The sequence below is a fragment of the Taibaiella chishuiensis genome (assembly GCF_003014535.1).
Lineage (GTDB): Bacteria > Bacteroidota > Bacteroidia > Chitinophagales > Chitinophagaceae > Taibaiella > Taibaiella chishuiensis.
This window is the reverse complement of record NZ_PYGD01000002.1, coordinates 346029-403212: the sequence shown is the minus strand read 5'-3', so window position 1 is coordinate 403212 and position 57184 is coordinate 346029. Positions and strand designations below refer to the sequence as shown.

Here is a 57184-nt window from a genome sequence, read left to right as displayed (position 1 = left end):
GGCTACAGCCCGTTGTACCGCGGCCTTGTCGGTAAGGTTAGCAGCAAAAAGTTCGTCGTCTTCGTTGACCCGCACCGGATTGCGGCTTACCAGTCTTATTTTATCCGTAAACTGTTTTAGTTCTTTTGCCAGGGGGATGCCGACTGCACCGCCGGCGCCAAGTAAGGTTTGCATAACCTGCTGTTTTTAGGACAAAGGTAACAGCGACCCGGGCGACGAAACAATGATCCGGGTTATGATTTTGCAGCCTGCATCAGGCGTTTGCGGATACGGCTCAGGCTTTCGGGGGCAATACCCAGGTATTGGGCAATATACCGTTGCGGTACATGCTGGAAAATATCGGGCCGTTCATCGGTCAGCTCCTGCAATTGTTGTTCTGCAGAGAAGGATAAGAGGGATTTGGTACGGCGTATACTGCGCTGGGCCACGCGCTCGACCAGGATGCGGAAGAATTCGGCCATGGCCGGCGACTGCTGCAGGAGCGCCACCAGGTCGGTGCAGCGTATGCTCAGGCAATGTACCGGAGTCAGGGCTTTGATCGATGATGCGGAGCGGGTCTGCTGCGAAAAGCTTTCCAGGTCGGTAATAAACTCTTTTTCGAAACAGAAGTTACAGGTACGCTCCCTGCCTGCTTCGTCGATATAGAACTGGTGCAGGGTACCACTGAGCAGGAAAAAAGCCTCGTGCGCTACCTCGCCGCATTGCAGCAGCACAGCATTCCGTTTAAAGCGGCGTTCTTTAAAGCCGGCGCCGATAAGGGCCTCGTCGGCAGCCCTAAGCTTAACATCGCGGCCTACTGCCGCGATCAGCTCAGATATCATATTTGTATTGGTTCACGAATATGGCATCCATTACTTCAGAGGCCTGGTTAAAATGGCGTTGCTCGTGCGCGATGATTACCTCGAAGGCGCGTTCGAGCGTATAGACGATATTGCGGTTGGCCGGCGACGAAATAACCGTGCCCCGCTGGAGAAACGGTTCCGACTCAGCGACCAGCTTTTTCAGGGCGCCCTGGTGCTTTACGAAAGCCTGCAGGATATCAGGGTTCACACTCCCGTTCTTGGGTTCCCATACCGGGAAGGTTTTCATTTTCTTTTTCCGGTCGGGCGCTACGCTTTTAAGCAATGTATTGCCCATAAACTTTACGAAAAAAGCACTTTTACCCAGGAAGGGCGTTTTATAGCTACCGGCCTTTAATTGCTCCACGATCGGGAAGTACGAATCGTTAACCGAGATCAGGTGCTCCATGTTTTCGGCTATGGACCAGGTACTGCCATTGGGTTTACGGTTCAGCTCTTCGGCGTTCAGGGTACCGAACTCCTCGCGGAAGTTATGGGTAACTTCGTCGATCTGCTGCTGCCATTGTTGTATCTGTCCGGACATATGCGGTTAAGGGGTTTAGCGTAAGGTGTAACAAATAAACAGGGTTATTGTTTCGGTTTAAAGATATCGTCCTCGATGGTCATGCCGGGCTCCAGAAAGATCGTTTGCAGTCCCAGAGCCTTCGCGGTGGCGATATGCTGCGGGCTGTCGTCTATAAAAAGCGTTTTTTCAGCGCTCAGGCCATTTTGTTCGAGGATCATCCTGAAAATTTCGGGGCCGGGTTTACGCAGCCCTACATGGTGCGAATAATATACTTTATCGAAAAATACGCCCATCGACTGGAAACCGGCCTGTGCCTTCAGGATCTTATTAAAAGCCGCTTCGTGTATCTCGTTGGTATTGCTCAGCAAAAAGGTATCGAAATGCAATTGCAGTTGTTGCAGGATCTGCAGCCGGCGCAGGGGCAGGTCGAGCAGCATGGCGTTCCAGGCGTCGGTTACCTGGGCCTCGGTAGCCTGCAGGCCCGTCGATGTTTTCAGCTCCCGGATAAATTCAGGTCCGCCGATTTTGCCGGTTTCGAAACGGTCGAACAGGTCGGTTTGCTGCAACTGCGAATACAAGCGGCCGAATTCCGTGAGTCCCAGGTCTACAAAAGCCTGTTCCGTTCTTTTATAATCTATATTCAGGAGTACGCCTCCGAAGTCAAAAATGATGTGTCGTACGTTTTGCAGCACTTTTTATGCAAAAATAAGGTCCTGCTTTCGAAAAACAGAACCTGCCGGATTTAATCTCGTTATAAGGATATAGGTACCGCGTCCATAACGAATACCTATGCAGGCATTACCTGCTCCCATCATGCTTTCCAGGCTGTTTTCATAAAAAACGGGGCTTAGGTTTTTCCGTCCTGATAATTCTCTTTACCTTTGCATGACCGATAAATTTTACTGGATTTTCATTTACATCCTCCGGTCGCAAAAGGAAACATCATGACTAAGTACATTTTTGTAACCGGCGGGGTTACTTCTTCATTGGGCAAGGGCATTATTGCCGCTTCATTAGCAAAACTATTACAGGCACGTGGTTACAGCGCCACGATCCAGAAATTCGACCCGTATATCAACGTAGATCCGGGGACCCTCAACCCCTATGAGCATGGTGAGTGTTTTGTGACCGACGATGGTGCCGAAACCGATCTTGACCTCGGTCACTACGAGCGTTTCCTCAACACCCCTACATCGCAGGCCAACAACGTAACCACCGGCCGTGTTTACCAATATGTAATCAACAAAGAGCGGGAAGGCGCTTTCCTCGGCAAGACCGTACAGGTGATCCCCCATATCACCGACGAGATCAAACGCCGTATCCGCCTGCTGGGCAATGAAAACAAATACGATGTAGTAATCACCGAGTTGGGTGGTACTGTAGGCGATATCGAATCGCTCCCCTATATCGAGGCCGTACGCCAGCTGAAATGGGAACTGGGCAACGAAAACTGTATCGTGATCCACCTGACCCTGATCCCTTACCTGAAAGCGGCCAAAGAACTTAAAACCAAACCTACCCAGCACTCCGTTAAGATGCTGAGTGAAAACGGGGTCCATCCCGATATTATCGTATGCCGTACCGAAGAACCGCTGTACAACGATCTGAAAAAGAAAATTGCGCTGTTCTGTAACGTGCGTCCCGAGGCCGTAATCGAAGCCCGCGATGCCGATACCATTTATGGTGTACCCATCGAGATGATGCTCGAGAAGCTGGATGTGATCTCCCTGAAACTGCTGGAAATGCCATTGGGCAACGAACCCGACCTGAGCAAATGGAAGGAGTTCCTGACCAAGCTGCGTTACCCCAAGTCGAAGATCACCGTGGGCCTGATCGGCAAATACGTAGAACTGCAGGATGCCTATAAATCCATTCTCGAATCGCTGATCCACGCCGGGGCGGTAAACGAGTGCAAAGTAGAAGTCCGCAATATCCATTCCGAATACCTGACTCCCGAAAATGCGGCCGAGAAACTGCAAAACCTGGATGCCGTACTGGTAGCCCCTGGTTTTGGCAGCCGCGGTATCGAAGGCAAGATCGACGCGATCCGTTATGCCCGCGAAAATAATATTCCTTTCTTCGGCATTTGCCTGGGCATGCAATGTGCAGCCGTGGAATTTGCCCGTAATATCCTGGGCCTTAAAGATGCCCACTCTACCGAAATGAACCCGGATACCGCTAACCCGGTAATCCACCTGATGGATGAACAAAAAGACATCCAGCACAAAGGCGGTACCATGCGCCTGGGTACCTACGACTGCGAACTGGCACAAGGTTCCAGGCTGTCCGGTATTTATGGCAAACACCTGATCCAGGAACGTCACCGTCACCGTTACGAGTTCAACAATAACTACCTCGAAGCCTTTGAACAGGCGGGTATGCTGCCTGCCGGTAAGAACCCGAGCACCGGCCTGGTAGAGGTGATCGAACTGAAAGACCATCCCTTCTTTGTCGGCACCCAGTTCCACCCCGAATACAAAAGCACGGTAGAAACGCCGCATCCACTGTTTGTTGCCTTCGTAAAAGCTGCGAAAGCACACCAGGAGCATAAAAAAGAAGAAGCTACTTTCGAAAAGAACCTTTCTCACGGCTAAGCCGGACCGGTTGAATACTATTAAAAAGGACCTGTTGCACCCGCAGCAGGTCCTTTTTTCTGCTACAGCATTGCTCTTCGTCGCGAGGTCTCCCGAAAGGGGACCTTGCGAAAGGGGTTGAAGACCTTGCATCTTTAACCTTGCTGCTGCTTCACATGACTTCGTCTCGAGATCTCCCAAAGCGGACCTTGCGAAAGGAAGTTGAAAAATTCACACCTGTAATCGTACAGCTGTATAATATGACTTCGTCGCGAGGTCTCCCGAAAGGGGACCTTGCGAAAGGGATGCAAGACGTCGAAATCCAACCGGATCAAAACATCCTGTAAAATTGTCTCGCAGCGAGCGCGGCGAACACAGCGCTGTCAACTGCTCTTCGTCGCGAGGTCTCCCCAAAAGGGACCTTGCGAACAGGAGACGGAAATCTTGCATCTTTAACCTTGCCGCTGCATCACATGACTTTGTCCCGAGGGCTCCCGAAAGGGGACCTCGCGAACAGAAATCCGGCCCGGTTTCCTTTTTCTTGTAATCCGTTTGCTGTGCTGTCATTTTTCGGGTAATTTTGCCGGAGTTTTTTATCCAGGACCTGCATGTTTACACCTTTTTCCCGTATTATTTTATTGTTGCTCTGCGCCGCTTTATCGGTTACTGCCGCTGTAATCGGCATCTGGAGCTTGCTTATCATCACCAGTATCTGTTCCGTTATCCTGTTGTTCGGTTACTTCCGCAAAGGCTCGGTTGCCCTGGCCCTGTCGCAGCTGCGCAAGGAAGACTATGCCGAGGCCGAACGTATTATCGATTATACCACCCAGCCCGACCGCCTCGACAAGAAACAAAAAGCCTATTACCTGTTTGTAAAAGGTTTTATTGCCCGCGAAAAGGATAACTTCGATGAAGCGAAGATCCTGCTGGAAGAGTCGCTGAACGACGGCATCAAAAACCAGAACGATATTGCAATGGCCCTGCTGGCCCTTACCGATATGGAGATGGTGCGCAAGAACAGGATCAAAGCACGGGAATATTTCGTGCAGATGAAAGACCTGAAAGTAAAACAGGACATGATGCCTGCCATCCGTAAAATGCAGGAGTGGCTTGGTTTGTAACCCCTATCGTAATTGCCGTAAGGCTTAAAAAAATACCGACATGATCTCATTTGAAAAGTTTACGCTGGCTAACGGCTTACGGGTAATTGTACACGAGGACCACACCACACCGATGATCGCCTTTAATGTATTGTACGATGTAGGTGCCCGCGACGAAAACCCGGCACAAACCGGCTTTGCCCACCTGTTCGAGCACCTGATGTTTGGCGGTTCGGTAAATATACCCGACTACGACGAACCGCTGCAGATGGCCGGCGGCGAGAACAACGCCTATACCACCAACGATATTACCAATTACTATATCCAGTTGCCCCGCGAGAATATGGAGACCGCCTTCTGGCTGGAAAGCGACCGTATGCTCTCGCTCGCCTTTAACGAAAACAGCCTGGAGGTACAACGTAAAGTGGTATGTGAAGAGTTTAAAGAACATTACATCAACAAACCTTACGGCGATGTATGGAAATACCTGCGCGAACTGGCCTATAAACAACACCCCTACCAATGGATGACCATCGGTAAAGAACTGAAACATATCGAAGATGCCCAGCTGGCCGATGTAAAAGCCTTTTTCGCCAAACACTACTGTCCGCAGAATGCTGTATTGTGTGTGGCCGGCGATACCACCGTTGCCGAGGTAAAAGCACTGGCCGAAAAATGGTTCGGCGATATACCCGGTGGCGAAAAGTACCAGCGTAACCTGCCCGCTGAAGGCCGCCAGGAAGCCCCGAGAACACAGACCGTGGAAGCCGATGTACCCTACGATGCGCTGTATAAAGCCTGGCATATGGGCGACCGCCTCAACCCCGAGTATTACGAAGCCGATATCATTACCGAAGTACTGGGCGGCGGCCACTCCTCGCGCCTCTACCAGAAGCTGGTTAAAGAACAGCAGTTCTTCAGCAATATTTCCTGCCACCATACCGGTAGCACCGATCCGGGCCTGCTCGTTATCGAAGGCAAACTGATTGCCGGAGTATCGCCCGGGGCCGCCAACGAAGCCATAGAACAACAGATCCGCGAGCTCCAGGAAAACGGGATCAGCGACGAAGAGCTGACCAAGGCCAAGAACAAGATCGAAGCCATGATCATATTCGAGGACATGAACCTGTTGTCAAGGGCCAATAACCTAGCTTTTTACGAACTGCTGGGCAATGCAGAACTGATGAATACCGAACTGGACAACTACCTGGAGGTAACCCGCGAACGCATCAGCGCCGCAGCAACGCGCATCATGGCGCCCGCCAACGGCAATACGCTGTTTTACCTGGCGAAGAAAAAGTAAAATCCCCCCTGCCGGGGTCATCCATACAAAGCGGGACATGATGACCATGTCCCGCTTTTTGTTTTATACCGGCTCTGTTTACGATACTTATTGTTGTGCTTCTTTTTCGTCCAGTGTGGGTTCGCGCAGCGTCACCGGCGGACTTGTCTTTTTACGCAGGCGCATATTGAGCAACTCGACCAGGAAAGAGAAGGCCATAGCGAAGTAGGCGTAGTTCTTCAGGTGCAGCTCATGCGACCGCTCGGAGTCCCAGCCCTCGACCAGCAGGATAAAGCCGATCATTACCAGGAACGAAAGCGCCAGCATTTTGATGGTCGGATGTTTGTGGATGAACGCCGCGATATTGGCGCTGAACAGGAACATGACCAGCATGGCGATCACCACGGCGGCAATCATAATCTCGAGGTGCTTGGCCGTACCGCCTGCCGTAATAATACTATCGAAACTGAAGATCATATCGATCAGGATAATCTGGAATACCGCCTTACCCAGGGTAAGCGTACCCTTTTTATCTTTAGCATGCTCCTCTTCGCCTTCCAGTTTGTGGTGGATCTCCATTACGGTTTTGTAGATCAGGAAGATACCGCCGCCGAGCATGACGAGGCTGGCCAGGTCGAAACCCTTATCCCATAAGGTAAACACGGGCTTGCCTTTTTGTGCCAGCAACCATTGCAGGGCAAACAGCAACAACGATCGCACCGCGATACCGGTGACCATCCAGATCAGGCGGCCTTTTTTCTGCAGGGCCTGGGGCAGGCGGTTCAGGATAATGCTGACAAAGATCACATTGTCGATACCCAGCACAATTTCGAGTACGACCAGTACGATAAAGCTGATGATATTATCGGCCGTAAAAAGATGTTCCATAAACGTGTAAAACTATTTGACAGGGATTAAAGTTAGAGACCGGAACATATTTTTTTAACGATAGCCGGACCTTCGTAAATGAAGCCGGTGTATACCTGTACCAGCGATGCGCCGGCTTCCAGTTTTTCGCGTGCGTCGCTGGCCGTAAAGATACCGCCGGCAGCGATAATGGGAATAGCGCCTTTGCTGCGCTGGTGGATATAACGGATCACATCGGTCGCTTTTTCACGTACCGGCAGGCCGCTTACGCCACCGGCGCCCATATCTTCTACAGTCTTGCCATCGGTTTTAAGACCGGCACGGCTGATGGTGGTATTGGTAGCCACGATACCATGTATATGTGTGGTATTGACGATATCGATAATATCGTCGAGTTGTTCGCGGGTAAGATCCGGTGCTATTTTAAGGAGAATGGGTCTTTCTTTTCCCAGTTCGGTATTGATGATCTGCAGGCGGGTCAGTAATTGTTGCAGGGGTTCTTTTTCCTGCAGCTCGCGCAGGTTAGGGGTATTCGGGCTGCTCACGTTTACCGTAAAATAGTCGACTACATCGTAGAGCTCGCGGAAGCAGGTCTCGTAATCGTTGGTGGCCTGTTCGTTGGGTGTGATCTTGTTTTTGCCGATATTACCCCCGATGATGATATCGGATTTGCGGTTGCGCAGGCGCGCGGCGGCCGCTTTTACCCCTTCGTTGTTAAACCCCATCCGGTTGATCAGGGCCTTGTCTTCGGGCAGGCGGAACAGGCGGGGTTTGTCGTTGCCATCCTGGGCCAGCGGTGTTACGGTACCGATCTCGATAAATCCGAAACCCAGTCCGGCCAGTTCGTCCGTATATTTTGCATCTTTATCAAAACCCGCGGCCAGGCCTACCGGGTTTTTAAATTTGAGGCCCCATAGCGTACGCTCCAGTTCCTTTTTTTCGAGCGTAAAGTTCTTTTTCAGAAAGCTCCGGGTCAACGGATTTTTATACCATTTTTTCAGGTTGTTCATTACCCAGTAATGAATCACCTCGGGATCCCGGCGAAACAGGACATACTTGATTAAGGCGTACATGGCGGCAAAGATAAGGGGGCGGAACAAATCGTCAAAATGACTTTCTGTTCCGCCCTCTGCTTCACACAGGTTGTATCCCGGTTCAGGACACGATCTGCGGATTGATCCGGACGCCCTTCAGCTCGCGGATCTCGGCTTTCAGTTCGTCGATATAACTCTCCAGCGCTTTGATCCGGCCTTCGTAAAGCTGCTTCAGTTCGGGACTTATTTTATATTGGAAAACATCCCCTTCTGCTGCGTCTTTTTTCTCGGCAACGCCACTGTTAATCTTTTCAATATCGAACTCCGTGATAAATTCGACACTATAGCCTAAAAGTGCAGCAATCTTCTGTAATCTTTCCTCGGATAAATTAATTTCTTCATTCTCGATCCGTGCGTAATTACCCTGGGTCATTTCCAGCTTATCTGCCATGTGCTGCTGCGTAAAATTGCGTAACTCCCGCAACTTCCGCACGTTCTCAACAACTTTTCTCATAAATACTTTTGGTTTGGTTAAAGAAGACTTATTCTGGTTGGTTTTGGTTTGGATTTTAGCCCGGGTAAAATTACATTAAATATGAACATTTCAAAGCGTTCAGAGATAAAAAATTATACCGGATATATATACTGAAAAACAATTGATTATCTGACTATTATATGGAACATTTAAATGTTCGTACCCTTACCCAGGTCAATGGACTTAAATAAAGCAGCAAAGTTTAATTGGCGATAAAAAAAATATTTTTCCCATAGCCGCGATCATCATTTATAACTTCATGACCGCCGCGCGAAAACCCGGGCCGTAAATACGAGGTTAATTTATTCGCAAACCATATATTTTATACCGGTATGCCGCCGCCCAACTGCATTTTAAGCCGGGTACCCGAGCCACCTCAGCCTCCTGCTTTTTTTATGCCGCTTTTTAATTTTCCAAGTGTATCTTTGCATACTTTTGACCTCCAAAAAAACAAGTCAATTCACATCAATGCCCCAGGACACGAATACGCGTAATGCCTATCTCTTACTTGAAGACGGTACACTTTTCAAAGGAAAATCATTTGGTAAAATAGGAACTACAGGTGGAGAGTTATGTTTCACGACCGGCATGACCGGCTACCAGGAAATATTTACCGACCCCAGCTATACCGGCCAGATGCTGATCATGAGTACCTGTTATGTCGGCAACTACGGCGTCAATAAAGAAGATACCGAATCCGATAAAGTGACCATTAAAGGTCTGATCTGTAAAAATATAGCACAACGCTATTCCCGCATGACGGCAACCGGTTCGCTGGCCGACTACCTGACCGACCACAATATCGTGGCCATACAGGATGTAGATACCCGGGCGCTGGTACAACATGTACGCACCAAAGGCGCGATGAACTGCGTGATCTCTTCTGAGACGGAAGACCTGGCCGAACTGCAGCAGATGCTGGCCAAAGTGCCGCCGATGAAAGGTCTTGAACTCTCCTCAGCCGTTACCACCGATGCCCCCTACACCGTAGGCGACGAAAGCGCCGATATCCGTATCGCGGTACTGGACTTTGGTGTAAAAAGAAATATTCTTACCTCGCTGGTGAGCCGCGGCGCTTACCTTAAAGTATTCCCCGCCAAAACCAGCTTTGCAGAACTGAGCGCATTTAACCCGCATGGCATCTTTATTTCCAACGGTCCCGGCGATCCGGCCTCTATGGAATACGCGGTAAATACCGTAAAAGACATCCTGAACTCCGGTAAGGCCCTGTTCGGTATCTGTCTCGGTCAGCAATTGCTTGCGCAGGCCAACGGCATCCCTACGTTCAAAATGCACCATGGTCACCGCGGACTGAACCACCCGGTTAAGAACCTGGTTACCGGCAAATGCGAGATCACCACGCAAAACCATGGCTTTGGCATCGATCCCGAAGCTACGCGTGCCAACCCGGAACTGGAGATCACCCACATCAACCTGAACGATAATTCTATCGAAGGTATCCGGATGAAAAACAAACCGGCTTTTTCGGTGCAATACCACCCCGAAAGCACCCCCGGCCCGTACGACTCCCGTTACCTGTTCGACGATTTTATCGAACTGATCTGTAAAACGGAAGGCATCAGCCTCAACTAAAGAATAATAAGTGCCTGTGCCGGGTACCCTACCCGGCGCAGGGAATCATATATCCTGTTTAATCATTTAATAAAACTGCTCCCCGGGGGGAGATATCTTGCAACCTATGGATAAAATTCTCATTATCGGTGCCGGAGGCCAGATCGGCGTTGAACTTACGCTTGCGCTCCGTAAAATTTATGGCCGTAACAATGTAATCGCTACTGATATACGAGAAGAACATCCAATTTTAAAGGAAGATAACGGGCCGTTCTTCAACCTCGACGTAATGGATACCAAAGAGGTAGCCAAAATCGTAGCCCGCGAAAATATTACCCAGGTATACCTGCTGGCCGCCATCCTGTCGGCTACCGGCGAGGCCAACCCGATCTGGGCCTGGGATATCAATATGCAAAGCCTGCTGAACCTGCTGGAGATCTGCCGCGAAAACAAGGTGAAGAAATTCTACTGGCCCAGCTCTATTGCCGCATTCGGTCCCAATACGCCCCGGCAAAATACCCCGCAACATACCATTATGGAGCCGACTACCGTATACGGTATCAGCAAATATGCCGGCGAACTGTGGTGCCAATATTATTTTAACCGTTATGGCCTCGATATCCGCAGCCTGCGTTATCCCGGCCTGATCAGCTGGAAATCGGCGCCCGGCGGCGGTACTACCGACTATGCCATCGACATTTATATTGAAGCGCTGAAAAAGCAGCACTTTACCTGCTTCCTCTCCGAAGATACTTACCTGCCGATGATGTATATGGATGACGCCATCCGCGCCACCATCGAACTGATGGAAGCCCCGGCCGAAAAGATCCGGAACCGTACAGCTTATAACCTGTCGGCCATGAGCTTTTCGCCCAAGGAGATCAGCGAATCCATTAAATTACATATCCCCGAATTTACGATCGACTATGCACCCGACTACCGGCAGCAGATCGCTGCCAGCTGGCCGCAAAGCATCGACGACAGCGAGGCCCGCGCCGACTGGGGTTGGAAGCATGAGTTCGACCTCGCAAAAATGACGGAGGATATGCTGAAGAACCTGCGCAATAAACAATAAGAAATAAGACTTTACTTTAAACTTACAGGCAAGGCTGTCCCGCTACCGGGACAGCCTTGTTCATTTAATGCGTATGCGCCAGCTTACCGAGCAGCTTAAGGGTATCGTCCAGCTTATCGCTCCAGCGTACGCCATAGCTCAGCCGCATGCAATTATTAAACTGTTGCTGCAGGGTAAAGATGCGGCCCGGGGCAAAGCTGATCTTATGCCGCACCGCCTTTTCGTAAAGGGCGATGGTATCGGCCTTTTTATCCAGTTCGACCCAAAGCACAAAGCCGCCGTCGGGATGACTTACCTTGGTACCTTCGGGAAAATATTCGGCAATGGCACGGATGTATTGCAGGCAACTGGTGTGCAGGGTTTGCCGCAACCGCCGCAGGTGGTTCTCGTAGCGGCCGTTTTCCAGGAAATTGGCGATCACCTCCTGCGTCAGCGTTGTTGCCGAGATGGAATGAAAGATCTTACGGCGGATCACCTCTTCCTTAAACTTGCCGGGAGCTACCCAGCCTACACGGTAGCCGGGCGCCAGGGTTTTCGATACCGAACCGCACCACAGTACAATGCCGCTCTCGTCGAAGCTTTTGCAGCATAACGGCCGGCTATCGCCAAAGTATACATCACCATAAATATCGTCTTCGATAAGCGGCACATTATGCCGCTCCATCAGCCGCACCACCTCCTGCTTATGACTGTCGGGCATACGGCTGCCCAGGGGATTATTAAAATTGCTGATCAGCAGGCATACTTTGACCTGGTTACGCTCCAACGCCTTTTTCAAGGCATCGATCTCCACCCCGGTACAGGCATTGGTAGGCAGTTCCAGCACCTTAAGCCCCAGGCTCTGCGCCAGTTGCAGGATGCCGAAGTATACCGGGCTTTCGACGGCCACGGTATCGCCCCTTTCGGTAAGCGCCATCAGGCAAAAGGAAATGGCGTTCATACTACCCGCCGTGGTTACGATATCGTTTTCTTCCAGGTTGCCGCCCCAGGTAAACGACCAGCGTGCAATATCGCGGCGCAGTTTGTCGTTGCCCTGTATGTCTTCGTAAGCGGTGCCGCTGCCCGGTAGTTCGCGCATGGCCTGTACCATGCCTTTATTGAGTTTGGCAATAGGCAACAGTTCGTCGGAGGGCACGCTCAGCGATAACAGCGTAAGATCCTTACGGCTGATGTCCTGGTAGATGCGGGTAATGATGTCTTCGGGTTGCCCCTCGTTGCCATGCCGGTTTACGGGTTTGCTGGTAGCCGGTACGCCCAGCCTTTTGCGCGGACAGCTCCGTACATAATAACCCGACTGGGGCCGCGACTCGATCAGGGCTTTGCGCTCCAGCTCGAAATAGGCCTGGGTAGCGGTGCTCATGCTTACGCCATGTTCGCGGCATACCATACGGATAGAGGGCAGCTTATCCCCGATCTTCAATACGCCGGTGTCGATCTGGCGTTCGATGCTCTGGGCAATACGGAGATAAAGATGTTCTTTAGCGGATAAAGCGAGGGTTTTCATAAGACAAACTGTATCGCTCAAAATTAATGTTTTTGTATCTGTATTGGTAATAAAAATTTCGCCACATTTGTCGGGACATTTGTTGATCCGGCCTCCGGGCTTTCCTACCTCCGGCAATCAATATAACCCAATGTTCCCTTCCTGTATGTTCAAAGAGAATACCAGGGCCTACCTGGCCCTTGCTGTAGTTTGCGTGGTATGGGGCACTACTTACCTGGCTATGCGTGTAGGTGTGACCGGCTTTCCCGCCTTCCTGTTTTCCGGCCTGCGGCACTGTACCGCGGCGCTGATACTCTGGCTGGTGCTTCCTTTCCTGAAAAAGAAATTCAGCTTCCGTTACCGCGACGTGATCCGCCAGGTCATTCCCGGCATTTTGATGCTGGGCCTGGGCAACGGTGTTATCGGATGGGCTGAAAAGTACATCCCGAGCGGTCTTGCCGCGCTTATCGTTTCCATTATGCCCCTGTACGTGGTGGTGATCAATTTTATTACCGGCGATGGCCGCGACCTCAATAAAAAGATCGTAACGGGCTTATTGCTGGGCTGTGTGGGCATCGTACTTATTTTTAAAGACAACCTCAGCGACCTGGGCGATGCGCGTTATTTCTGGGGCGTGATCGCAACCTTCCTGGCTTCGCTGGCCTGGGCCGCCGGCACGATCTATATGAAGAAGAGCGCCGCGACTACCGATCCTTATATCAATACGGCGCTGCAGCTTACCAGTGGCGGCCTGTCGCTGATCCTGGCCTCCTTCTTCCTGGATGATTACAGCGAACTGCAAACCGTAAGCAGCGACAGTATATGGGCCCTGGTCTACCTGATCCTTTTCGGCTCCCTGCTTTCTTATTTCTGTTATCTCTACGCCATCCGCAACCTGCCGGTAGGACTGGTAGCGGTATATGCCTATATCAATCCCTTTATCGCGGTGGGCCTGGGTTTCCTGATCCTCAACGAAAAGGTAACGCCTTATACGGCCATAGCCTTTGCCACTACGGTTACCGGGGTATATTTTATTAATGCAGGTTATAGAAAAAAGAAGCCCCGGGAGGAAGTAAAAGACACGGCGCAAGCCCAAACGCTGGAAGATACCAAGGTAAGTTAGGTATAATCTATCCATAAAAAGACAACACCCCGGTTGCTGCCGGGGTGTTCTCTTTTTTTACGCAAAGGAGTATTAGTCCACGTCCTTGCCGGTGTAGTGCGAAAGACTATCGCCGTAACTGGCGCCGGCTTCCCAGCCACGGGCCATTTCCCGGCGCAGGCTATCGGGCAGGCGGTCGAATACTTCATCGAGGTATTCCTGTTTGGGCAGGCGTTTGCGATAATAGGTATCATCACCTTCAGGCTCGCGGGCCGCGATCACCGTTTTCAGTACCTGTTGCTCGAAACCCTTGCCCCGCAACCATAACACGACCTTGCCGCCATTGCCGATGCCGAGCACAAAATAAAGACCGCGGCGGCCCTGGTCGCTGGTACCCATGCTACGGGTGGTGTTCTTTTTAACAGCTTGCTCAAAAGCCCGCCTGATCTGCTCCCGGGGCAGGTCCAGGGTATCGCGGTAAAATTTACTATCCCTGTAGGATGCATATTTCAGTACCAGTTTTTCGGGCAGGCGCATTGCCGTTCTTACTTCCGGGAAAAAGTATTCGTCGCCCCAGGTGGTGTTGAAGTCGTTCACATCCCGATTATCGAACCAGCTGTCGTCGTTAGGATCGGCCGTGATAAAATAAGCCTCCCTTACATATACCGGGTAGGATGCCGGCGCCGATATACTGCTGAAATAGTAATAACGTTCCCAGCTTTTATACCGGCATATCCGCACGACAATGGCCACCAGCACGATGCAGGCCAACGCCAGGTAGGCCCTGTTGATAAAATTCAGTTTCATAATGATTAGTGTTGGAAGGCATGCGCCAGTTGTGCTACATACCACAGCAGGCCGAGCAGGATAAGCCCGATAAGCAGGGCAATGCCAAACAGCCATTTACCGATACGATACCCTTTGCCATGATAACTGAAGGCATAACCGCCCAGTAAAACGATAACACCGGTAAAACAGATAATACCGTTCTCAATCGCCTGGCTTTCTGAATTATCGGCACCGCCGGCGCCTACATGGGCAAATATAAAAAGCAGGATGACGTTCACGACGATCAGCGAGACACTGATCCGGCTGTTCTTTTGTTTTATGGTTTCAGGGGTATGATCCATATCCTTTATGGGTTATAAACAAGCATTAAGGGCTTAAAGATAAGGAGTAAACAGGAAGCGGGCGCCAGGCCTATGCCTGTTTATAAACAAGATGCAACAGGCATGTGTCGATACTGCTTATTTTGCCGGTGACAATACGCTGAAAATAGTATTGCCGGCATCGTCGGCCACCAGCATATAGGTGGCGGTAAAAGCCACGCCTACCGGGCGGCCGTACACCTCATCCTTCTTGCCTTCGATCCGGAAACCCGTCAGGAAGTCCTGCATTCCGCCCGAAGGCTTGCCGTTTTTAAAGGGTACAAAAGCGACCTTATAGCCTGTAAGTTCGGTACGGTTCCAGGAACCGTGCTGTCCTATAAAAGCGCCGCCACGATAAGGTGCGGGGAATATACCGGCCTGGTCGAAAGCCAGGCCCAGGGATGCGGTGTGCGCACCCAGCGGCACATCGGGTACAATGGCCTTACCGATCCACTCCTTGCCTTTTCCCTCCAGGCGCGGATCGGCATGCCTGCCCCAATACACATAGGGCCAGCCATAAAAACCACCGTCCCGCACACTGGTAAGGTAGTCGGGCACCAGCTCGTCGCCCAGGCCATCGCGTTCATTAACGGCCGTCCATAAGGTAGTGGCGCCGGGCGCCCAGTCCATGCCTACAGGGTTACGCAGCCCCGAAGCATATATCCTTTCGCCGCTGCCATCGGGATTGATCTCGAGTATATTGGCCCTGCGTTTTTCGTTATCCATGCCATGTTCGGCCACATTGCTGCCCGAGCCCACGGATACATAAAGTTTAGTACCGGCGGCATTGCTGACGATGTTGCGTGTCCAGTGGTTGTTATACCCGCCGGCAGGCAACGGCAGTACCTGTTGCCCTGCAGCCTTCATTACGGTTTGTCCTTCGGTATAGGGAAAACGCAGGAGGCCATCGGTATTGGCTACATAAAAATAACCGTTCAGGATCAGCATACCGAAAGGCTGGTAGAGCCGTTCAAGAAAGACATACCGTTCCTCTGCAACACCGTCATGATCTTTATCGCGGAATAAAGTGATGCGGTTGGCACTGCCCGTGGGCCCTGCCTGCTCCGATTTATCTTTACCGATGATCTTATCGCGTACCTTGACTACCGCGCTCTTTTGCGTACTGGCTTCGGAAACGAAGATATCGCCGTTGGGCGCAACATAGATCCAGCGCGGGTTTTGCAAACCCGATGCAAATTGTTTTACCGTAAAACCCGCAGGGGCTACAGGCAATTGCCCTGCAGACCAGCCTTTGACTTTAGAGAAATTAACGGCAGAAGGTGTGGCGTATGGCTCGGGCATACCGCCCTGCCCGCTTTGCTGCGCCAGGCTGTCTGTACGCGGTACCGATCCTTCCGAACCCGTACCGGCACAGGATAAGAGGCCCATGATTGTAGCTGCCATCGTAATGGTAAGATATCTGTATTGCATAGCCCTTTCGTTTTGGTTCATGATCTTTCCTTATCTTAGTCCAACAAAACATAAGCCGGTTTGTTGCCGGCATGGGGCGACCGTCCTTTATTACACCTGCTTTATGTCTACCGGCCTGCTGTTTCAACATATCGAAAAACATATCCCGCTCGACGCGGAAGAGCAAGCTTTTGTCAGCAGCCTGTTGCAGGTTAAGAAGCTGAAAAGGAAGCAGGTGCTGTACCAGGAAGGCGATATCCACAAATACCAGGTATTCGTTACCGCAGGCTGTCTGCGCAGTTATTCGATCGATCATAACGGGTTTGAACATATCCTGCAGTTTGCCCCCCCGGGCTGGTGGATCGGCGATATGCGCAGCTTTACCACGCAAACGCCCGGCGTATTGCATATCGACGCGGTAGATAAAAGTGAGATCCTCCTGATCGCTAAAGCAGATGTAGAGCGGCTTTACCGGCAACTGCCACCATTCGAACGTTTTTTCCGCATACTGGCCGAGAATTCGATTGCCACCTACCAGCACCGTATGATCGACAGCCTGAGCCTCTCGGCTATGGAACGATACGATAACTTTTGCCGTACCTACCCTTCCCTGATCCAATGCCTGCCGCAGAAACAGGTGGCCGCTTATATCGGCGTTACACCCGAGTTCCTGAGCAAAATGCTGAACAAGCCCGCATAAGCCTTATACCCTCGTTTTTCTTAATCTACATTATTGTTTCCGGCTGTAGTGCGGGTGTACCTTTGCTATGCAATCCAAAAACAAAAAGGAGCAATGATGAACAAAATAGAAATTATGGTTGCAGGCCATAATGAACAGCGCCTGCAAACCGCAGCATCAAGGCTGGAAGCTCACTTTACCTGTATCGCCATACCGGCAAATGGTACCGAAGCGGCTATCGAACAGTTTTACCGCAACGACCTGGATATCGTGATCCTGGATCACGACCTGGAAGCCGCAGCGACCGCTAAACTGGAAAACCTGCTGAGCCGCCAGAACCGCGACCTGGTATGGGCCAGGCTTACTACCGGCGACGATGTGATCGCCGTAGCGGAACAGGCGCTGACGCAATACTATACCGCCCGCCAGGCTTCCGTTTCCGTACAGGACGATGCCTTACATGCAACGCGGTTCAACATTACTATCGAATAAAAAACAACAACAATGAATAAGCAAATAGAAAAAGTATTTTCCCGTCCTGCCCAATTCGGCATGGTCGGCGATGGATTCAGGGTGTATAACTATATACCCGGCGCCTTTAACCTGCGCCGCAGGATGAGTCCCTTCCTGATGCTGGACTTTAACCCGGCCTATGACTTCGGCCCCTCTGAGAAACTGCGTGGCGTGGACGTACACCCGCATAAAGGTTTTGAAACCGTGACTATTGCCTATAAAGGCAGTGTGGCCCACCACGACAGCGCAGGCAACAGCGGTGTGATCAACCCCGGTGATGTACAATGGATGACGGCCGGCGCCGGCATCCTGCACAAAGAATACCACGAGCAGGAGTATGCCCGTAAAGGCGGCCCCTTTGAAATGGTACAGCTGTGGGTAAACCTGCCTGCCAAAGACAAAAATACCCCGGCGCATTACCAGTCGCTGACCGCGGATAATATGGGTAAACTCGAACTGCCGGGTAATGCCGGCCAGGTTACCGTAATCGCGGGTGACTTTAACGGAACCCGCGGCCCGGCCGATACCTATACACCGGTAAACCTGTCGAGCCTGAAACTGAATAAGGGCGGCAGCATTACCACCAGTAGCCCTGCGGCATTCAATACCATGCTGCTGGTGATAGAAGGCAGTATTACCGTAAACGGCGCCAATGCTGCGGAACACAGCTTCGTATTGTTTAAAAACGAAGGCGAAACGCTGGAGATCAGCGCCAATGAAGACAGCGTGATCTTACTGCTGAGTGGTGAGCCGATCGATGAACCGATTGCCGCCTATGGTCCCTTCGTAATGAATACCCAGGAAGAGATCATGACTGCCATACAGGAATTCAATGCCGGTAAATACGGCACACTTGCCTAAACAGGAGCCGGTTGCCACTACAGCAACCGGCTTTGTCTTTTCATTACGAACCATTTCCGGCCGTTTTTGTAATTTCAAAAAAGAGTTTTATGTCTATAGATTATAATGCACTCACCCTGAACGACAATATCAACGAACACCGTTTCGAAATGCCGGTGGGCGAACATATTGCCTTCCTGGAGTACCGCGACAAACCCGAATATATAGCGCTGATCCATACCGAAGTGCCCGAAGCGCTTGAAGGACAAGGCATCGCGGCGATACTGGTCGAAAAGGTGCTGACCTTTATCCGGGAAAAGGGCAAAAAGATACTGCCGCTGTGTACTTATGTACAGCATTACCTCAGCAAACATCCCGAGTGGAACGACCTGGTCCATTAAGGAAATTGCAGTTAGCCTGTACTTTATGCCCGGTCTTAGCGGTCAAAAAATGCTACCTTTGCCGCTTAAAGACCGCTGCAAAGCATAAGATCGCATATGAAATTCGAGCAATACAACATATCCCCGGAAATAAAAAGAAGCCTGGAAGAACTGGGGTTCAGACGCCCTACCGATATACAGTTCAAGTCCATTCCTTCGATTCTGAAAGGCGATGATGTATTGGCTATTGCACAGACCGGTACCGGCAAGACTGCCGCATTTGCCATTCCTATCCTGCATATGCTGCAGCAACGCAGCAGCATGAACTCCAGGCGGCAGGTAAAATGCCTGGTAATGGTACCGACCCGCGAACTGGCCGTGCAGATCGCCGAGGTGTTTGATGTGATCGGGAAATATACCCGGCTCAATATCCTGGGCCTGTACGGCGGTGTAGACCAGGATAGCCAGATCCGCAAACTGGATCGTGGTGTAGACGTACTGGTAGCCACCCCCGGCCGCATGTTCGACCTGGTAAGCCAGGAGCATATCGACCTCAGCAGGGTCGACGTGCTGGTACTCGACGAAGCCGACCATATGCTCGACCTCGGCTTTATCAAAGATATCCGCGATGTATTGCGCCACCTGCCCCGCAAACACCAGACCCTCTTCTTCTCCGCCACGATCGATAAAGAGATCAAAGACCTGGCCTATTCCGTGGTGTATAACCCCATACGGATACAGGTATCGCCCAAAGATCCCGTTTCCAAAAACGTAAACCACTCGCTGGCTTTTATTGAAATGGATGATAAGCGTTTCTTCCTGGAACGCCTGGTCAAAGAACTGCCCGACAACAAGATCCTCGTTTTCGTAAGGACCAAGGTACGCGCCGAAAGGGTGCACAATGCCATGGCCCGGATCGGTATCAATACCATTACGATGCATGGCGATAAAGAGCAGCAGGACCGGCTGAAGATCATGGATGAATTCAAGAGCGGGGAAAGCAAGATCATGATCACTACCGATGTCAATGCCCGTGGTATCGATATCCCCGATGTGGACTTCGTAGTGAACTACGACCTGCCCGAAGTACCCGAAAACTATGTACACCGTGTAGGCCGTACCGGCCGCGGGGTAAAGAAGGGACAGGCCGTATCGTTTTGCAGTACCGAAGAAAAACCGCTGCTCGAGGCTATCGAAAACTATATGGGTACCAAAATCAGGGTGATGCAGATCGATAAGACCGAATACCAGGAAACGCTCAGCTTTACCGACGATACCCCTAACGATAACTGGAAGCTGTTGCTCGACGAGCAGGAAGCATTTGAAAAACAATCCAGGCGAAAGAAAAATAAAAAGTAGGACTAACCGTTTGCGCTTTGATCCCTTGCGCTATTGTCCTTATTTTTGAATCCATGCGTAAATTTTTCAACCGGAGAACCTACCTCATCATAGCGGCACTGGCCATAGTCGGCTTTGCCTTGTATTACTTTAACCGCATTGCCGGCGATATGGCCGTTGAAGAACAGGCCAAGGTAAATACGCTGATCGAGGCCCTGAATACCGTCAACAATGCGTCAGCAAGCTCTTTGGGCAATGATATCACCTTTGCCTCCAAAGTGATTACGCAGAATACCAGTATCCCGCTGATCATTACCGACGAAAAGGGCAATATCCAGTACCATGTCAACCTCGACTCCACGCGCCTGCGGCAGGACAGCAGTTATATCAAACGCAAGCTGGAAGAGTTTGGCCGGTTCCATATGCCCATTCCTTCTTTCTACCCCGTAGCCAATAACCAGGTGGGCAAAAACCTGGTGTATTACGGCGACTCCAGCCTGCTGCGCAGCCTCAAGTATTACCCCCTGCTGCTGATCGCCATTACCTGCGTATTCCTGCTGATTGTATTTATCGCGGTATCCAATGCCCAGCAAAGCCTGCAGAACCAGGTATGGGTGGGCATGTCGAAAGAGACGGCACACCAGATCGGCACGCCGCTGACCTCGATCGTAGCCTGGATGGAATTACTGAAGGACAACGAAAGCAACCGCGAGTGGGTGGAGGAAATGGAGAAAGATGTAACCCGCCTGCAACTGATCGCCGACCGTTTCTCCAAAATCGGCAGTATACCCGAACTGAAAGAGGAGAACCTGATCGAACGCCTGCAGGGCATGGTGGACTACATGCGTATGCGTAAACCCAATAAGGTAACCATCGACTTCGACCATGGCACCGAAGAAGATGTACAGGTGCTGCTGAGCGCGCCCCTGTTCGACTGGGTAATCGAAAACCTGATCCGTAATGCCCTCGATGCCATGGAAGGCCAGGGCCGCATATTTATACAGTTGACCAACCAGCCCAGGCTGGTTACCATCGATATAAGCGATACAGGCAAAGGCATACCGAAAAACAATTTCAAGAAAGTATTCGCTCCCGGCTATTCGACCAAGAAACGCGGATGGGGACTGGGCTTATCGCTGGCCAAGCGTATTATCCAGAAATACCACCATGCCAGCATATTCGTAAAACAGTCGGAACCCGGCAAGGGCACTACATTCCGGATCATTTTCAGAAGATAAGCACAAGTAATATGCACGCTACCGACCACAACGCTCCCCTGCACATACGGCCCGCTACCGAAGCCGACGTGCCGGGCATACTGGAGATCTATAACGACGCCATACTGCATACCACGGCCATTTACAATTATGTGCCGCATAGCCCGGACATGCGCCTGGCCTGGTTGCGCGAAAGACAAGAGCAAGGCTTCCCGGTACTGGTGGCCGACAGCCGGGGCGCCGTTGCAGGGTATAGCAGCCTCGGTCCTTTCCGCGCCTTTGCCGCCTATAAATATACCGCCGAGAGTTCGGTGTATGTACACCCGGAGCACCGGGGCAAAGGCATAGCCAAAATGCTGATGCCGCCGCTGATCGAAGCCGCAAAGGCCATGGACCTGCATACCATCGTAGCCGGTATCGATGCCAGTAACGCGGCCAGTATTAAACTGCATGAGCAGTTCGGCTTCGAGCAGGTAGCCCATTTTAAACAGGTGGGTTATAAGTTCGACCAGTGGCTCGATCTCTTATTTTTACAACTGCTGTTACCTACGCCAGCCGCGCCGGTAGCGATTTAAACCTTTGCCTATGTCTTTTCTTCCCGGCCCGCACCAGCTGAGCGGCCTGCCCCGCAGGATCGTATCGCTGGTACCTTCGCAGACCGAGTTGCTCTACCACCTGGGACTGGACGAAACCGTGGCCGGTATTACCAAGTTTTGCATTCACCCCGAAACATGGTTCCGCAGCAAGCCGCGCATAGGCGGCACCAAAACCGTACACTTCGATAAGGTACAGGCTTTGGCCCCCGATCTTATTATTGCCAACAAAGAAGAGAATGTACGCGAACAGGTGGAATCCCTTACCACGATAGCACCGGTATGGATGAGCGATATTCATAACCTGCAGGATTCGGAAGCCATGATCGCCGCTGTAGGCGCGCTTACCGGCAGGACCGGAGCAGCGGCAGCCATCAATAAAAACATCAGGGAAGGTTTTGCTGCCATTGCACCGCCGGCGTTTGCCCCTTCGGTGCTTTACCTGATCTGGCGCGATCCCTGGATGACGGTGGGACGCGATACCTTTATACACGATATCCTTAACCGGATAGGTTTACAGAATGCCTGGGCAGAAGCGGACCGCTACCCGCAGATCAGCGCCGCCGAAATAAGCGAGCGTAACCCGCAGTATATCTTCCTGTCTTCGGAACCTTACCCCTTTAAAGAAAAACATATTGCGGAGCTACAGGCTATCGTGCCGCAGGCGCATATCCTGCTGGTCGATGGAGAAATGTTCAGCTGGTATGGCAGCCGCCTGCAATGGGCCGGCCCTTACCTGCAGGCCTTACTGGAACAGATGCAGCAAAGGCATCAGTAATAACCGAAATATACCTTGGCATAAGTGCTGTACTCGATATTGATCTCGTCTTCTTCTTCGTAATGTTCATAATCTTCGCGGCTCACTTCGATACTGAGCCTGCTGGAGGAGCGGAGATAAAAGTGGCAGGTATCATTATGGGTCATATACACCTTACGGGATATGGTGGTCTGCTCCACGGTTTTAAGCCCCCGCCGTATATCGGTGATCACCCGCTTAAGGGTACGTACATAACTGATATAACCTGCCAGGCTGATGAGGAACAACAGGAACAGGATGCCGATAAAAAAAGCATACCGGCTGCCAAAAGACTCTTCGTGAACGGGCAGATGACGTTTGGCATCGTTGACCCGCCGGATACTTTCAAGTACGGCGCCCGCGCCAAAGGGCAGTATAACAAAAGCGATACACAAGGTACGCAGCGTACGCACAAGGCTCGACCGGTCCTTGTCGCGTTTGGCAACAAGGAAAGCCAGTTCAGACTCCTCCATCGGCTCTTCGTTCGGGTAAGGCACAGCAGGCTTATGCTGCTGCGAACCACCCTGGCGATATCGTATTATATTACGGGACATAATTTACCTGCGTCTATTCTTTAATCAGGCCTGCGATCCAGTTCAGGCAATCGCCGGCATCGACGATCGACCAGGAATGCGGGTGCCGCGTACCGTCTACCCGGTAGCCCTTGCCCAAAGCGGGTATGAGCTCGGCCTGCTTATTGCCGTTTATCGTTAAAAAATTGATCATAGCCGAGAGGCTCGCCGCATTCATATGGTAGTAGTCGCGATTCCTGTTCTTTAATTGCCAGAGGATATCAGGATCGCAATACAGCCTTACCGGCACATCCAGCAAGTACCGGGCATTACCGCCATCAGCCTGGCCCCGCGAAAACTGCGAACCGGCGATATACCGGTCGCGGAACTGTTCGGGCGGCCCGCCATACAACTGGTGAAAATAGTCGACCAGGAAATGATCTTCGTTCCAGGCCAGTTGTTTGCCCGCCGTAAGATTATTGGAATCTTTAGCATAAGCCGCAATTTCTTCGCGGGCCCGCAGGTACAGGTCCTCCATATCGACCGGCGGATCTACGCCGATTACGGCCATAGGCCTGATCAGCGTGCTACAGGCGGGGTTACGCGACATCTCGGTATATTGCAGCGCATTCTCGCCACCCAGCGACAAACCGCTTAATATGAATGTACCCGGCGGAGCCTTGTAGATGGCCATGACATCGGCAAAGACCCGGTTTAAAAAATTAAAGGCGAAGGTATCGTGCTCCAGGCCTTTGTTGCTATTGGCCGATACCACGACCATGAGTATGCCCTTCCCGAAAGCCTCCTGTATCAGGGTTTTGTTTGCGCTGATCACGTTTTCCGTGTTCTCGCGGGTAGAGGGCAGCAACACCAGGGTAGCCCTGATCCTGTCGCGCGGCGGCAATGCGTAATAGTGCAGCCCGCCCCCACCCGTACTGTAAATGCCGGCCGTATCCCTGAAAGGCAATACATGTTTGCTTAAGCGGTTTAAAAAGAAGGTATCCAGGTCGAGGAACATACCGTTCACAAAATTACCCTCGAGCCTGCCGCCATTTTCAAATACCATTTTGCCTTTCCCGTTCAGCTGCCCGTTGTAAAAAGTACCTTCCATACGGGCATAGTTCCGGATATCGTAACGCCCCTGCCCTGCGGGTTTTCCCTGGCGCAGGGCGCCTTCGTAGGTTGCTGTTAATTGCTCGCCCTCATACCAGGTAAGCGTGCCCTGGCCTTCTGCATATTTATTTTTACAGCCGCCGGTCCAGGTCACCTTGTCTTGGGGCCCGTAGTACTCGTCCCATACCAGGCAGCCCTTCATGGCGTCTTTTATAAATTGCGGTTGCCCGTTTTGGGCAGATGCGCCCAGGGCCCCCAGCAACAGGAGGATAGCCGTTATTCTTTTCCAGGTAATGCGGTTCAGGTAGTGCATAGTAAGTCCTTAAAATTAGTTTAAAATTACGCTAAGCGCGTTTTATTTTCCCCGGACAGGTAGTTCCGGCACTTCGTTTTTTGTGCGGCACCGATTAAAGTTTATTTTTGACCTTCATACCCTGCTTATGTATATCAACAGTTTTTGCAGCATTACGCCTGCCGGTACCCTTACTTCCAAAAGCGACTTGCCGCAATCGGCAGGGCTCACCGCAGCGCGTGCAAACTGTGCAGAACCTGACTATAAAGACCTGATACCGCCGATGCAACTGCGCCGGATGACCAAACCGGTACGCACCGGCGTGGCCGCTGCAAAATTATGCCTGCAGGAAGCCGGTGTGAGTATGCCTGATGCCATACATGCCGGTACGGCTTTCGGTATGTTGCAGGATTCCGAAAATTTCCTGGGTAAAATGATCGGGCAGGAGGAGCAGGCGCTTTCGCCTACTTCGTTTATCCAGTCCACGCACAATACCGTAGCGGGCCAGATCGCACTGAGCCTCGGCTGCAACGCCCATAATATGACCTATGTGCATAAAGGGCATTCCTTTGAAAGCGCGTTGCTCGACGCCGCATTAACCCTGGAGGCACAACCGGACTACCAGGTACTGGCCGGCGCCGTAGACGAATGCACCGATACCAGTTACGACCTGCTGAACCGGTTCCATGTTTTTGCAGCAGGGGCAACGGCCGGCGAAGGTGCGGCGTTCTTCCTCTTATCGCAAAAGGCACAAGTCCATTCGCTGGCGCAGATCAGGGCCTTCGATATGTTCGTTGCCCGCACCGAAGAAGAAGCGGGGGCTCAGTTACAGGCATTTTTCGACAGGCAGGGCCTGCAACCCGCAGCCACCGACCTGTTGCTCGACGGCTCCGTTCTTACAGATACCTCATTTACGAATACCTGGTTTCCGCACCTGAGCACGCTGCCTTATAAAGCCTGGTGCGGCGAATATCCCACGGCATCGGCCTTTGCCCTGGGCCTGGCCACGCAGCATATCAGCGCCGGGCGGGAACGCTGCTGGATCCTGAGCCGTACAGGCCGGTACTGGAGCGCCTGGTGCATCGATAAAATAAAACCTGCAGCTGTTTAAGACTGCAGGTTTTTTATGACCGGGAACACCCGGATTACCTAATTTACTGATGCTTACTTGCCCCATTCGGCCTTAAAGCCGTGCTGCCAGTCGTTCCAGGACATTTTCTTATGGTTGTCGCCGGCGATGTATTTCAGTACGCTTTCCATCTGGAAGGTTTCCATATACCCCGGCATAGGCTGGGCATTTTTAAAGCCTTCTTCCATAATCACCGTTGTCGGGTACGACATCTGTCCGCTCATTAATTCTACTGCGAGCTGGTTGGCCCTGTTCTGTTCGATGAACTCCCATTTTTTACCGGCGAAATTGATCGGCGCGCGTTGTTCCGCGTTGAACTTAACGGCATAGAAATTTTCGTTGACATACTTGATCAGGGCGGCATTGGTATAGGTCTTTTTGTCCATTACCTTACACCAGCCGCACCAGTCGGTATAGATATCGACCAGCACCTTACGGGGCTGCTCTTTCATTTTCTTTTCCGCTTCTTCGAAGGTCAGCCAGTGAATCTCGTTGGCCGCTGCTACCTCGGTTTCTTTGGGTGCAGATGCTTCATTTCCTTTCTGGTTGCCGCAGGCTGCGCCCGAAAAGGCGGCCAGCACGCACATCATTAATACAAAACGTTTCATAAACAGCTTTTATCCTAATATACCGGGCCGCTGGTCGCGACCGGCCATTTTAGGGGTTATACTTTGCAATTTACAAATTAGATGCTTTAGTTTTGCTCCATTAACATTAAATTCAGCAGGATGAAAATAGCAGTAGCGGTAACCGGCGCCAGCGGATCGATCTATGTACAGCAGTTGCTGCATAAGCTGCAGCAGATGCAGGACCAGGTCGAGGAGGTAAGTATCGTATGGAGCGATAATGCTAAAACCGTGTGGGAAGAAGAGCTGAGCAACCGGAATTTTGACCGTTTCCCTTTTAAGGTATGGCATAAACACGACTTCTATGCGCCTTTCGCATCGGGCAGCTCCGACTATAAAGCGCTTATTATTTGCCCCTGTAGCATGGGCACCCTGGGCCGCATCGCAGGCGGCATCAGCGATAACCTGATCACCCGCGCAGCCGATGTGATGCTGAAAGAAAGAAGGAAACTTATTTGCGTGATCCGCGAAATGCCCTACAGCCTGATCCATATCAACAATATGAAAGCCGTAACCGAAGCCGGCGGTATTATCTGCCCCGGGTCGCCATCGTTTTACCATAAGCCGGTAACCCTCGAAGATGCCACGCAAACCGTTGTAGACCGGGTATTGAACCTCTGCGGACTCGACCCCAAAGGTTATAAATGGGGACAGTGATTACAGCAATAAAAGGCCATGATCCCGCAACTGCAGCACAGCTTCGTCCTGCCAGAAATCGTCGAAATCGCTGAACTCTTCCTGCTCCAGTTGTTCGAAAGCTTTGACGAACTCGCCATAAGTAAAGGTCTTATCATTCGTTATCGATAATAAGGGGAACAGCTCCAGCAGCCATTTCCCGGTCTTTTCGGGGATAATGATCTCCACGTCTTCCCGTTTTACGGGGAACTGCAATACCGTACGGGTATAGGTTTTACCCTTCTTCGTCTTCGTATGGGTTTCCATTGCGGGCTGCCCGCCGATCCATACCATCTTCGTACTGGGCTTTATGGTTTTCTCTTCCGGTTCGGTAAGCGCCTCTTCGATATAACCGGCCGGTACACGGGTACGGGGCACCTTAAAATCGAACCAATCCTGCAGGGGAAAATCGAAGCAGATGCCATGCATATAGTTAAACAGCGATTTGCGCAGGCCCGAGCTAAAGGTCTCATGATCGCAACCGGTGGGATCGGTATGTTCGAGATCGTTGTTGGCAAAACTACCCGCCAGTTCGGATACCCGCTTTACCTTAAACTGCTCGGGAAACATACCCACTGGACTATGCGCCGTCATGGCAAACTGGTGCCAGAAGCCCGACTGGACCACGTTCAGCATAAACAACTGCCGCACCACCTCCAGGGCATCGATCGTTTCCTGTGCGGTTTGTGTCGGGAAACCATACATCAGGTAAGCATGCACCATAATACCGGCGGTGGTAAAATTATCGGCCACGCGTGCTACCTGTTTTACCGTAACCCCTTTGTTGATGAGCTGGAGCAAGCGGTCTGAAGCCACTTCCAGGCCGCCGGATATGGCAATACAACCCGATGCGGCAAACAGCCGGCAAAGGTCGGCTGTAAAACTTTTTTCGAAACGAACATTGGTCCACCAAACCACGGTAAGCCCGCGGCGCAGGATCTCGAGCGCCAGTTCGCGCATCAGGGCCGGTGGCGCAGCTTCATCTACAAAATGAAACCCGTTCTGCCCGGTCTGGTTGATGATCTCTTCGATCTTATCGACCAGGACCCTGGCCGACGCGGCTTCGTAGGTTTTGATATAATCGAGCGAAATATCGCAGAAGGTACATTTGCCCCAGTAACAGCCATGCGCCAGGGTAAGCTTATTCCAGCGCCCGTCGCTCCAGAGGCGGTGCATGGGATTGGCGATCTCGATCACCGAAAGATAGCGGTCCAGCGGCAGGTCCGAATAGTCGGGTGTGCCCACATCTTTCTGTTTATAGTCCGGCAGCATAGAACCGTTGAAATAGGTAACTACACCGTCCAGCAATGCAAAGGTGCGTTTGAGGAAATCGATGGGACGCTTGCCTTCCAGGTACTCGAGCAGGTGCAGGATGGGCGCCTCGCCATCGTCGAGGGTAATAAAGTCGATAAAGCGGAACACCCGCGGATCGGTAAGCGAGCGCAGTTCGGTATTGGCATAACCGCCGCCCAGGCATACTTTGATATGCGGATAATGTTTTTTAATCCACTGCCCGCATTTAAAAGCGCTGTACAGGTTACCGGGAAAAGGCGCCGATATGGCAACGAGCGTCGGTTGCTCGGCCGCGATCTTCAGTTCCAGCCTGCGGAACAAAAGGGTGTCGATATAGGTATCATCGGCGCTGAGCGCGGTATCCAGCTCGTCGAAGGTAGATGCCGAACGCCCCAGGCGCTCTGCATAACGGCTGAAACCAAAATGCGGGTCCACCGCTTCGATAATAAGATCGGAAATATCTTCGAGGTAAAGCGTAACCAGGTGCCGGGCCTTGTCGCGGATACCCATAGCGCCGAAGGCCCATTCCAGGTCGGCCACCTGGGCAAAGCGCGAGGCTTCGGGCAGGTAGTTGCCGGTGCATACCAGGTGCGCCAGTGTGGGATTACGGTCCTGCAGGAAATCGATAACCGGTGCGATCGTCTTCAGGTACTCCTGCTTCAGGTTCATAATACGCCGGCTGTTGGCCGACAGGGTTTTGCCCGACCGGGCCACGGTATCAAATAACGCCCGTAATCCCTGCTCCGAAAAGAGTTCGAGAATGACCTCTATACCCATATCCGACTGGTATGCGGGTACCTGTTGGGTATTGAGAAAACCCTTCAGGTAGGCGGTAGCCGGGTAAGGCGTATTGAGCTGGGTAAAAGGAGGTGTTATTAAAAATACTTTCTGGTTCAAAACGGGCGCACTATTAGTCCTGCAAAGGTATTGAATTGCCTACAGATTGCCGGGCTGCGGTGTAATTAGATGTCCCGGAAAGTGAATTGAATTTTATTTTCAGAAATTATTGAAAATTCAGAATATACTACTATCTTTGTGCAGCAAATGCAACGATAAGCTTTTTAAAACGCAAAGGTTATGAACAGCAATATTGTAGCCTATATTATTTACCTCGTCCTGATGGTGTATATTATTTACTGGCTGGGCAGGCTATTTCATCGCAGTGGCCGGGTATTCATACTGCAATTGTACAAAGGCGATACCGCGTCTACCGATACCACCAATAATATCCTGTTGATCGCCTATTACCTGTTCAATATGGGGTATGCCTTCCTGAAGCTCCGCAGTTGGGAGCGCATCCGCAGCCCGGCCCAGCTCATCGATTCGCTCAGCGGCAATATCGGCATCCTCATCCTGATCCTGGCCGTAACCCATTACTTCAATATGTTGCTTATTTATTTCCTTGCTCAGAAACACAAAACAATAACCCCTTAATACTTCCTGTTATGAACACTTATCAAGCGCTCCACACCAATACCAATATGGTTATCGCCTATCTCATTTACCTGCCTGTGGCCCTGGCTCTTACCTGGTATGTAGCCCACACCCTTTTCCGCAACAGTATCGTGTTTATGAAAGATATCTTCAACGGCCGCGAAGAGATTGCCCTGGCCACCAATACGCTGTTCCGCATCGGCTTTTACCTGCTCAATATCGGCTTTGCCCTGTATATCCTGAAGATCAACCTGGAACTGGCCGGCGCCCAGGACATTATCGAAGTACTGAGCTATAAAGTGGGCGGATTCAGCATTTACCTGGGCGGTATGCTGTTTCTCAACCTGTACCTCTTCTTCAGGGGCAAAAGGGTGGCCAAACAAAAAAGAATGGAACACAACCGCTTTAACCGCATAGACCCCGAATAAGCCCTGTAACCGGAGTCGAGGCCGCCCTACCCGGGCGGCTTCTTTATTTTTTAACAAAGGGGATTGCCTGAAATATTTTTAACTTTGGTTAAAACCACCCCTTCATGAAAAACGCCCTGAATGCCATTATTATCGGAATAGCCATTGTGTTGTTTGCCCTGATTGCGGGCGCCGCCTTTAAATACAAATACCGCACGGCCGATAAGATTACGGTTACCGGCCTGGCGGAAAAAGATTTTGTAAGCGACCTGATCGTATGGACGGGCAATTACTCCCGGACCAATATGGACCTGAAGACGGCCTATGCTGCCCTGAAAGAGGATGAGCACAATATCAGGGCCTACCTCAGAACCAAAGGCCTGGCCGATGCGGAGCTGGTTTTCTCTTCGGTAGATATCAATAAAGACTTCAGCAACAAATCGGATGAGAACGGCCGTATCGTATCTACGGTGTTTAACGGTTATGTGCTGAAACAAACCGTAAAAGTAGAATCGAAAAATATTGAAAAGGTAGAAGGCATTAGCCGGGAAATTACCGAACTGATCGAGCAGGGCATCGAGATCAACTCCTCGGCCCCGGCCTATTTCTACTCCCGCCTGTCGGAACTGAAGATCGACCTGCTGGCCAAAGCCAGCGCCGATGCCAAAAGCCGCGCCGAAAGCATTGCCAAGAATGCCGGCAGCAGCCTGGGCAGCCTGAAGAACGCTAATATGGGCGTATTCCAGATTACCGGCAAAAACAGCAACGAAGATTATAGCTATGGCGGCGCCTTCAATACCTCCTCCAAAAACAAGACGGCATCGATCACGCTGAAGACGGAGTATGCGGTGGATTAAAATATTTACGGATATACATCATAAGTCGTAGCAGGACGCTATGACAAGTAACCGAACATCCTGGTCATAGCGGGGCGCTATGACCAGTTATATTGTAGCGAACCGGGCTGATGTATTTTGTATTTAGTCAAACAACTCGTCGCCTTTTTCGATCAGGGTATTTTCGCGAAGATCGATAATATTGCCTTTGCGGCTTTTGAGGTTACCGGGGATATCGGTTTCTTTTTTAGTGGCATTGTCGATGACCTTGATACCAACTCGCTGCAGTTCCCCCACAGCACGATAGGTATCATAGATGACATAGGTATAACCCTTGTTGGAAAAAGAAACATAATTCAGGTCGATGCCTTCGTTTTGCGGTCCCCCGCCCCGCAGCCAGAAGGCGTATTTAAGCTGCTTCCAGCTGTCTTTTGTTTTGCCCGGAAATTCAAATTCAATTTTGCCGGCGGTACCGAAACGGTAAATGATATAGGCATCGCCTTTATCTTTGGCCAGCATTACTTTTTTGCCATTGCGGGTATCGAACGAGAAGATGCGCTCTTCGTTGGGCAGGAGATATTGTTGCGCAAAAACAGCAGGGGCTGCAACCAGCAACAGGCAGCATAAAAACAGGTAACGGAACATGTTTCGGGGTTTAGTAAAAAAACGGAGATCCAACACAGGCCGTAAAGAAACGACATTTCGCGTTCCGGGGGCTGTTGCATTTTTCTTAAAAGGCCCTGGGTGGGCCAGCCGTAGCCTCTTTACCGATCGTAGCGTCGCGCTACGATCAGGGCAAATGGTCCGGGTAGAATCATAGTCCTTACCCGCCGGACCAATCAACAATGCTATAAAATCGACAAGTGTTTTCCTTAAGGTTTAAGGATAAGATTTTTTCGGATATACTGGTCCTTTTTAGCAGCGTCCATAGCGATGAGTTTATCCATTTCGGGGTTGGCCTCTATCCTGGTACCTTTTTTATAAACGGTGATCATCGCCTCTACAGCGGCTTTTATGGCATCCGGTTGCTGCGCATCTTTATGCTGGATATAGTATTTCCCATATGTAGCCATATAGATCAGCATCAGTTCCGTGTTGTCGCCGTACAGGTTACTGATACCGGGATGGATATCTATCGTTATATCCGGCGTACCGCTTAACCATTTGATCAGGAAAGCGCTTATTTGCCGGCGCTTTACCGTTTCCATATCCAGGTCGGTAGCTACCAGCCAATCGGCTGCCTGTACCACATCCTGCTCGTATTTCTTATAGTCTTCCTTTTGTTCCAGCTTTACTTGCTTCGGCACTTCGAAGGTCTGTGCAAATGAGGACCGGTCTGCCAACAATAAGCAGCAAAACGCAACAACATAAATCAATTTCCGTTTCATGCCGGGTATTTAATGATTACCCAATAATAATACTTTTGATTTGTATTTCATATAGCAGGACCTAAACTTTACAACGCGTAACCTGGTTGCCGCGACCAGCATAGGCATTATTATGTCCGGGCTGTGGCCGCGATAATACAGTCCAGCACCTTTTCCGCGTTGCAATTGTTTAACCCGGCTCCCCATCCGGCATTGAATTCCAGTACAAACCAGCCGGTGGACTCCGTATAGGCTATATCTACCACCAGGGCATAAGGCAATATGGTATTGTGTTTTTGCAGGAAGGCCTCGAGGAAGTGTATCCCATCGCCGATATCGGCCATGCCTTCATAAAAGGCGATATCAAGGACTACACCGCCCAACACAAAACTTCTTGCCTCGGCAATAATACCGGGCACAATAGCGGCATGCAGGATCTCTTCTGTTGGTTGCAGCCCTGCCACAACCTGCTCCAGGTCTGCCTTCCGGTTAAATATGCCGGCGGCAAACAGTTTAGGGATAACGGGTTTTATAAACGCCGGGAAGCTGTTATCGTTGAGTTGTGCGATAGTAAGCTGCTGTATCGTTCTTTTGGTCCAGGCCGTATCCAACCGGGCAATGAGGGTATCGTCGGGCATAAGTGGCGCCAGGCCGTAGATCTGTGCCAATACCAGTACGAAAGTCTGGTTGCCGTAAAGCGCAAGCGGCGCCCGGGTCAACGCTTCGTTCTTTATCCAATACTTGCCCAGGCGCTTCACTGCCCCACCCCGCAGTATCCAGGCGGCAGCTACCTGTTCCAGCTCCCTGTCCGTTTTTTCGGGGATAAGCAGTACAGGCAATTGATCGGTACCCGGTCCGGTTGTTTGCATGATTACATAATTTTTTAGTACGATACGCTTTACTCCTGCTTCCCTTTTTCCAGTTCTTCGATCATCTGCAATACCTGTTTCTCTTCCGGATCAATGGCCTTTTTGTAGGCGATCCAGGCATTCATCGCCGTTGTGCTGCGGTTTTTATAATCTTCGACCTCTGTTTTATCGTCGGCAATCTTCGCCTGTTTATCCGCATAACGCGATTGTTCGTAAAGCGCCGCGGCAATATTGAATGCCGCTGTGGGCGAGGGATCCCTGTGGGCCAGGCTTTGCAGCAGTTGGATACCCTTGTTATAAGTCGCTTCGTCTTTTACATGACGGAGATAATCTTCCAGTTCGGGCAGGAAGGCGGCCCTGCGCCCTTCGAGACAACGTACGATCGAGGTTTCGAAAAATGGATAATCCTCTTTACGCCCATCCTGCGCCAATACCCGGGCACAGGCATTCAGCAGATCGGAAGGATACAATTCCTGCTTTTGTAATTCCCTTACGGCGTCTATCGCGCGGTTATGGTTTACCTGGTTGAGCGCATACAGGCCCGCTGCCGCTACTTTGTACGAAGGTTCGTGTATCGCCAGTTCGTATACCGTGGTATACGCGGCATCCTGCCGGTCGCCCAGTGCCTGCAGCGCAGCCGCCCTGGCCTTGCTATCGGGGCCGGATGCAGCCATCTGCCCCAGCGCTTTGATCCAGGTATCCGGAATAACCTGGTTGCCTTTATAACTGCGCGCTGTTATCGCCATAGTGCTCAGCGCAGGCTCCTTATCGTTTAAAGCCAGCAGCCATACGGCTTCCGCCGTGTCGTTGCGTTTCAGGTCGAGGCAGGCATCGAGCGCCAGCCATTTGCTGATGAAATCGTTGCTGTATTGATATTGCATTTGCCAGAGGCCGGCGTCTTTAGTCTCTTCCAGCTCGCCGGGCAGCCAATGTCCTGCATCTGGTATCACTACCGGCCTTTGTCCGCCGGGATAGGCATAAACAAATTGCTCTTCGCGTTGCTCTACGTTCCAGTCAAACTCTTTGACGCCCTGCTCGGTAACGAGTGCCAGCCGCAGCGGCAGGCGGTAGAGGCCCAGCGTATCGCTTTGCAGCTGGGTGGCGGTAACGGTTACCTTCCGGTCTTTGTCGTTATAACTGTAACGCACCGACAGTTTGGGATGCCCGCCTTTATAATACCATTGATTGAAAAACCAGTTCCAGTCGCGACCGGTAACCTGCTCGAAGGCCAGCCGTAACTGTGTGGCTTCGGCGCTCTGCAGGGCATTGCGCGTAAGGTAAAGATGCAATGCATCGAAGAAGGCCTCGTCGCCGGTAAGCTGCCGCAGGTAATGCAGGATGAGGCCGCCTTTGGAATAGGATACACGGTCGAACATTTCGCCTTCGTGCCGGTAATGAAAACGCACCAGCGGCGGATCGTTGTATGCCGCCTGTTTCAGGTATTTGCCCAGACCATTCATCCAGTTCTTCTGTCTTGCGGTCTTACCGTATTTGTATTCGCTCCACAGGTGTTCGCCATAGTCGGCAAATGATTCGTTGAGTGTGAGGTTGCTCCAGGACTCTGCCGTAACATAATCGCCAAACCATTGGTGAAACAGTTCGTGCGCTACGATAAAGTCATTGTTATCCTCATCCACCTGCCGCTTATCCTTGAGGTTAAAAGCGCCGAACAGGCTTGCCGTTACGTTTTCCATAGCGCCCGAAACATAATCGTAACCGATAACCTGGCTGTATTTGTACCAGGGATAATCGACCTTCAGCAAACGGGAATAGAAATCGATCATTTCGGGGGTGTGCCGGAAGATGTCTTTGGCATAGGGCGCATAAGACTGCGGCACATAATAGCTTACTTCTTTTCCTTTCCAGCTATCTTTCGCCACATGAAAATTACTGATGGCCATCATAGCCAGGTAAGGCGGTACCGGCTGTTCCTGCTCCCAGGTATCGGCGCGCATACCACCGGCCTCGCGTTTAGACGCGCTCAGCCTGCCATTGCTGAGGGTAACCAGGGTATCGGGCACATGCATGGTAATACGGAAGGTTGAACGGAAATTGGTTTTATCGAAGGTGGGGAACCAATGACTGTTGGCTTCTGTTTCGCCCTGGGTCCATACCTGCAGCGGTTTATAAGGCTCATCGCCACGGGTATTGATAAAGTAAAGGCCACGATCCTCGCGTATGGCGCTGTTGCCCCCGGCGGTGCTTGCATAAGGTAATGCGGTATAACGCACGCTTAAGCTCAGGGTATCCTGCCTGCGGTAGGTAGCGGGCAGCTTTACGGTTAATTGTAACGTATCGTAAGTATAAGGCAAGCTATTGCCCTTGCCATCAGCCACGGCTTCGATACGCATGCCTTTGGCATCGAGCACTACGCTGTCGGTAGCATAATAATAAGGATGCAGTGTGATCGTGGTTAAAGCCTGCGCCGAACGCTCCGCCATATTAAAACGGATATCGATATCGGTATGTACCAGCTCCCACACCCTGGCCGCCGTTGCGCGGTAAAGCCCAAGCGCCTGATCTTCGCTGCTTACATTCACTTCGGGCAATTGCACCCGGTCGTCGTTCTTAACCCTACGCAGGCTGCTGCAGGCTGCGCAAGACAACAGGAAGACCAGGACAAGCAATCTATTTTTATACATAAGTTTCAAATTGCAATACAAAATGCAGGGGTTAAAAAACAAAACGGCCCTTCCTGCAGAAAGGCCGTATAAGCTGCCTGTGCCGGCTGCTAATAAGCCACGAAACCTTCCACCTGTTCGGAGATAGCGGCCAGGGTACGCTCATGCAGGAAACGGCCTTCGGCATCCAGCTCTTCGTTGATGCGGGATAAAGGCAGTTTATTATAATGTACGTTCATTTTCAGGTAATGCAGGATATTGGTCATGTGTTCGATACCCCGCAGGTTGCCGCCGCGGCCATCAGCCACGCCCACCAGCGACACTTTTTTATGCCACCAGCATTTGCGGATATCCGAATTATCGAGCAGGGCTTTGAGTACGCCGGGGAAACTGCCGTTGTATTCCGGCATGATGAAAATAAACTTTTCTGAAGGGATCAGTAATCCGGCCTCTAACTCTTTCACTTCATCATTCCGTTCCAGTACATTGCAGCCCACAAGAGAAACCAGGTGTACGTCCTGGTTGAGGTCCTGTAAAATTTTATAATAATGGGTAGCCACCTGGAGCGTTCTGCTGCCCGTCCTGTTGGTACCGGATATAATAGTTATCATCGGGTCTGGTATAATAGAATAAGAGCGCGAAGGTACAACACCGGTAAGAGAATGCGCCATCAGTATTTAAAATTGCGCTATACCAGGGCGGGTGCTTCCTGTTCAGAATCATTTTTATAATCTGAATTTTATATTACTTAATCACTACCTTTGCGCAAATTTCCTGCAGCCATCTCCTGGCGCAGGATGAAATGAATCTGCAATGAGAAAATCCTGGTGGAAGATCTTATGTGTCTTGCTGCTTACCTTCGCTTTTGTGGGCGGGCTTTTGCTTCCCGTTCCCGAGATGTTTATTCTTAATGAAACAATCCGCAACCTGTTCTTCCATGTGCCCATGTGGTTTGGTATGATCATCCTGTTTACCGCGAGCCTGGTATACTCGATCCGTTACCTGCGCAAAGGCAACCTGGTCGATGATATCTATGCCCTGCAGTTTATCAATACCGGCCTGCTGTTTGGCACGCTGGGCCTGATAACCGGTATGGAATGGGCACAGTTTACCTGGGGCGCTGCCTGGAGCAACGATCCCAAGGAGCTGAGTGCCGCCATTTGTATGCTGATTTATTTTGCCACCCTGGCACTGCGCAGTTCGGTTAACGATCCCGACAAGCGGGCCAAGCTGGGCGCGGTTTTCAATGTATTTGCCTATGCGCTCCTGATTCCCCTGTTGTTTGTACTGCCCCGGCTTACCGATTCGCTGCACCCGGGCAATGGCGGCAACCCGGGTTTCAATACGAAAGACATGGCGCCCGAATTACGCCCTACCTTCTATATCGCCGTACTGGGCTGGATCCTGCTGGGCGTATGGATCACCTCTTTAAGAATACGTTTTAGTTTACTGATCAAGAAAGATATTTTACATGAAAATAATGCATAAAATGGCAGCTCTGCTGAAGAGTAAGTATCTACTCACCCTGGCCCTGTTTTTACCCTTTATCAGCCGCGCACAGGACGCTGCACCGATGGCCGAAACTTTTCGTTCCAACGGTAAAATATATGTTGTGGTATTGGTTATTTGCACTATTTTTGCCGGCATAATTTTATTTCTGGTCAATCTGGAGCGTAAAATCAAAAAACTGGAAAAAAATCAACCTAAGTAACATCACTAAGTAATTAATCACTCATTTAAAAATTTATGGCTAATACGGCAACAGTCACTGAAACTTCAGGTCACACTGAATACAGCTTCTTTCAGGGTGTAGAACGCAACTTCGATAAAGCGGCTAAATTTACCCGTTTCGAAAAAGGTATCCTGGAGCAAATCAAAGCTTGTAACTCCATTCTTCAGATCAAATTCCCGGTGCGCATTGGCGATGGTGTAGAGGTAATCGAAGCATACCGCGTACAGCACTCCCACCACAAACTGCCCTGTAAAGGTGGTATCCGTTTCAGCATGGATGTTAACCAGGACGAAGTAATGGCCCTGGCTGCCCTGATGACTTACAAATGCGCCATCGTAAACGTACCGTTTGGTGGTGGTAAAGGTGGTATCAAAATCGACCCCAAGAAATACACGCCGTTCGAACTGGAAAAAATTACCCGCCGTTATACTTCAGAATTAGCCAAGAAAAACTTTATCGGACCTGGTATCGACGTACCTGCTCCTGACTATGGTACCGGCGCCCGCGAGATGAGCTGGATCGTAGATACCTACGCTTCCCTGAACCCGGGCGAACTGAACGCACAAGCCTGCGTTACCGGTAAGCCAATCGCACAGGGTGGTGTACGCGGCCGTACAGAAGCTACAGGTCTGGGCGTATACTACGGTATCCGCGAGCTGTGCAATGTACCCGAAGACATGAAAAACCTGGGCCTGACAACTGGTCTGTCCGGTAAGAAAGTAGTGGTACAAGGCCTGGGTAACGTAGGTTACCATGCCGCCAAATATTTCCAGGAAAGCGGCGCCCTGCTGGTAGGCCTGGCAGAATACGAAGGTGCAATCACTAACCCCGATGGCCTGGACCTGGAGAAAGTAGTAGCACACCGTAAAGAAACCGGTTCTATCATGAACTTCCCCGGTGCTGAAAACATCCCGGTAAGCGCTCATGCCCTCGAACTGGAATGTGATATCCTGATCCCTGCTGCGCTGGAAGCCGTTATCCACGGCGGCAACGCTGCCAATATCAAAGCCAAGATCATCGGCGAAGCAGCCAACGGTCCGCTGACCCCGGATGCCGACGTGATCCTGAATAAAAAAGGTGTAATCGTAGTACCCGACATGTACCTGAACGCAGGTGGTGTTACCGTATCTTACTTCGAATGGTTGAAAAACCTGAGCCACGTACGTTATGGTCGCCTGGAAAAACGCTTCAGCGAAAATATGTACGGCGAAATCGTTCACGCTATGGAAAGCATGACCGGCAAACGCGTTACCGAAATGGAACGTAAGATCCTGTTGCACGGTCCTGATGAAGTTGACCTGGTTTACTCCGGCCTGGAAGATACCATGATCACTTCTTACCACGAGATCCGCGAAGCGCTGAAATCTCATTCCGGCGTAGAAGATATGCGTACTGCCGCATTCATCTGCTCTATCAACAAAGTAGGTGTTGCATACGAAGAACTGGGTATCTTCCCTTAATCTTTGTATCGAACTATATACAGAAGGCGTACTCCGGTACGCCTTTTTTGTTTTACGGACCTGTAGTTCTTGTAGCATTCAGCGGTTTACCTTTCGCAAGGTCCCTTTGCAGGAGACCTCGCGACGAAGCATAATGTTTTATTTTTCTCGCAGCGTCTCCGCCAGGGACGCTGCGAGTGGATGAGTGTTGCTTCCCCCTTCGCAAGGTCCCTTTGCATGAACCGCGCGACGAAGCATAATGTTTTATTTTTCTCGCAGCGACACAGCGATCGCAGCGAGACATGTTATACAAGAGCAACAATTACTTTCCCCGCAGCGTCTCCGCCAGGGACACTGCGAGTGGATAAGTGTTGTGTCCCCTTCGCAAGGTCCCTTTGCAGGAGACCTCGCGACGAAGCCTAATGTTTTTTCTCGCGGCGACACAGCGATCGCAGCGAGACATGTTATACAAGAGCAACAATTACTTTCCCCGCAGCGTCTCCGCTAGGGACGCTGCGAGTGGATAAGTGTTGCGTCCCCTTCGCAAGGTCCCTTTGCAGGAGACCTCGCGACGAAGCATAGTGTTTTATTTTTCTCGCGGCGACACAGCGATCGCAGCGAGACATGTTATACAAGAGCAACAATTACTTCGCCGCAGCGGCTACGCCAGCCACGCTGTGAGTGGATAAGTGTCGCGTCCCCTTCGCAAGGTCCCTTTGCAGGAGACCTCGCGACGAAGCCATAGTTTTACTTGCTTCGCAGCGGCTACACCAGGGACGCTGCGAGTGGACGAGTGTTGCGTCCCTCTTCGCAAGGTCCCTTTGCAGGAGACCTCGCGACGAAGCATAATGTTTTATTTTTCTCGCAGCGACACAGCGATCGCGGCGAGACATGTTATACAAGAGCAACAATTACTTTCCCCGCAGCGTCTCCGCCAGGGACGCTGCGAGTGGATAAGTGTTGCGTCCCCTTCGCAAGGTCCCTTTGCAGGAGACCTCGCGACGAAAACATGTTTCTCCTTTCTCCGCAGCGGCTACGCCAGGGACGCTGCGGGAGGACAGGAGCGGCTTCCAGCTTTATGCCGCTAAAAATTATAGAATCCTTAAGACTACTAATCTTTTTAAAATCAATACATTCGTAGATAGTTTAATACCACCCACCCCAACCATGAACAACAAAAAAACGGGGTAAATTCCAGTGTTATGAATACCGCGATTACGAACCAGTTTACCAAAGAAGCAATTAAGGCGAGGATGATGCAACATGCCGCCAACCTCTGGGGCGTTAAAAGCCCGGTATCGCTCGATCCCTTTGTGCGCCTGCTGATCGAAGCTTTCAGTACGGAGATTTACCGCGCCGCCAACGAAACCCAGAATATAGAAGGCCGTATGCTTGATAAACTGTCGCGCATGCTGACGCCAAACCTGCTTACCATGCCCCGGGCCGCCCACGCCATTATGCAGGCGCAACCGGTAGAGGCCAATCTGAACATGCACCCGCATACCCACTTCTCGGTGCAGAAAAGGCTGAACGCCCTTAGCGGCGGCACTTTGCGCAACGAAGAAGTACAGATCAATTTTACCCCCGTAGATCATATCCCGCTTACCCGTGGCAAAGTGGCCTGTATCGTAAACAGCTACCAGTTGTTCGAATTCGATGCATTCGGTTTTAAACAACCCCTGTTCCGTACGGTAAACCCCATGCCCTGGGCTACCTGTATGATAGGCCTGCAACTCGACCCGGCAGTAGACAACCTGAAAGATGTGTCGCTTTATTTCGACTTCCCCGCTTTCGAGACCAGCCCCTGGGTATACCAGTTGCTGCCCTTATGCGAGGTAAGCTATAACGGGCAACCGGTAAGCATTACCGCTGGCCGCAACTATGCCGAAGAGCAAAGGGCCCCGGAGCAGGAGATCTTCCAGGACTACGACCTGATGCACAAAGCCACCACAGAGGTAAAAGGATTGTACCAGCACAAATTCATAACCCTGGGCGACTGCCCGCTGCAGCCGCGCCCCAAGGGCATCCTGTCTTATCCCGGCCTGGTATTGCAAAGCTTCCCCGAACAACAGCTGGCAGGCAAGGTACCGGGAAACCTGGTATGGCTCGAAATACGCTTCCCGCCTAATTATACCTACGATATACTGGGCAATGGTTATATCGCGATCAATGCCTTCCCGGTCGTTAACCGTTACCTGATCAATAATACCTACAGCTATAAAGGGCTTAACAATATACTGCCCTTGCGTACCGAGCTGCACGAACGTTTTATGACGGTACAGAAAGTATCGGACGGACATGGCCGGCAGTTCAGCGAGATCCCGTTCAGCCGCTCGTCCGGTCACCAGAAAGGATATTACTCGATACGGCATGGCGGCGCCGAACGCTTTGACCAGCGGGCCGCGCAGGACATGGTCGGTTACCTGCTGGAGCTTACCCGCGACGAAGTGGCGGCTTTCTCCTCGCTCGACCAGACCTTTATCCGCACCTCGCTCGAAGGCCTGTCCAAACAGCTGAAACAGATCCAGAACAAATCGGAACAGATCGATAAATTTATTAAACAGGCGCCCAGCTACCTGATCGTAGAGCCCTACGACGCCGAAGACAATATACAGGTCGAATACTGGGTAACGCATGGCGAAGAGGCCAACAACATCCGGACCGGTACCGAGTTCCGCTGTCAGAACAGCCCCGATATCGCCGCACAGGGCATTATCCTGCTGAGCGAGACCCGCGGTGGCCGCGAACAATTACAGGCGGGCGAACGCCTGGACGCCTGCCGTTTTGCGCTGGGCAGCCGCGACCGGCTCATTACCCAGGAGGATATCCGCAATTTCTGCCGGGCCGAACTGGGCAAAAAGCTCAGGGATGTGCGGTTCCGCAAAGGCCTGTCGCCTTCGCCCCACCCCAGCCAGGGTTATATCCGTACGCTCGATATTATACTGGTGCCCTATAATTATACCGAGTTCAACGAAGCGGAATGGAACCATATCGCCCAGTCGCTTTTTATCAAGATCAAAAACAACAGTGCAGATAACAACAACTACCGTATGGTAGTGGAAACGCCCGTAATACAAGGTTCCTAAGCCCGGCAGGAAAACGGCCGGCCCTCCCCCGCCTGCAAAGCAGGAAACGGTAACCGGTACCGGTCGCAAAAGGAAGGGTATACCGCCAACAATAGGTTACACATTTTACCGTTATGAAGATGGGACATTAACAAACCCAACCCTTTATGCTTAGGAAAGACGTTGCATTTGCTTTATTATGCCTTAGCCTTACGGCCTGTAACTATACCGGCGACAAAAACAAAACTACCGACGGTCGCAAGCCGGATACCACCGCGCAACAACCCGCAGCCGCCACCGGCGACAACGCGCAAAACGCCCTCGACTGGAGCGGCACCTACGAGGCTACTCTGCCCTGTGCCGATTGCCCGGGTATTAAAACCGTACTGACCCTGAACAAAGACCAAACCTTTCTGCGATCGGAACAGTATCTTAAAAACCATACCGAAGAGACAACCACCGAGGATAAGGGCCGTTTCGAATGGAATAAAAACGGGAATGTGATCCACCTGAAAGGTAAAACAACCGACCTGCTCCTGAAAGTAGGCGAGAACCGGCTGTTCGCACTGGATAAAAGAGGCGAAGAAATAGGCGGTTCGCATAAAGACGACTATATCTTTACCAAGAAATACTAAGTAAAAAGAGGGACCCGAAAGTCCCTCTTTTCCTTATCCTGCCAATTTTCCGGCATTTTAATCGAGGATGTTCCAGCCCTTGCGGTCTTTGGTTACCTTCGACAGTACTTCTTCTTTTACCACGATGTTCTCTTTACGCAGACCGATATACTCGAGGGTATTGAGCTTGCGCCAGATGGCCAGGATACTGCGCAGCATATCGTCGATACCCTGGAAGTATTCGCCGGTATTGTAGTGATCATAATTGATCTCGATCACTTCGGAAAGCCGGTTCGAAAAGATTACCGGGGTAATATCGCTCCATTCGAAAAAGTAATTGAGCATTTCTTCTTTCTCATTTTCCGGCAGGGCAATGATAAAGGAATGCATACTGTTGGCCAGCTGCGACAAAGCGTCTACCAGGAATACGGGCGGCTGTTGGTGCAGGATATTGCGCAGACTGAAATAATGCGTGGCACAGTAGTTGAGGATCACCTGGCAGGCCTGCCGGATGTTCAGCGCCACCGGCGACTTCTGGTTTTTATAATTGATCTTTTGTATGATCTGGGCCGATATGTTCTGGATATCGCTCAGGTAATGATTGATCTGGCGGTAATGGTTCAGCAGGCGTTCGTTGCTGCTTACCGAACTGCAGGGGGGGATAAAACTTTCGTCTTTATAAAACTCGCTGCCGTTTTTTCGGATCCGCCCGATAATAAGGTGGAAGGCGCCAATCTCTTCTTTATTGACACTGGTTGCCGGCACGACCTGGATGCTGTATTTCGGCTGGGTAAAGGGTTGCCGTATGGGGATCTCCTCGGGATCCGGACTGCCCGAGGCCATTTTCTCAAACAGGCTTACCACCATAACCACATAAAACAGTTCGGTAGCTTCCGACTCGAGGCCCTGTTCGCCGGCCTCTTCCAGCACATCGGCCAGCCGTATAAATTCTTTAAGGCTTTCGTTGGCGATAGCGATCCTTACCCCGCCCTGCGTTACGGCCTGGCAATGGTTGATGGTAATCTGCAACTGGTTGGTGGTGGTCTTGTTTACGGCATAGTCGCTGGTAAGGGCGCCGCTACCCTGCAGTGGCGGCAGCATCCCGAAGTTCCAGCGGTTTACCATAAGGGAAGCCGTATCCCGGAGCTGATCGATCAGGAAATTTTCGGTGTCGATAAAGTGCTCTTTATTCACCTTCATCCCATCGGCCCAGTTTACAGCCTGGTATTTCTGAGGAATAATCATACTTAACTATTTTTCTTGGTTACATTTCTGTGGAAATATTCTTCTTCGTGTTCGATCACCCTTTTGGAAATAATGGTGATATGCTCCCTGATCCTGTTCTGTTCTATGGTCTGGTCGGGGTCCAGCAGGCGCCGCCGGTGAAAAAAGGAACGCTTGGAGTAAAATACCCAGCTGTGCATATTGCCGTCTTCCTTTTCAAATACGATGGTCTGGTTGGGAAACTTATAATTATAATCGTCGATAAACTTGCGGAACCATTCGCCAAAAGTAATATTGGCGGGTGCTTTGGCCTTAACACGCAGGCGGTCTACATCGTCGGGCTGCCGGCTGAATTCGAGTTCCAGCACCATCAGCTTATTGAAGTCGAGCCCGTCGAAATTAACTTCTTCCACCATACCTACGGGGTACTCCCATACTTTGTAGATCTCGAAAGGAATGGCAATAAAGGCCGAGTAAGTCCAGTAAAAGATAAGGGGCAGGAAGAAGGACAACATGGCCGTCATACCGGTATAACCGTTATGGCTGCCGTTAAGCAGGTTGTACAGCAAGGCAAAGAGATAACCGCCCAGCAGCAGGATAAAGAGCATGACCATTAACTGGAACAGGGTCTTATAATGCTGTACGTCCCGTTTGAAATAAACATCGTAAAAGTGTACAAAGGCGACGCCGAATAAGAGATAGATCAGCTGGGCAAACATATAATTCCAGGGCGCGAAGTTGCCGCCGGACAGGCCAAACAGGCCAGGCACAGCCATCACCAGGCTATACAGCAATACAAAAATGATCAGCTTTTTATTGCTCAGCAACTGGTTCTTACGCTTGAGCACCAGCAGCACACTGCCCGATACGATGGCAACCAGAGGCATAAGCAGGTATTGCAGGAATATAGTTTTCAACATAGGGTATTAAGGCTTACAGGTAAAAAGTGTAACCCAGTCTTCCGGCTGTTGCGCTTTCGGGCATCAAAGCCGTACCGGGCACGGGTTCTGTTTTAATAAAATAACGGACAAAAAGATCGGCCGGTACAAAGTGCTCCGCCAGCAGGTCGAGCAAACCCGTAAAGCCCGACCGGGGCAATATTTCGAGGGTATAGGGTTCCGGCACAGGCCCGACATGGACGTCCCAGCCATACATGCCGTCGTATTGATTACCGCCCAGGCTACTGTTGATACCCAGGCCCGAACTGCCCAGGGTAAACCCTTCAAGCGCCTCATCAATATGCCCCGATACATAATTCTCCCGGATGGTTACCGGGAAACCGGTCAGGAAACTGAGGCATTTCTCGGTCCAGTTGCGGTTGCCCCGCACCTGGTGCAGGATAGGCAGGATATAGATAAAACTGAGGGCCATACTATAAGGCAGCTGTGCAATAACAGGCCAGCCCTGTTCGAAAAGCCGGAAGAGGTTATCGTAACTGCCTTTCTTTTCATACATCAGTTCCAGCATCAACGCCTGGATCTCAAGATAAGGCGCCTCCTGCTCGAAAGGCTTGAAAAAATTGCGGGCCTCCCATTCCTTGCGGCGCTGCATCTTGATCTCTTCTACAATCTCCTCCTGGGTCTTGCCCAGGCCACCCAGCGTGGGCGGGTGAAATACATTCTCGGGCAGGGCTTCGTAAATACTCTGCCGGAAACTTTCGATCACGGTGTATTTATCCAGGTTGAACTGCCCTATATCTTCATAACTTTTAACGACGTCTTTGGTATGTGTACGCGGCGTACTGCCCAGGCGGTCGATCAGGATCTTGCCAATGTCCTGGTCTTCGGTAAGCATTTGCGTGGCAACTACTTCCGCCTTGAAATCAGCCGCCATTTTCTCTAAAATCTCCATAGCGCAATATGCTTTAACGTTTTTATTCCTGCCGGCTACAAGGCTATGCACGAAGCTATACGGCGGTAACGCAGGAAAATTCCGTATCTTAAGGCTTCAAGGGGCGGTTACCGGTTTGCAATCCTGCCGGCATGCCCGTTCCGTACTCTAATTTCAGGTATTAAAACCGACAAATATTGATTTTCTTTGCAGCTTATGTCCAGTAAAGTAGTCATCATAAACGCATTCGAACCGGAGAATTTTTTCATAGCGCAACTTTCCAAGGCTTATGACGATGCCCTGCACGAAAGAGGCATAACCGCAGAACTCTTGTTCGTCAACAATATGAACTTTTCTTTTTCTCCTTTCCCGGATACTTTTACGTTCGACGAGCTGGAGCCCGACCTTCAGAAAAGCGTGGAACTGATCCAGGCGGCCGACACAGTTGCTTTTTTTACTTCGGCCAGCCGCGACCATATCGTACCCGTTTTTACCGAATTCGTATCGCGCCTGTTTCACCTGAAGGACGGCGGTATCAATACCGGGATCTGGGGCGATGTGGACGCTTACCGCAAAGTGCTGCGCATCATTACGGTGCTCGACGATCCCGAAACCTGGAAAAAATTCCGGAACAACCGCAAGGCTTCGCTGGTACCGGTACCCAGGATCAACTTCGACCTCTTTGGCTTCGGCCAGATCTATAGCCGCACCTTCGGGTTTCTAAAAGACGATATGGTACTGAACGAATATGCCCTGAAGTGCATCAAGACCATGGTATCGATGGCGGAAAAGGACTAGAACACCCGGGTAGTGCTGCATAAGCCGCGCCTATGCAGCCCTCCGGCCCGGTAATACTAACCTTGCTCGTACTCGGTGTTCCATTCGTTGCCATCATCTCCTTTATGGCCGTCGAGCTTAATCACGAAGCTTTTGGCCGGGAAGTAAGGCGTAATATGTACATCCAGCCAGATGCGGTCTTTTTTCTCGGGGTCCTGCTCGAAACGCACGATCCTGAATTTTTCGATCAGCTTGGAAGGGCCTTTGATACTGTCGAGGTAATTAACGATCTGGTGACGCAGATCGGCCTCGGTCCGGGAGTTCCAGTTTTCGAAAGCGCGCCTGTTCAGGAAATCGAATAACACCTTGGTAATATAGTCGAATACCCGCACTACGGAATACGTCTGCAGACCAATGTTGTCGCCATTGAACAGGGTCTTGGCCGAGAAGGCCATTACCTTGCCATATTCGCTTACCATCGGCACCAGGCCTATCTTTTCGAGATGCGAGATCTCTGATTTTTTAAGTTTGAAACGTACGGCATCAACCTCGTTCATACCACCGTGTTTTTTACCGGCCGTTACCTGGCTCATCAGGGTATAGTGCATCTTACCGGCCAGCGAGCTCGAGCCCGGCAGGAACACATCTTCCTCTTCGCCCACTTCGTCGGCCTTGCCCCTGCCCACCAGGTAGTTGCAGGTCATGATCACATTACTGCGGTGCAGTTCGCCGCCGGTCAGGTTGGCGCTGTCGAACAGCTCGATCACGTCGTCCGGTTTATCGAGGTTGGCAAAGTCGGTAACCAGCATCACCTTATTATCATTGGCGATCTTGGCCCATTTCTCTACCACCTTATTCGAACCCAGGTAGCCGGGAATAACCAGCAGCGAATAGTTGTCGCGCAGGTCAAGCCGGTCATAGTTTTGCTTCAGCTCGGTAGCGATATGTTCGATAAAGTACGGATTGTCCAGGTCTTTCATCTGGTCGGCCGAAGCATTGAGCACGCTCACATTCGATACTTTATCCGACTCTGTATTTTTATAGAACTGGGATACGGTGCGGTAAGCCGTTTCGAGATCACGGGTTGTTTCCAGCGTATGCCGCAGGTTATCCTTCATGGTCCTTTCGGCCACTTCGGCCTCATTCTTGCAGCGGTCCACCATTTCGGTGATGTCGGTACCCTTGTCGAGCACGCTCAGCCACAGTTTCAGGGTTTCCAGCAGGTCTTCCCGGTCTTTCTTTTTATCGGTATCGTTGAGGAATATTTCTTTACGGGCTTTACGGTCCGGGTTCAGGTTGGCAATGCCGTCGATACAGCTTTCCAGGAAGGTAAAGCCACCGACTTTCGCCAGTTTCTGAAGGGATTGCTGCAGATCTTGTTGTCCGGCGGCAGGTGCAAACTGTTGCTGTTCGGCCTGGTTTGTTTCTAATGGTTTTGGAGTGGACATATGACTTTATTTAAAGAGACACACAATTTTTGTTGGGTATAGGATGATTAGATTACTTGGCTTCGTTGGCTTCCAGTTCGCCGGCAACCTGCCGCAGCGCATTCACGATCGCTTCCCGGGATTCGGCGTTGGTCAGCATGGTCTGCAGCACTTTGTTGGACTTCAGCTGCTTCATGATTTTGGTATATTGTTCCTGCTGGATGCGGAGTTTGTTGAGAAATGCGCTCTGGCGGGTAATGCCTTTGGGCGTAAAATCGTCGAGCTTGCCGAAACGCATGCTTTCCCGCACCGGCTCACCTTCGGCGGTAGCCATCTCGACATCGATCGCGGGTTTAAAATAACGGAACACATCCTCAACGGTCTTAAGACCATTCACGATCTCCGGCTGCACCGGCTCTTCACTGGTCAACTGGGATACCAGCAGGGTCTTATTTGCCTGTATCTCGTTAATCGCTTCGTTGGCATCCACTTTAACTTCATTACCGCCAACTTCATAATTGTACATCGCCATGTTTTTTGATTTTAAGGATGATAAAACTTGTTTTTCGTTTTCCAGGGGCGGCTCCGGTACGGGCGCCGCTTCGGGAATGTTATGTTTAGGAACAAAAAACGGCCTGAATATTTTCTTTAAGAATTCCCAAAATTTCATGGATCGGTATTGCCTCCTCTTTTTTGTTTCTTCTTGATAAGATCAGGGTCCGCATCGTGTCCCCGGGTTCAATAGTTATACTGCAGTATTTCCGGTCACTGTCCATTGCAACGCGTTCTCCGCGTCATGACTCAGGGTTACGGTGCTGCCGGCAGGGAGTTCGCCGCCCACGATCATACGGGATATCGGGCGCCGGATCTGCTGGCGTATGGTGCCGCCGATCTGCCGGGCGCCGTAGCGCGGGGTAAAGCCGCTCAGGGCCAGCATACGCCGGGTAGGTTCTTCGATCTCGAGGGTAATGTCTTTTTTCTTCAGGATATCGAGCAGGCCGCGCAGCTGGATGCTGAAGATCTGTACCGCCATATCCTCGGTGATGGGACCAAAGGGCACGATCTCGGTAATACGGGCCAGGAACTCGGGGCGGAACTTACCGCTCATCTTATCCATCAGCTCGTTGGATGCCGGTATATTGCCCTGTTCGAATTGTTCGATGATAAAGTCGCTGCCGATATTGGACGTAAAAAGTATGAGCGCATTGCTGAAGTCGCCTTCTTTACCCAGCTTATCGTGGATATGTCCTTCGTCCATAATCTGCAGGAACACGTCGAATACCGACTGGTGGGCCTTTTCGATCTCGTCGAACAAGACCACGGAATAAGGTTGCTGCCTGATCTTATTGACCAGCATACCGCCCTCTTCGTAACCCACATAACCCGGAGGCGCGCCATAGAGCAGGGCCGCCGAATGTTCTTCCTTAAACTCCGACATATCGAAGCGGATCATAGCCTTCTCGTCGTTGAACAGCAGCTCCGCGATCGACTTGGCCAATTCGGTCTTACCCGTGCCGGTAGGGCCCAGCAGGAAGAAGGAGCCGATAGGCTGGCCCGCTTTATTGATACCGCTGCGGCTTTCGATAATGGCTTCGCTAATGATCTTGAGTGCATGCTCCTGCCCTACCATACGGCGTTTGAGGTAGGTTTCCATCTGGAGCAGCTTTTCTTTTTCCTGGGTCTGGATCTTACCGATGGGGATACCGGTCTTGGAGGCCACTACCGCAGCGATCTCCATCGGGCCCACGCTTTCGCGCTTGTCTTTCGACAGGGTTTTCAGGCCCTCGAGTATGCGGTCCAGGTAGTCGCGGAAGGCCTCGGCAGTTTGTATTTTCTCCACCTCGGTCTCGTCGGTGAGGGCGCCAAACAGGATCGGGCTAATGGTATGTTTTAAGGTGCGGTACAGCCAGTTGAGTTCGGCCAGCAGCCCGGCTTCAGCCAGGTCGGTGTTGTCCAGTACCGCCCGGTACTCGGTTTCCCAGTTGGCCAGGTCCTGCTCCGATGTTTCGTCCATCATACGGATGGCGGCCATGGTGCGGTCTAGCAGGTCGAGCGCGGCATCGGGCAGTCTTTTATCCTTGATATAGCGTTTAGCCAGCCTTACACATTCGGGTATGGCTTCGGGCAATATACGTACGTTGTGGTGTGCTTCGTAGTGCGGCACCAGCAAGGCGACCATTTTGGCCGAGCCTACCAGGTCGGGCTCTGCGATCTGCAGCAGCTCAAACCTGCGGTTAAAAGCTTGTTCGGGTTCTATGATCTTGCGGTACTCGTCGAGCGTGGTAGCCCCGATCACGGTTATCTCGCCCCGGGCCAGTTCGGGCTTGAGCAGGTTGCCCACGCCGCTGCCCATGGGGCCTTTGGCATCGAGCATTACATGCATCTCGTCGATAAAGAGAATGGCTTTTTCGTATTGTTTGAGGGCGGCAATAATCTTTTTGAGCCGGTCTTCGACTTCGCCCTTGTAGGAGGCCCCGGCCATTAGTGCGCCCAGGTCGAGCTCGAGCAATACGGCCTGTTGGAGGTGCGCCGGTACACGGCCCGCTATGATGGCTTGTGCAAAACCGTCGAGCAGGGCGGTTTTGCCTACCCCCGGTTCGCCAGCGATGATCACATTGGGTTTGCTGCGCCGGCCCAGGATCTCGATCATTTGCCGGGTTTCATTTTCACGGCCGATGATGGGATCCAGTTTTTGCTGGCGGGCTTGCTGGGTTTTGTCTTTGCAGTATTGCAGTATCGCGTTGTTCTGTTTCTGCTGGCCATTGCTTTCCGGCGCCCCCGTATCGCCGCCGGCTACCGGGGGCAAAGTGCCCGGACTGAAATTGTACAACTGCATAAAATCGGCTTCGCGCAGGGGCAGCGACTTCAGTTGTTCGGGGCTGAAAGCTACACGGGGTTTGATCAGTGCGGCAAGCAGGCATAAAGCAGACACCTCGTCGTACCCGAACTTAAGCCGGATATCGTCGGCTTCCTCGAGCATGCGTTCTACCGTTTCGTCGGGTGCGGGATCATCTGGCAGGCGGGACAGCCGCGGACATTCTTCGATGCGGATATCGGCCCAGTCTTTCAGGTAAGCGACATCTTTTCCGCTGCTTTCAAAGAAACCGTAAAGACCGGATTCTTTATGCAATAAGGCCCTGAGGACATGCGGACCACCGAATTTTTCATTATAGTTTTCCCTTGCAAAAGATTTCGCAATATGAAAAACGGATTTAATGGATTCGTTGATATAGACTGTGTTCATGGGTGCGATTCATAGTTTTTGTTCAGGGTAATCCAGGTCTAAAATCCAAATAAATGTATGACTTCAAATTAAAAATATTCGTTAATTTAATAAGAGTCAATTATCTGTTTTACTGATAGTCAATTTGTTGTTTTCTTATAGGTTGCCTTCGCCCGGCCAGGGTTATTCCGGTTAAAGGTCAAGACAAAAATAGCAGCTAAGAAATTTACTATCCGTTAATTAATTGATAATAAAACATTAGACAAAATACCTATTTTTTAACAAATCAAGAAAATGAGAAAGTGTTTTATTTAAACATAGTGTATAAATAATTTTATTAAATTTTGAATTATAGTAAAATAAATAGAGGAATAGATCACACATGAAAACATTTCGTTATTAACAATCGGTTCAAAAAATGCTGAAAATCATCGCATAGACAAACTGTTATATTTGAGTTAAACAGATTTTCAATAAAAATACGCTTTAGATTTGTTCCGGAATTAGCGCTTAAAAGCACCCGGAATACGGTTTCCTGCGCCTGCAAATTTTATCAGTTAAACGTTTAAATATAATATTTAATTAAGTTATTTAAATAAATAAATTTTTAATTTAATTACTGGAAAACATCAGGAAAAAACGTTTAAAAAAATCTTTTTTATACATAAACAACAGCACTAATACCTCCATCGACAGAGAGTAAAATCACCCTGAAACACATTAAAACAAAAAACCCTTTATGATCGCATTAAACCGGGAAGAAGTCCGCAGGAAATCGGTAAGTTTCTGGATTTTGTTTGCACTGCTTCTTTTTTCGACCCTCATCGTAGTCTATTTTTTCGTGTGGACCGCCCAGCGGGAAAATATGTCGTACATGTCGCGGCTGGACGAGTTACGCCGCATCGAAAACAAACAGACCGTTTACCTGAACGGCGTCAAGAATCTCTACGGGCAGATGGACCGGGTCTCTTCAATGACCTACCTCAGCGCATACGACAAGATCGAGATCGCCAACTTCGCAAAAAGTATTAAAAACCAGATTGGTACCGATAGTACAACCAGCTTCAGCGGCTACTACAGCCTGCTTAAGAACCACCCGGTACAAATGGAAATACTGGATACGCTCCTGACCGCCATCGAAGAGAAAGCGCGGCTTAAAGAAAAACTGGACCGCTGCCGTACCGTTAAAATCAAGAAAAGCAACCCGTTCTTAGACCCTAACCGATAAATCCAAGGCACCATGGAAGAAAAAGTTACCCTTGGCCGTATTGAAAAACGGCATTACCTGGGCTACCTCATCGCCCTTTACGTGGTAGTGGCCAGCCTGCTGATCTGGCTGGTATTCTCCGGCACTACCAACCCCTTTACCCAATTATCCGAGGTCGATAAAGCGACCATCGACCGCGCTGCGTATTTCGAAACCGTACAACTGAAGGCGGCTAAGGAATACGACAGTACCATGACCCTGATCCGCGCCTATTACGGCAGCGCCAAGACCCTGGAAAACGAACGCCAGATCGAGCAACGCATCGCCTACATCAGGGGCCTGTACAACAACCCGGACATACAGGACAGCCGCAAACTGGTATTTATGCAAATGGCCGATTTCCTGAATTATTCGCTCAGTAATGCGCAGAACATCAGCGTGGAACTCGATAATATCGTGAAGTATAAAGACGACCTGGAACGATGCCGTACCGGCCAGTAATATCCTCCAGCCCATAAAAATCACAGCTCCCTAAACAACACCTAAATACCAAATAAATCATTACTTATGTGGAACAAAAACACCGGAAAAATTGTAGCTATCACCTTACTTGTCGCGGCCCTGCTGGTGCTCAGCATCATCGGCATCAAAAGCCTGCTGCCCGACCGCGGCAATATCAAAGCCGGCGTATACCCCCGAACCATTAGCAATACCGACAGCATTTACTTCAGCGATTCCTCCGACTTTGCCCAGAAACGCAGGTGGGTGTTCAGCGACGGTTTCGTGTCGCTCAATGCCTCCGGCTACCACAAGTTTCCCTCTGCCGGCATCTATACCGCCGTGCTTACCATCAACAATAAACATACCGACACCTTCCAGATCCTGGTCAACCAGTCGACATCGGCCTTTACCATACAGGATTCGCTGCTGAGCATAGAAGGCAGCCAGCTGGTTAACGTAGGCGAGAAAAACTTTTTCCGGATCAAAGGCATGACCAATACCAAACTGTTTACCTGGACCTTTGGCGACGGCGAAGAACAGATTACCGTTAAACCGGAAGTACAGCATACCTATACCGTTCCCGGCAAATACACCATCAGCCTGGAAGTAGACAACCATAACTATCCTGTTACCCACCAGATCGAAGTGCTCCCCTCTTACGAAAACACGATGGACAGCCTCGCAGCATTGCCCAATATCTACCGCGAATACGAAAACGACTTCCGGATCAACCTGCAGAAGATTGCCAACCACCCGAACGCTGCAGAATTTGCCACCATTTTCAACTACCTCAAAAACAAATACCTCTGCGGCAGGGATAAAACAGTATCCGTAAACGTGAATTCGAAGATCAACGACTTTACCACGTATTGCCGCGGGCTGCAGTACGACAAAGGCATCATGATCCAGAAAGTTACCCTTTCCGCCTCAGACAACAAATCGACCTGCTTCGACCGCATCGAGGTGATCCAGGAAAAGAAAACAGCGCCCTGATCGTAGCCCCGATTTATCCTAAAGCAATATGAACATCTATTCTACCAAAAAACATTACCGATGAAACAGAAGATCAAAGCCGGAATCCTCGTACTGACCTGCTGCATCAGCGCATCGCTGGCCGTACAGGCCCAGACTGCCGGTCTTTTCACTAAGAATTATCTTGTAAAAAAAGCGCCGGACGAAAGCAAAAGTTACAAACTGCAGGGCGAAGACCGCGCCCTCAACGATGGCGTAACCAACGAAGGCGGTCCCTGGATCGTATACTCCGACCGGGCCGACAACCCTACCTATACCCGCCCCGGCGGAGAAGCCCAGAAAAAATCGCTGGGATTTATGGAACCCTGTTATGTGGTGAGCCGTAAAGGCGACTACCTGGGCCTGGTAAAATACACCCCCGACCTGAAACTCAAAGGCGCCCGCAGGATACAGGCATCGGCTGCGGCATTCCTGGGCTGGGTACACAAAGACCAGATGCTGCTGTGGAGCAATGCGATTAAAGACAGCCGTACCCGGTTTTATATCAAAGCCATTACGGCATACCGCAACGAGCAGGCCTTCAGCTCGCTGCCCCAGCACGTAGGCAACGATTCCATACTGCTGTTCGCTACACCCTTCCATAAAAAACCGGTGGGCAAAAGCATGATGGAAGACATCTTCTATATCTATAAACAATCGAGCAACGGGAAAGAATACCTGGTATCGGCCTCCTCCCGCATCTTTGCAGACAGCGCACAAACCGCCAAGATCGGCTGGATCTCCAAAGACCTGATCAAGATATGGGGTACCCGCGCCCTCTTTTTCTACGACGACAGCTTAAGCGGCAAGGCCAGGATCAGCTTCTACAGCGACTCTACGCTGGGCAACCGTACCAACCGCGAAAAGCCCATGTTTGTACTGGACAAGAGCAATGCCGGCAACGGCACGGTGCTGGAAAACGTATTCCCGATCAATGGCAGCTACCGTTTTAACGACAGCCTGCAGGTATTGAAAACCGCATTGATGACCGACGCCCTGGATCGTAGCCAGAACGAGGTATACAGCGTATCGGGCAAAAGACTGACCTATGCCGATTGCCAGAAAACCATAGCCGGCAACGACAAACTGAATATCGTATTTGTAGTGGACGGCGGCCCCGACAATGGCAAATACCTGCCCGCGCTGGCCACTACCCTGCAGAACCTGGAAATTTCGCTGAACAAATCGCGCCAGTTCAAACAGGTGCGTATCGGCAGCGTAATCTACAAAGATAACCTGAAAGGCTGCAAAACAGAACAGTACCCGCTTTCGACGGACTACCACGGCCTGAGCCGCTTCTGGTCCGAGCGCCAGCGCGAAGTGTTTAGCTGCAACGACCAGTATACCACGCAGGCCGTATTTAAAGGCCTCTCCGATGCCGGCCGGATGCTTTACCCCTACCGCGACGAAAGCAATATCGTAGTACTGTACGGCGCCGCAGGCGCTAACCAGTCGGCCGGCGAAAACTGGTCGGATGTGGTAAGCCAGCTGAGCGTAGTAGGCGCCCGTATGCTGATCTTCCAGAGCCATACCCACAGCGACGATGCCTATAACAACTTCGTGATCCAGGCCAGGGACCTGATCGAACAGACCGCCTCCAATATAGCCGTATACAAAAAAGACAAAGTAGTAGACTACTCCGCCAACATTCTATCCAACGTAGACTTTTCGCTTATCGGCAGCGATTCGGGTGTATTCCACCTCGACTATCCCGCCAAGTCTATGATCCAGGGTTATGTGCTGTACCCCGTAAACCGGGAAGAGATGCAGCCGATCTTCCTGGGCAGCAGTATGGACAGCCTGATCAGCCAGGTGTACCGCGACAACAAAATGATCGAAGACGCCCTGATCCGCTACTTCCTGACCATCGGCGCTAAAAATACACGGGTAGAAAGGCAGTATGCTACCTTGTATCCCAACTATACCAATAACTATGTACCGGCCAACTTCCTGAGTTCAAATACCTTCCGGACCCGCTCCTTCTTTATACCGGCCTGGACAGGTTATAAAACGGGCGGTCGCCAGGCAGCGCATATCAAGACAGGCGTATTGCTCTCGGCCGAAGAATACCAGCAACTCACTGCCAGGCTGGTACGCCTTGCAGGCAGCGGCGGGTATAACGCAGGCGACGGCGGCGCCATTTACCGGCACATTAAAAAGACAGTGAAGAAAACCGCGAAAGAACAAAACATGGCCATCGGCAAACCGGTAAGCGAGCTTACCATTTCCGAAGCGCTTGAAGTACTGACCGGTTACAAATCGTTGAATCCTACCTGGACCAACCAACCGATCAGCGGCATCAAATCGTCGGGCCTGAAAGCCGGCAGCGGCCTCAGCCTGCTTACCGAGAGCCGGGCCAAAGCCAACTGGCTGCAGGAGAATATCAATAACGGCGACCTGCAATTTATCAACAACGGCAAAACCTATTACCTGATCAGCGAAGACCACCTGCCCGACGCCCTTACGGAGCCGGAAACGGAGGCGGCAATGAAATAAACAACACCCCGGCCACCATACCTAACCTACTTATCTATGAGAACAAGATGCTTATTCCTGTCGTTGGCGCTGCTGACCGGTTATACGGCCCTGGCACAGGACGCAGCGCCCGACGAAGCCCGGCCTGCAACCCGGCCGGTCCATATCAATGCCGGCGATAAGGAATTTATAAAAGGGTATATGACCCGTTACAAAAGCGGGCTGGTCAACCTGCCCAAAGACAAAGCCATACTGCTGAACTACGTGGAGCTGTCGCTGCGCAGGAACGGGCTGCCGGTCGAACTGAAGAACCTCGTAATCGTGGAGTCTTACCTGGAACACAAAACAGTATCGGCCGCGGGCGCCGCAGGTCCCTGGCAGCTGATGCCCGGTACAGCAACTGGCTCGGGGCTGGTGGTCAACGATGTGCTCGACGAACGCTTCGACCTGATCAAAAGCACGGCGGTAGCCACAAAGCTGCTTAAGCTGTTGCATAAGCGTTATGGCAGCTGGGAGCTGGCGGTGGCCGCATACAACTGCGGCGTGGGCCGGGTGGATAATGCCATACAGCGGGCCAACTCCC

General features: G+C 51.1%; 56 protein-coding genes (2 of these 56 only partly in view). 30 read left to right on the top strand and 26 right to left on the bottom strand.

Annotation, left to right across the window (positions count from 1 at the left end; genetic code table 11):
* The 4 genes in view from B0I18_RS09230 to B0I18_RS09215 are tightly spaced (at most 59 nt apart) and all read right to left on the bottom strand, a layout consistent with a single transcriptional unit that may run on beyond the window.
* Positions 1-174, bottom strand: partial view of an NAD-dependent epimerase/dehydratase family protein gene (locus B0I18_RS09230; RefSeq protein ID WP_106522396.1) — the start only. The gene continues 750 nt to the left of window position 1, outside the view; 174 of the gene's 924 nt are visible here — the first part of the coding sequence; the start codon lies at positions 172-174; its stop codon lies beyond the left edge, outside the window.
* A gap of 59 nt (positions 175-233) precedes the next feature.
* Complete coding sequence (locus tag B0I18_RS09225; RefSeq protein ID WP_106522395.1) at positions 234-821, bottom strand: Crp/Fnr family transcriptional regulator; 588 nt, start codon at positions 819-821, stop codon at positions 234-236.
* Complete coding sequence (locus B0I18_RS09220) at positions 811-1383, bottom strand: DinB family protein (RefSeq protein WP_106522394.1); 573 nt, start codon at positions 1381-1383, stop codon at positions 811-813. Before B0I18_RS09220 ends, B0I18_RS09225 begins: the two co-directional genes overlap by 11 nt.
* Before the next feature lie 44 nt (positions 1384-1427).
* The gene (locus B0I18_RS09215; protein ID WP_106522393.1) at positions 1428-2057 is read right to left on the bottom strand and encodes an HAD family hydrolase; all 630 of its coding nucleotides are present in this window, start codon (positions 2055-2057) and stop codon (positions 1428-1430) included.
* A 252-nt stretch (positions 2058-2309) separates the two neighbouring features.
* On the opposite strand from B0I18_RS09215, the gene B0I18_RS09210 reads away from it, so the two are divergent.
* From B0I18_RS09210 to B0I18_RS09200, 3 genes are all read left to right on the top strand, one after another.
* Positions 2310-3959 (top strand): CTP synthase, encoded by a 1650-nt coding sequence (locus B0I18_RS09210; protein ID WP_106522392.1) that lies wholly within the window; start codon positions 2310-2312, stop codon positions 3957-3959.
* A 587-nt stretch (positions 3960-4546) separates the two neighbouring features.
* Positions 4547-5059 carry a hypothetical protein gene (locus B0I18_RS09205; RefSeq protein WP_106522391.1) on the top strand — a complete coding sequence of 171 codons (513 nt, stop codon included), beginning with the start codon at positions 4547-4549 and terminating at the stop codon, positions 5057-5059.
* Positions 5060-5099: 40 nt separating this feature from the next.
* Positions 5100-6341, top strand: coding sequence for a M16 family metallopeptidase (locus tag B0I18_RS09200; RefSeq protein ID WP_106522390.1), 1242 nt, complete (start codon positions 5100-5102; stop codon positions 6339-6341).
* A gap of 87 nt (positions 6342-6428) precedes the next feature.
* Here the strand turns inward: B0I18_RS09200 and B0I18_RS09195 are convergent, their stop codons facing one another.
* The 3 genes from B0I18_RS09195 to B0I18_RS09185 all read right to left on the bottom strand — a co-directional run bounded on the left by B0I18_RS09195 (position 6429) and on the right by B0I18_RS09185 (position 8735).
* Entirely contained in the window at positions 6429-7208 is a 780-nt protein-coding gene (locus B0I18_RS09195) for a TerC family protein (RefSeq protein WP_106522389.1), read from the bottom strand.
* 32 nt (positions 7209-7240) lie between these two features.
* Positions 7241-8260, bottom strand: a complete 1020-nt coding sequence (locus tag B0I18_RS09190; protein ID WP_106522604.1) for a quinone-dependent dihydroorotate dehydrogenase — start codon at positions 8258-8260, stop codon at positions 7241-7243.
* Between the two features lie 82 nt (positions 8261-8342).
* Positions 8343-8735, bottom strand: coding sequence for a helix-turn-helix domain-containing protein (locus B0I18_RS09185; protein ID WP_106522388.1), 393 nt, complete (start codon positions 8733-8735; stop codon positions 8343-8345).
* A gap of 489 nt (positions 8736-9224) precedes the next feature.
* Between B0I18_RS09185 and carA the strand changes: the two genes are divergently transcribed.
* Both carA and B0I18_RS09175 read left to right on the top strand, forming a co-directional pair.
* On the top strand, positions 9225-10349 hold the full coding sequence (carA, locus tag B0I18_RS09180; RefSeq protein WP_106522387.1) for a glutamine-hydrolyzing carbamoyl-phosphate synthase small subunit: 1125 nt from the start codon (positions 9225-9227) through the stop codon (positions 10347-10349).
* A gap of 106 nt (positions 10350-10455) precedes the next feature.
* Positions 10456-11403 (top strand): NAD-dependent epimerase/dehydratase family protein, encoded by a 948-nt coding sequence (locus B0I18_RS09175; RefSeq protein ID WP_106522386.1) that lies wholly within the window; start codon positions 10456-10458, stop codon positions 11401-11403.
* Positions 11404-11467: 64 nt separating this feature from the next.
* Here B0I18_RS09175 and B0I18_RS09170 read toward each other — a convergent pair whose 3' ends face one another.
* Positions 11468-12907: an aminotransferase-like domain-containing protein gene (locus tag B0I18_RS09170; RefSeq protein WP_106522385.1), complete on the bottom strand. Its 1440-nt coding sequence runs from the start codon at positions 12905-12907 to the stop codon at positions 11468-11470.
* A gap of 130 nt (positions 12908-13037) precedes the next feature.
* On the opposite strand from B0I18_RS09170, the gene B0I18_RS09165 reads away from it, so the two are divergent.
* Positions 13038-14009: a DMT family transporter gene (locus tag B0I18_RS09165; RefSeq protein WP_219905949.1), complete on the top strand. Its 972-nt coding sequence runs from the start codon at positions 13038-13040 to the stop codon at positions 14007-14009.
* Between the two features lie 72 nt (positions 14010-14081).
* Here B0I18_RS09165 and B0I18_RS09160 read toward each other — a convergent pair whose 3' ends face one another.
* The 3 genes from B0I18_RS09160 to B0I18_RS09155 form a co-directional block, all read right to left on the bottom strand.
* Positions 14082-14795 carry a DUF2931 family protein gene (locus B0I18_RS09160; protein WP_181358398.1) on the bottom strand — a complete coding sequence of 238 codons (714 nt, stop codon included), beginning with the start codon at positions 14793-14795 and terminating at the stop codon, positions 14082-14084.
* A 5-nt stretch (positions 14796-14800) separates the two neighbouring features.
* Entirely contained in the window at positions 14801-15118 is a 318-nt protein-coding gene (locus B0I18_RS24935) for a hypothetical protein (protein ID WP_146146706.1), read from the bottom strand.
* A 117-nt stretch (positions 15119-15235) separates the two neighbouring features.
* Positions 15236-16567 carry a PQQ-dependent sugar dehydrogenase gene (locus B0I18_RS09155; protein WP_106522383.1) on the bottom strand — a complete coding sequence of 444 codons (1332 nt, stop codon included), beginning with the start codon at positions 16565-16567 and terminating at the stop codon, positions 15236-15238.
* A 103-nt stretch (positions 16568-16670) separates the two neighbouring features.
* Between B0I18_RS09155 and B0I18_RS09150 the strand changes: the two genes are divergently transcribed.
* From B0I18_RS09150 to B0I18_RS09115, 8 genes are all read left to right on the top strand, one after another.
* Positions 16671-17246 (top strand): Crp/Fnr family transcriptional regulator, encoded by a 576-nt coding sequence (locus tag B0I18_RS09150; RefSeq protein WP_106522382.1) that lies wholly within the window; start codon positions 16671-16673, stop codon positions 17244-17246.
* A 96-nt stretch (positions 17247-17342) separates the two neighbouring features.
* Positions 17343-17717, top strand: a complete 375-nt coding sequence (locus B0I18_RS09145) for a hypothetical protein (RefSeq protein WP_106522381.1) — start codon at positions 17343-17345, stop codon at positions 17715-17717.
* A 12-nt stretch (positions 17718-17729) separates the two neighbouring features.
* Positions 17730-18599 carry a pirin family protein gene (locus tag B0I18_RS09140; protein WP_106522380.1) on the top strand — a complete coding sequence of 290 codons (870 nt, stop codon included), beginning with the start codon at positions 17730-17732 and terminating at the stop codon, positions 18597-18599.
* 89 nt (positions 18600-18688) lie between these two features.
* Positions 18689-18979 (top strand): GNAT family N-acetyltransferase, encoded by a 291-nt coding sequence (locus B0I18_RS09135; RefSeq protein ID WP_106522379.1) that lies wholly within the window; start codon positions 18689-18691, stop codon positions 18977-18979.
* Between the two features lie 96 nt (positions 18980-19075).
* Positions 19076-20317, top strand: a complete 1242-nt coding sequence (locus B0I18_RS09130; RefSeq protein WP_106522378.1) for a DEAD/DEAH box helicase — start codon at positions 19076-19078, stop codon at positions 20315-20317.
* A 53-nt stretch (positions 20318-20370) separates the two neighbouring features.
* Positions 20371-21534, top strand: a complete 1164-nt coding sequence (locus B0I18_RS09125; protein WP_146146704.1) for a sensor histidine kinase — start codon at positions 20371-20373, stop codon at positions 21532-21534.
* An 11-nt stretch (positions 21535-21545) separates the two neighbouring features.
* The gene (locus tag B0I18_RS09120; RefSeq protein ID WP_106522376.1) at positions 21546-22088 is read left to right on the top strand and encodes a GNAT family N-acetyltransferase; all 543 of its coding nucleotides are present in this window, start codon (positions 21546-21548) and stop codon (positions 22086-22088) included.
* Between the two features lie 10 nt (positions 22089-22098).
* A complete protein-coding gene (locus B0I18_RS09115) occupies positions 22099-22884 on the top strand; it encodes an ABC transporter substrate-binding protein (protein ID WP_106522375.1) in 786 nt (261 codons plus the stop codon).
* On the opposite strand, the gene B0I18_RS09110 is transcribed toward B0I18_RS09115, so the two are convergent.
* Both B0I18_RS09110 and B0I18_RS09105 read right to left on the bottom strand, forming a co-directional pair.
* Positions 22878-23456: a hypothetical protein gene (locus tag B0I18_RS09110; protein WP_106522374.1), complete on the bottom strand. Its 579-nt coding sequence runs from the start codon at positions 23454-23456 to the stop codon at positions 22878-22880. The genes B0I18_RS09115 and B0I18_RS09110 overlap by 7 nt on opposite strands.
* A gap of 13 nt (positions 23457-23469) precedes the next feature.
* On the bottom strand, positions 23470-24840 hold the full coding sequence (locus B0I18_RS09105; protein WP_106522373.1) for an MORN repeat-containing protein: 1371 nt from the start codon (positions 24838-24840) through the stop codon (positions 23470-23472).
* A 127-nt stretch (positions 24841-24967) separates the two neighbouring features.
* Here B0I18_RS09105 and B0I18_RS09100 point away from each other — a divergent pair, with 127 nt between their 5' ends.
* Positions 24968-25930, top strand: coding sequence for a beta-ketoacyl synthase chain length factor (locus tag B0I18_RS09100; protein ID WP_106522372.1), 963 nt, complete (start codon positions 24968-24970; stop codon positions 25928-25930).
* Positions 25931-25983: 53 nt separating this feature from the next.
* Here the strand turns inward: B0I18_RS09100 and B0I18_RS09095 are convergent, their stop codons facing one another.
* Positions 25984-26556, bottom strand: coding sequence for a thioredoxin family protein (locus B0I18_RS09095; RefSeq protein WP_219905948.1), 573 nt, complete (start codon positions 26554-26556; stop codon positions 25984-25986).
* A gap of 120 nt (positions 26557-26676) precedes the next feature.
* Here B0I18_RS09095 and B0I18_RS09090 point away from each other — a divergent pair, with 120 nt between their 5' ends.
* Positions 26677-27231 (top strand): UbiX family flavin prenyltransferase, encoded by a 555-nt coding sequence (locus B0I18_RS09090; protein WP_106522371.1) that lies wholly within the window; start codon positions 26677-26679, stop codon positions 27229-27231.
* On the opposite strand, the gene B0I18_RS09085 is transcribed toward B0I18_RS09090, so the two are convergent.
* Complete coding sequence (locus B0I18_RS09085) at positions 27232-29439, bottom strand: B12-binding domain-containing radical SAM protein (RefSeq protein ID WP_106522370.1); 2208 nt, start codon at positions 29437-29439, stop codon at positions 27232-27234.
* Positions 29440-29619: 180 nt separating this feature from the next.
* On the opposite strand from B0I18_RS09085, the gene B0I18_RS09080 reads away from it, so the two are divergent.
* The 3 genes from B0I18_RS09080 to B0I18_RS09070 all read left to right on the top strand — a co-directional run bounded on the left by B0I18_RS09080 (position 29620) and on the right by B0I18_RS09070 (position 31240).
* Complete coding sequence (locus tag B0I18_RS09080) at positions 29620-29976, top strand: hypothetical protein (RefSeq protein ID WP_106522369.1); 357 nt, start codon at positions 29620-29622, stop codon at positions 29974-29976.
* Positions 29977-29987: 11 nt separating this feature from the next.
* Positions 29988-30404 carry a hypothetical protein gene (locus B0I18_RS09075; protein ID WP_106522368.1) on the top strand — a complete coding sequence of 139 codons (417 nt, stop codon included), beginning with the start codon at positions 29988-29990 and terminating at the stop codon, positions 30402-30404.
* Between the two features lie 104 nt (positions 30405-30508).
* Entirely contained in the window at positions 30509-31240 is a 732-nt protein-coding gene (locus tag B0I18_RS09070; protein WP_106522367.1) for an SIMPL domain-containing protein, read from the top strand.
* A 123-nt stretch (positions 31241-31363) separates the two neighbouring features.
* Here the strand turns inward: B0I18_RS09070 and B0I18_RS09065 are convergent, their stop codons facing one another.
* The 5 genes from B0I18_RS09065 to B0I18_RS09045 form a co-directional block, all read right to left on the bottom strand.
* Positions 31364-31864, bottom strand: coding sequence for a hypothetical protein (locus B0I18_RS09065; RefSeq protein WP_106522366.1), 501 nt, complete (start codon positions 31862-31864; stop codon positions 31364-31366).
* 227 nt (positions 31865-32091) lie between these two features.
* Complete coding sequence (locus tag B0I18_RS09060; RefSeq protein WP_106522365.1) at positions 32092-32607, bottom strand: hypothetical protein; 516 nt, start codon at positions 32605-32607, stop codon at positions 32092-32094.
* Positions 32608-32717: 110 nt separating this feature from the next.
* Complete coding sequence (locus tag B0I18_RS09055; protein ID WP_106522364.1) at positions 32718-33455, bottom strand: ATP-grasp domain-containing protein; 738 nt, start codon at positions 33453-33455, stop codon at positions 32718-32720.
* Between the two features lie 29 nt (positions 33456-33484).
* A complete protein-coding gene (locus tag B0I18_RS09050; RefSeq protein WP_106522363.1) occupies positions 33485-36097 on the bottom strand; it encodes a M1 family metallopeptidase in 2613 nt (870 codons plus the stop codon).
* A gap of 89 nt (positions 36098-36186) precedes the next feature.
* Complete coding sequence (locus tag B0I18_RS09045) at positions 36187-36687, bottom strand: NADPH-dependent FMN reductase (RefSeq protein ID WP_181358397.1); 501 nt, start codon at positions 36685-36687, stop codon at positions 36187-36189.
* A 202-nt stretch (positions 36688-36889) separates the two neighbouring features.
* Between B0I18_RS09045 and ccsA the strand changes: the two genes are divergently transcribed.
* From ccsA to B0I18_RS09020, 5 genes are all read left to right on the top strand, one after another.
* A complete protein-coding gene (gene ccsA, locus B0I18_RS09040) occupies positions 36890-37564 on the top strand; it encodes a cytochrome c biogenesis protein CcsA (RefSeq protein ID WP_106522361.1) in 675 nt (224 codons plus the stop codon).
* A 1-nt stretch (position 37565) separates the two neighbouring features.
* On the top strand, positions 37566-37787 hold the full coding sequence (locus tag B0I18_RS09035; RefSeq protein WP_106522360.1) for a CcmD family protein: 222 nt from the start codon (positions 37566-37568) through the stop codon (positions 37785-37787).
* Positions 37788-37822: 35 nt separating this feature from the next.
* On the top strand, positions 37823-39268 hold the full coding sequence (locus tag B0I18_RS09030; protein WP_106522359.1) for a Glu/Leu/Phe/Val family dehydrogenase: 1446 nt from the start codon (positions 37823-37825) through the stop codon (positions 39266-39268).
* Positions 39269-40449: 1181 nt separating this feature from the next.
* Positions 40450-42333 carry a type VI secretion system baseplate subunit TssF gene (locus tag B0I18_RS09025; protein ID WP_106522358.1) on the top strand — a complete coding sequence of 628 codons (1884 nt, stop codon included), beginning with the start codon at positions 40450-40452 and terminating at the stop codon, positions 42331-42333.
* A 146-nt stretch (positions 42334-42479) separates the two neighbouring features.
* Complete coding sequence (locus tag B0I18_RS09020) at positions 42480-42947, top strand: copper resistance protein NlpE (RefSeq protein ID WP_106522357.1); 468 nt, start codon at positions 42480-42482, stop codon at positions 42945-42947.
* Positions 42948-43004: 57 nt separating this feature from the next.
* Here B0I18_RS09020 and tssK read toward each other — a convergent pair whose 3' ends face one another.
* Genes tssK through B0I18_RS09005 form a run of 3 tightly spaced genes read right to left on the bottom strand, consistent with a single transcriptional unit; the run spans position 43005 to position 46001 of the window.
* Positions 43005-44171, bottom strand: coding sequence for a type VI secretion system baseplate subunit TssK (gene tssK, locus B0I18_RS09015; RefSeq protein WP_106522356.1), 1167 nt, complete (start codon positions 44169-44171; stop codon positions 43005-43007).
* A 2-nt stretch (positions 44172-44173) separates the two neighbouring features.
* A complete protein-coding gene (locus B0I18_RS09010) occupies positions 44174-45070 on the bottom strand; it encodes a TssN family type VI secretion system protein (protein ID WP_106522355.1) in 897 nt (298 codons plus the stop codon).
* A 13-nt stretch (positions 45071-45083) separates the two neighbouring features.
* The gene (locus B0I18_RS09005) at positions 45084-46001 is read right to left on the bottom strand and encodes a hypothetical protein (RefSeq protein ID WP_106522354.1); all 918 of its coding nucleotides are present in this window, start codon (positions 45999-46001) and stop codon (positions 45084-45086) included.
* A 195-nt stretch (positions 46002-46196) separates the two neighbouring features.
* On the opposite strand from B0I18_RS09005, the gene B0I18_RS09000 reads away from it, so the two are divergent.
* A complete protein-coding gene (locus B0I18_RS09000; protein WP_106522353.1) occupies positions 46197-46778 on the top strand; it encodes a hypothetical protein in 582 nt (193 codons plus the stop codon).
* Positions 46779-46834: 56 nt separating this feature from the next.
* Here the strand turns inward: B0I18_RS09000 and B0I18_RS08995 are convergent, their stop codons facing one another.
* The 3 genes from B0I18_RS08995 to B0I18_RS08985 all read right to left on the bottom strand — a co-directional run bounded on the left by B0I18_RS08995 (position 46835) and on the right by B0I18_RS08985 (position 51428).
* Positions 46835-48205 (bottom strand): DUF5458 family protein, encoded by a 1371-nt coding sequence (locus B0I18_RS08995; protein WP_181358396.1) that lies wholly within the window; start codon positions 48203-48205, stop codon positions 46835-46837.
* Positions 48206-48257: 52 nt separating this feature from the next.
* Positions 48258-48716 carry a type VI secretion system contractile sheath small subunit gene (locus tag B0I18_RS08990; protein ID WP_106522600.1) on the bottom strand — a complete coding sequence of 153 codons (459 nt, stop codon included), beginning with the start codon at positions 48714-48716 and terminating at the stop codon, positions 48258-48260.
* A 213-nt stretch (positions 48717-48929) separates the two neighbouring features.
* A complete protein-coding gene (locus B0I18_RS08985) occupies positions 48930-51428 on the bottom strand; it encodes an ATP-dependent Clp protease ATP-binding subunit (protein ID WP_106522352.1) in 2499 nt (832 codons plus the stop codon).
* Between the two features lie 718 nt (positions 51429-52146).
* Here B0I18_RS08985 and tssO (B0I18_RS08980) point away from each other — a divergent pair.
* The 5 genes from tssO (B0I18_RS08980) to B0I18_RS08960 form a co-directional block, all read left to right on the top strand.
* Entirely contained in the window at positions 52147-52635 is a 489-nt protein-coding gene (tssO, locus tag B0I18_RS08980) for a type VI secretion system TssO (protein WP_106522351.1), read from the top strand.
* 12 nt (positions 52636-52647) lie between these two features.
* Positions 52648-53115, top strand: a complete 468-nt coding sequence (gene tssO / locus B0I18_RS08975) for a type VI secretion system TssO (protein WP_106522350.1) — start codon at positions 52648-52650, stop codon at positions 53113-53115.
* Positions 53116-53181: 66 nt separating this feature from the next.
* Positions 53182-54108, top strand: a complete 927-nt coding sequence (locus B0I18_RS08970; RefSeq protein ID WP_106522349.1) for a PKD domain-containing protein — start codon at positions 53182-53184, stop codon at positions 54106-54108.
* Between the two features lie 60 nt (positions 54109-54168).
* Positions 54169-56622 carry a type VI secretion system protein TssR domain-containing protein gene (tssR, locus tag B0I18_RS08965; protein ID WP_106522348.1) on the top strand — a complete coding sequence of 818 codons (2454 nt, stop codon included), beginning with the start codon at positions 54169-54171 and terminating at the stop codon, positions 56620-56622.
* A gap of 36 nt (positions 56623-56658) precedes the next feature.
* On the top strand, positions 56659-57184 hold the 5' portion of the coding sequence (locus tag B0I18_RS08960) for a lytic transglycosylase domain-containing protein (RefSeq protein ID WP_106522347.1). Its footprint extends 407 nt past the window's final position; 526 of the gene's 933 nt are visible here — the first part of the coding sequence; it begins with the start codon at positions 56659-56661; the stop codon falls past the right edge of the window.

What these genes read in the sequence shown, in the direction of transcription:
- B0I18_RS09205 (WP_106522391.1), top strand. Translation starts at nt 4,547, where the DNA reads ATGTTTACACCTTTTTCCCGTATTATTTTATTGTTGCTCTGCGCCGCT.
- B0I18_RS09020 (WP_106522357.1), top strand. Translation starts at nt 42,480, where the DNA reads ATGCTTAGGAAAGACGTTGCATTTGCTTTATTATGCCTTAGCCTTACG.
- B0I18_RS08990 (WP_106522600.1), bottom strand. Translation starts at nt 48,716, where the DNA reads ATGGCGATGTACAATTATGAAGTTGGCGGTAATGAAGTTAAAGTGGAT.
- B0I18_RS09010 (WP_106522355.1), bottom strand. Translation starts at nt 45,070, where the DNA reads ATGTTGAAAACTATATTCCTGCAATACCTGCTTATGCCTCTGGTTGCC.
- B0I18_RS09070 (WP_106522367.1), top strand. Translation starts at nt 30,509, where the DNA reads ATGAAAAACGCCCTGAATGCCATTATTATCGGAATAGCCATTGTGTTG.
- B0I18_RS09045 (WP_181358397.1), bottom strand. Translation starts at nt 36,687, where the DNA reads ATGATAACTATTATATCCGGTACCAACAGGACGGGCAGCAGAACGCTC.
- B0I18_RS09200 (WP_106522390.1), top strand. Translation starts at nt 5,100, where the DNA reads ATGATCTCATTTGAAAAGTTTACGCTGGCTAACGGCTTACGGGTAATT.
- ccsA (WP_106522361.1), top strand. Translation starts at nt 36,890, where the DNA reads ATGAGAAAATCCTGGTGGAAGATCTTATGTGTCTTGCTGCTTACCTTC.
- tssR (WP_106522348.1), top strand. Translation starts at nt 54,169, where the DNA reads ATGAAACAGAAGATCAAAGCCGGAATCCTCGTACTGACCTGCTGCATC.
- B0I18_RS08985 (WP_106522352.1), bottom strand. Translation starts at nt 51,428, where the DNA reads ATGAACACAGTCTATATCAACGAATCCATTAAATCCGTTTTTCATATT.
- B0I18_RS09190 (WP_106522604.1), bottom strand. Translation starts at nt 8,260, where the DNA reads ATGTACGCCTTAATCAAGTATGTCCTGTTTCGCCGGGATCCCGAGGTG.
- B0I18_RS09110 (WP_106522374.1), bottom strand. Translation starts at nt 23,456, where the DNA reads ATGTCCCGTAATATAATACGATATCGCCAGGGTGGTTCGCAGCAGCAT.
- B0I18_RS09115 (WP_106522375.1), top strand. Translation starts at nt 22,099, where the DNA reads ATGTCTTTTCTTCCCGGCCCGCACCAGCTGAGCGGCCTGCCCCGCAGG.
- B0I18_RS09145 (WP_106522381.1), top strand. Translation starts at nt 17,343, where the DNA reads ATGAACAAAATAGAAATTATGGTTGCAGGCCATAATGAACAGCGCCTG.
- B0I18_RS08970 (WP_106522349.1), top strand. Translation starts at nt 53,182, where the DNA reads ATGTGGAACAAAAACACCGGAAAAATTGTAGCTATCACCTTACTTGTC.
- B0I18_RS09105 (WP_106522373.1), bottom strand. Translation starts at nt 24,840, where the DNA reads ATGCACTACCTGAACCGCATTACCTGGAAAAGAATAACGGCTATCCTC.
- B0I18_RS09210 (WP_106522392.1), top strand. Translation starts at nt 2,310, where the DNA reads ATGACTAAGTACATTTTTGTAACCGGCGGGGTTACTTCTTCATTGGGC.
- B0I18_RS09100 (WP_106522372.1), top strand. Translation starts at nt 24,968, where the DNA reads ATGTATATCAACAGTTTTTGCAGCATTACGCCTGCCGGTACCCTTACT.
- B0I18_RS09150 (WP_106522382.1), top strand. Translation starts at nt 16,671, where the DNA reads ATGTCTACCGGCCTGCTGTTTCAACATATCGAAAAACATATCCCGCTC.
- B0I18_RS09005 (WP_106522354.1), bottom strand. Translation starts at nt 46,001, where the DNA reads ATGGAGATTTTAGAGAAAATGGCGGCTGATTTCAAGGCGGAAGTAGTT.
- B0I18_RS09165 (WP_219905949.1), top strand. Translation starts at nt 13,038, where the DNA reads ATGTTCCCTTCCTGTATGTTCAAAGAGAATACCAGGGCCTACCTGGCC.
- carA (WP_106522387.1), top strand. Translation starts at nt 9,225, where the DNA reads ATGCCCCAGGACACGAATACGCGTAATGCCTATCTCTTACTTGAAGAC.
- B0I18_RS09160 (WP_181358398.1), bottom strand. Translation starts at nt 14,795, where the DNA reads ATGAAACTGAATTTTATCAACAGGGCCTACCTGGCGTTGGCCTGCATC.
- B0I18_RS09140 (WP_106522380.1), top strand. Translation starts at nt 17,730, where the DNA reads ATGAATAAGCAAATAGAAAAAGTATTTTCCCGTCCTGCCCAATTCGGC.
- B0I18_RS24935 (WP_146146706.1), bottom strand. Translation starts at nt 15,118, where the DNA reads ATGGATCATACCCCTGAAACCATAAAACAAAAGAACAGCCGGATCAGT.
- B0I18_RS09080 (WP_106522369.1), top strand. Translation starts at nt 29,620, where the DNA reads ATGAACAGCAATATTGTAGCCTATATTATTTACCTCGTCCTGATGGTG.
- B0I18_RS09175 (WP_106522386.1), top strand. Translation starts at nt 10,456, where the DNA reads ATGGATAAAATTCTCATTATCGGTGCCGGAGGCCAGATCGGCGTTGAA.
- tssK (WP_106522356.1), bottom strand. Translation starts at nt 44,171, where the DNA reads ATGATTATTCCTCAGAAATACCAGGCTGTAAACTGGGCCGATGGGATG.
- B0I18_RS09130 (WP_106522378.1), top strand. Translation starts at nt 19,076, where the DNA reads ATGAAATTCGAGCAATACAACATATCCCCGGAAATAAAAAGAAGCCTG.
- B0I18_RS09050 (WP_106522363.1), bottom strand. Translation starts at nt 36,097, where the DNA reads ATGTATAAAAATAGATTGCTTGTCCTGGTCTTCCTGTTGTCTTGCGCA.
- B0I18_RS09125 (WP_146146704.1), top strand. Translation starts at nt 20,371, where the DNA reads ATGCGTAAATTTTTCAACCGGAGAACCTACCTCATCATAGCGGCACTG.
- tssO (WP_106522350.1), top strand. Translation starts at nt 52,648, where the DNA reads ATGGAAGAAAAAGTTACCCTTGGCCGTATTGAAAAACGGCATTACCTG.
- B0I18_RS09120 (WP_106522376.1), top strand. Translation starts at nt 21,546, where the DNA reads ATGCACGCTACCGACCACAACGCTCCCCTGCACATACGGCCCGCTACC.
- B0I18_RS09195 (WP_106522389.1), bottom strand. Translation starts at nt 7,208, where the DNA reads ATGGAACATCTTTTTACGGCCGATAATATCATCAGCTTTATCGTACTG.
- B0I18_RS09220 (WP_106522394.1), bottom strand. Translation starts at nt 1,383, where the DNA reads ATGTCCGGACAGATACAACAATGGCAGCAGCAGATCGACGAAGTTACC.
- tssO (WP_106522351.1), top strand. Translation starts at nt 52,147, where the DNA reads ATGATCGCATTAAACCGGGAAGAAGTCCGCAGGAAATCGGTAAGTTTC.
- B0I18_RS09170 (WP_106522385.1), bottom strand. Translation starts at nt 12,907, where the DNA reads ATGAAAACCCTCGCTTTATCCGCTAAAGAACATCTTTATCTCCGTATT.
- B0I18_RS09155 (WP_106522383.1), bottom strand. Translation starts at nt 16,567, where the DNA reads ATGCAATACAGATATCTTACCATTACGATGGCAGCTACAATCATGGGC.
- B0I18_RS09090 (WP_106522371.1), top strand. Translation starts at nt 26,677, where the DNA reads ATGAAAATAGCAGTAGCGGTAACCGGCGCCAGCGGATCGATCTATGTA.
- B0I18_RS09185 (WP_106522388.1), bottom strand. Translation starts at nt 8,735, where the DNA reads ATGAGAAAAGTTGTTGAGAACGTGCGGAAGTTGCGGGAGTTACGCAAT.
- B0I18_RS09000 (WP_106522353.1), top strand. Translation starts at nt 46,197, where the DNA reads ATGTCCAGTAAAGTAGTCATCATAAACGCATTCGAACCGGAGAATTTT.
- B0I18_RS09055 (WP_106522364.1), bottom strand. Translation starts at nt 33,455, where the DNA reads ATGCAAACAACCGGACCGGGTACCGATCAATTGCCTGTACTGCTTATC.
- B0I18_RS08995 (WP_181358396.1), bottom strand. Translation starts at nt 48,205, where the DNA reads ATGTCCACTCCAAAACCATTAGAAACAAACCAGGCCGAACAGCAACAG.
- B0I18_RS09060 (WP_106522365.1), bottom strand. Translation starts at nt 32,607, where the DNA reads ATGAAACGGAAATTGATTTATGTTGTTGCGTTTTGCTGCTTATTGTTG.
- B0I18_RS09135 (WP_106522379.1), top strand. Translation starts at nt 18,689, where the DNA reads ATGTCTATAGATTATAATGCACTCACCCTGAACGACAATATCAACGAA.
- B0I18_RS09065 (WP_106522366.1), bottom strand. Translation starts at nt 31,864, where the DNA reads ATGTTCCGTTACCTGTTTTTATGCTGCCTGTTGCTGGTTGCAGCCCCT.
- B0I18_RS09035 (WP_106522360.1), top strand. Translation starts at nt 37,566, where the DNA reads ATGGCAGCTCTGCTGAAGAGTAAGTATCTACTCACCCTGGCCCTGTTT.
- B0I18_RS09030 (WP_106522359.1), top strand. Translation starts at nt 37,823, where the DNA reads ATGGCTAATACGGCAACAGTCACTGAAACTTCAGGTCACACTGAATAC.
- B0I18_RS09225 (WP_106522395.1), bottom strand. Translation starts at nt 821, where the DNA reads ATGATATCTGAGCTGATCGCGGCAGTAGGCCGCGATGTTAAGCTTAGG.
- B0I18_RS09025 (WP_106522358.1), top strand. Translation starts at nt 40,450, where the DNA reads ATGAATACCGCGATTACGAACCAGTTTACCAAAGAAGCAATTAAGGCG.
- B0I18_RS09075 (WP_106522368.1), top strand. Translation starts at nt 29,988, where the DNA reads ATGAACACTTATCAAGCGCTCCACACCAATACCAATATGGTTATCGCC.
- B0I18_RS09095 (WP_219905948.1), bottom strand. Translation starts at nt 26,556, where the DNA reads ATGAAACGTTTTGTATTAATGATGTGCGTGCTGGCCGCCTTTTCGGGC.